The sequence below is a fragment of the Nostoc sp. JL23 genome, from assembly GCF_017115065.1.
GTDB classification, from domain to species: domain Bacteria; phylum Cyanobacteriota; class Cyanobacteriia; order Cyanobacteriales; family Nostocaceae; genus Nostoc; species Nostoc punctiforme_A.
In genome coordinates, this window is record NZ_JABXKN010000141.1 from 1 (window position 1) to 57671 (window position 57671).

Below are 57671 nucleotides of genomic sequence, written 5' to 3' on the forward strand. Positions count from 1 at the left end.
TAGTTCATCGTTTTCATCCCTACTTTTATCATAAGTGATTATCCGAACATGATATAATTCGGGAAACGCATAGGCAATCTTTTGATTCTCCGTGACTTCATTGATAACAGCACAAAGCTTGCCTTGTAAGCGGCTGTGTCTCCCTTTTGGCATTGGCTTTTGAATAATCTCTCCGTTAATATATTCACTCGCAGGCTTTGTTTCTGGGAGCTTCAGAAACTCTTCCAATGTGAGAGGTTGAGTAATTATGACGCTCATAGCTCCTGAATCCCTTGAAGATTGTTTTTAGTCTAGCAATTATGTATAGACAGGTGCTTAACTCCATGAACGCACCCGTCTATACATCAAAGGAAAAATTGCAGATATTTATTACGAATTAGCAATTATTTCCGCACAACTACTAATGTTCCCGTTGAAGTCCAGTTGTAAAGCTTGCGAGCTTGCTTAACAGGTAAATTTACGCAACCGTGACTGACTGGAGTCCCAAAACGGTTATGCCAATAAGCGCCGTGAATGGCATACCCTCTGTAGAAATACATTGTGTAAGGAACGTCAGGAATGTTATAGCCTCTGCCTCGCATTCGATGAGTACGATACTTAGAATTAATCCGAAATCTACCTATGGGTGTAGGAGTTGCTCGCTTACCTCCAGAAATGCGATATGAATGAATAAGTTTATTACCTTCCCATGCACGTAAACGTTGCTCTGACAAATCAATTTCAATCCAGTGAGGTTGGCTAATATTATTAGGTACAGTGATGCTGTTTTCATCGACTGACGTAGCTGTTGCTGTAGTCGAGTTGGGTGTACCTGTTAACGGCGATGACCAAGAGAATAAAGTCACCACCATCAGCGCCACGCCTGTACAAAAAGTTCCTGAAGAACGAATTCCACCACTGCGAATCCAGGATTGCATTATGCCTCACCTTCTAAACTACGCAAAAATCATGAAGTGAAGTAATTTTCTGGAAAACTACAAATTTCCAGATCGACTACTTGCTTTCTGTGCAGGATTTACGCAGTTCATCTTGTATTTGTCATTTGTTCTTGGTTGAACCATGACCAATGACTAATTACAAAAGACAATCTTTACAAAAATCTGTCATTTAAATGCTTAAATACAAACTTTCCCCAAATTTATATTTGCATTTTTAATTTCATACAGAAATTGTCAGGATTTCCGCTTATTTGTTGGGCAAATCGTTAAATGCCCTTTTCTAGATTTTATTTCAAATTCAGTAATTCCGACTCCGAAGATTCCCAGCATAAAATATTGCTGGGAATCACTTAATTGTCTTGATTTGTTGTTATTTATAATTTTACCTAAATTGCCTTTTGGCTGCTTCACCTACTATTTATGAATAACTATTGGTGTCCCTACAGATGCCCACTCGAATAGCCATTTTGCATGTTTAGGTGCAATATTCACACAGCCGTGGCTGACTGGAGTGCCAAATCTCTTATGCCAATAAGCTCCGTGAATAGCGTAATTACCTTGATAAAACATCGCATAAGGAACGTTCGGAACATTGTAGTTTTCTCCCTGCATTCGCGTAGTTTTGAACTTAGATTGAACCTTAAAAGTGCCAACAAGAGTGGGAGTAGCTTTTTTGCCAGAGGAAATAGCACTTCCATAAACCACTCTGTCACCTTCCCAAGCTATTAATCGTTGTTTTGAAAGATCGATTTGAATCCAGCGCTGATTTGATTGTTGTAATGTTTGGATTTTTTGTGCAATCACTTGATTTTTGGAATTAGCCCAAACTTGACTAGTTCCAGTAGTAGTAAAAACACTTAAGGACAGTACTGTACCAGTGAGAATTATTTGTAAGCGACGCACCCAGTCAGGAGAAATTTGTCTTTTCATTTTAGATACACTCACACTCAAATCATGGGGTCTTGAGAAACTTATCAGGTTTCACCTTTATTTCCATATCTATTGCTTTAATAGACGTGAATGTTTGATGATTTGATTCTAAATTAACCTAACTGTTGCATTAGGTTTTTTGCCTGAGTTGCGATCGCTGACCAATTTCCCTCTATGACAAGCTTTTGGGGAAATAATTCCCCGCTCAAACCGACAGCGATCGCTCCAGCTTGCAAAAATTCTTTGGCATTTTCTAGAGTCACGCCGCCAGTAGGAATTAAGGGAATCTCACCCAGCGGCCCTTGCAAACTTTTGATATAGTTAGTCCCTCCCACTGCTTGCACGGGAAACACTTTTACACAGCTAGCGCCTTGACTCCAAGCGGTAACAATTTCTGTAGGAGTTAGCGCTCCTGGTATAATAGGCACATTTTTTTCTTGTGCTGCTTGAATCATTGTCGAATCAACGTGGGGTGTGAAGAGGAATTGCGCCCCAGATGCGATCGCATCTTGTAACTGCTGCACATTAAATAACGTACCAGTGCCAACGATACAGGCTGGTAATTTCGAACGTAGTTGACTGATTAATTCCCCAGCGCGATCGCTATTCCAGGTAATCTCAATTAGCTGCATTCCCCCAGATGCTACAGCCATTGCCATTTGTTGTCCCAGTTCCATTTGAGGGGCGCGGATAACTGCGATCGCTCGGTGTTTTTCCAACTGTGATAACCAAATTTGATTAGGCATTTTGACTAGAGATTGGGGATTGGCAGTAGGGATTGGGACTAGAGAACAGTTTTCAATCTAGTAAATACCTAATTTTTAATACTAATGCCCAATGCCCCTTAAGAGTGCTGATACCATTTTGGATTTTAGATTTTGGATTGTGAAACATCCATTGGATAAGTGTTTCAGTTTTCCATCTGTCGCAATCATTTTTCAAATTGGTATGAGTAATAGACTTCTTGTAGAAGTGGGCAAAAGGGTAAGGAGTAAAGGGTAAAGGTATGGAATCTTCCCTTACCCTTTAAAGAATGTAGAGACGTAGCACTGCTACGTCTCTACAAGGGTAATAACGCATATTTAATTTCACTACAGTCTATTAGAGAACTGGGTTGAGTAGCTGTGAATAGTCGAAATTATGTGTAAGATGGGGCATCGCCCCATCCCCAATTGTTATCCAATTACCTCAGCAGTCTTCTTCTTATCCAACTTGAGAATCAACACACCCAAAGGTGGCAAACATAAATCCAGGGAATAAGGGCGACTGTGCAAAGACCAATCATCCGCCCACTTACCGCCTAAGTTGCCCATATTGCTGCCGCCATACTGACGCGCATCACTATTGAACAACTCGGTATAAAATCCCTTTTGCGGTACACCAATGCGGTAGTGGGAATGGGGCTGCGGTGTAAAATTGCAAACTATGATCGCAAAATCATCAGAATCCTTGTCACGGCGCATAAAGGAAACTACACTATGGCGATTGTCGCTACAGTCAATCCACTCAAACCCAGGTTCAGCAAAATCCTGGGTGTACAAAACTGGTTCAGAACGATAGAGATGGTTCAATTCCCGGAAAAATGTTTTTAATTGTTGGTGGGCTTCATGCTGTAATAAATGCCACTCCAAATCAGCCCAAGCATTCCACTCACTCCATTGCCCAAACTCCATGCTCATAAACATGGTTTTCTTGCCTGGGTGAGCAAACATATAGCTAAATAAACAACGCACATTAGCTAACTTCTGCCATGTGTCTCCCGGCATTTTGCCGATGATATTGCTCTTGCCATGTACCACTTCATCGTGAGACAGAGCCAGCATGAAGTTCTCACTGTGGTTGTACCACATACTAAAGGTAATATTGTTCTGGTGGAACTGGCGGAACCAAGGGTCCATGCTGAAGTAATCCAGCATATCGTGCATCCAGCCCATATCCCACTTCAAGTTAAAGCCCAGTCCGCCTGTGTAGGTGGGCCAAGATACCATTGGCCAGGAAGTAGATTCTTCCGCAATTGAGAGAATACCGGGAAAATAGCTAAAGATAATGTGATTTACCTGACGCAGAAAATCTGCTGCTTCTAGGTTTTCTCTGCCACCGTACTGGTTGGGCAACCATTCTCCTGGTTCGCGGCAATAATCGTTATAGAGCATTGAGGCAACAGCATCGACACGAATCCCATCAATGTGGTACTTATCAAACCAGAAGAGGGCATTTGCTGCGAGGAAATTACTAACTTCACGGCGACCGTAGTTGAACACCAAAGTACCCCATTCTTTGTGTTCGCCTTTGCGGGGGTCAGCGTGTTCGTACAGGTGGCTACCATCAAAGAAAGCTAAACCATGTCCATCTTTGGGGAAGTGACCAGGAACCCAATCCACAATTACTCCCATATCATTTTGGTGACATTTGTCAACAAAATACATGAAATCTTCGGCGCTGCCAAAACGGGAGGTGGGGGCATAGTACCCAGTTACTTGATAACCCCAAGAACCATCAAAGGGATGCTCCGCAATGGGTAGCAATTCAAGATGGGTGTATCCTAATTCTTTGACATAAGGAATGAGTCGGTCAGCTAGTTCCCGGTAGGTAAGGAAGCGTGCGCCCGGTTTCAGTTCAGAAACCACAACTACAGGTTCCGTTTCACCATTGGGGAGTTTAGCTGGTTCTGCACTCGAAGCGTGTAACCAAGAGCCTAAATGCACTTCATAGACTGAAACCGGCTGATTCAGGGGGTCAGTACGACGCCGCCTTTCCATCCAGTCTTCATCACTCCAACTATAAGCATCTAAATCAGTGACAATGGATGCCGTTTTCGGACGGGGTTCCTGCTGGAAACCGTAGGGATCAGATTTTTCGTAAATGTGTCCTTCAAAATTTTTGATTTCATATTTATAATGCTCTCCCACACCAATTTCAGGAATAAACAATTCCCAAACTCCGGTAGGGCCTTTACGCATCTGGTTTTTACGTCCATCCCAGAGATTAAAATCTCCCAACAATGAAACATTACGAGCGTTGGGTGCCCAAACGGCAAAATAAACGCCTTTAACGCCGTCTATTTCCGTGGGGTGCGCTCCTAGTTTTTCATATATCCGGTGATGGTTGCCTTCACTAAACAGATGCAAGTCAAAGTCTGTCAAGCGGGGAGAACGGAAAGCGTAAGGGTCATAAATGACACGCTCATGTTCTCCTTCTTTAATCCGTAACTGGTAGTTTGCCAGTTCGGTAGTTTCAATGGTGCATTCAAAAAAGTGAGGATCGTGCACCGTTTGCATTGGGTATTCCTTGCGTTGTTCAGGAAGAACGACCCATGCTGCACTTGCATTTGGTAAATAAGCCCGTACAGCCCAGACAGTTTTACCGTCTTGTTCTATGGGATGAGAGCCTAGTATTTCAAAGGGATCGTTATGCTGATTCCAAACGATGCTGTTAACCTGTTCAGGGGCGATCGTGGTCATGGACATGAAGCTACCTAAGTGAAATAATGTGATTGACTAAATCTACTTTTTTAATATCTATATATATTCTTTACATTTATTTGCAATTTTGTCGCCACCGTTATCCTACATCAGAATGCGGCATTGGACATGAGGCATTGGGCATAAGGCATGGGGCATTGGGCAGAGGATGAATGACTAATGATAAATGACGAATTTATCAAAAATTTAAAAATGGGAAAAACTGCAATAAGGTTTTACGTATACGAAGCAAGAAAATCTGTTCCCGAATTTTAGGGTCTAGTTTTGGGGGCGGGGCAAGTTGGAGCTGCGCTTGTAATTGGAGATACTCGGCAGCTGTTAGGAATCTTCCATCAATAGGCGATCGCGCTTCTATAATAATCTTTGTTCGTAATATTTCTTCTGGGGTATCCTCTGGCGGCGGTAATGCTATTGCTGCCGATCTCCAATAGCTACTTAAGGTAATCGAAGTTGCAATAATTACAATTAAGCTCAGTAATTTTATAGACTTTCTCGTTTTAACTCTCCTCATCTCCTGAACTACGTTCACAACGCAGGATGAAAATCTGTTTTTCCCATGACCAAATTTTCCCAAAAAAAATCTGGCAACATCAAGGGCGATTACCAGGTCTTTCCCGATACGGAATAGACTACAGGAATGCTCAAGAGCAATTGCCAGCGATCGCAATAAATTATTTTACCCTCTCAAAACTCAGTAGTATAAACAATTTAAAATGCCAAACGAGGGAAGTATCTGCCAACAAAATAGCTTAGATTGACTCAACTCTCTTGGACAGGTAACAAGGTTTGAGCGGGTGGGAATTTCAGGAGGACACTTGGTAGAGGACATAACCCTCTTTACCAGTGGCCTCTACTTACTGCCCTACTTAGTTGATATTTGAGCAAACTCTAGGCTCTGATAAACCGGCATAAAAATGAGGCTTTTCGTGAACCCAATTAATTCGAGCGATATTTCGAGCTATGTAGTGAGGAATGCTGTCACTAAGTAGTTCTGAGGGCGATTTAAACTAAAGTTTAAGATGCCTTATTTAGGAGTAGCAGGAGTGGTCGCTGCGGGGGTAGCGGCAGGAGTAGTCTTAACAGGTGCGTCAGTTGGTTCACCTGTAGCAGCTGGAGTAGCAGTACCAGCACCATCACCACCACCACCTTCACAGGCCCCAAGAATTGCAGCCAGACTTAACATTAGAGCAAAACCAAAGATTTTTGTTTTCATAACTCCTCTTTCACCAATTGTGGCTAGAACAATTTTTCGCCTGTTGAATACGATACCGTATTTATTGCTTTTTTTAAATTCTGTGAGATTACATAATTAAAAAAACCAATCCTTTGGGGTATTGTTTTTGGAATTACGTATCCTGATTAGTTTCTCTTAACTCAGGAGCAAAACGAAAAATACCAACTTATTTCGCAAACGAAGCTATGATAGCAAAAAATTTTATTTTTTTCACAGAGTATTGCATCTGTCTACCTGACGTTGCCATACTTTAGGTGCGATACCTAAAGGGTAAGCTGTCCAGTTTCTAATCGCTGATTGCAAACATTGATACAGCTACCTATCAGAAAAGTTAAAAGGGTATAGTCTGTTATGTGTGCTTGTTGCACAGAAGGTGATTTTAACCTTAGCAAAAACAGACAATCAATCTAAAGTGCAGTATTTCCCATCTAAAAAAAAATTAAAAATTTATGGTAGTTGCTCGCAAATCTACTGTTTCTACAAAGGGTAATTGGTTCCGGCGAGATTCTATCCTTTCTTTAGGAAGGCGACGCTCTGCGCGTATGGAGTCAGCAGCAGGGAGCGCTTCTACACCAGTATCCTCTCAAAAACAACAGCGTTCCTTAAAAAAATTAGCGGTTTCTCCCACAAATGAGGCAGTTATAGCCAAATCAGGGAAACAGTTGAGTAGACAACAATTACCAAATCTCAATGAGCAGTTGAATGCGAACCAAAAGACTCTGGGGGTAAGTTTTCTTGGACTTCCCACAATGCCTAATTCTGGAGCCTTACCTTTGTGGTTGCTGCGCTTGTATACCTTTCATCGTTATTCGTCAGTTGTGGCGTTCTTGTTAGTAGCATCGACACTTGCTGTTTATGCTTGGACAGTCTATTCTCAAGAGCTTTGGGGTCAGTCATATCGCAGACTGCAAAACCTCCAACGTCATGAACGGCTGCTAACGACAACCAACGCGACGCTGAAAAATAAAATGGCTAATGAAGCAGAACAACCAACAGCAGGGCTGGTATCGCCAACTCCTGAAGGAATGATTTTCTTGCCTCCAGCATCTCAGAGTCCTAAGCCAGCATCGCCTAACACAACGCCAAATTCTGAAACGCAACCGCAAACACTCTCGCCACTGGGATACTAATCGTAATTCGTCAGAACCCAATGCAGAAGTCACCAAGCAAAACAAAATTCAGAAAGTTTCGGAATTCAAAATTTACAGGGCGACACAAGGGTGATAAACGAGGGCTTTTGGGACAATTAGCCTCTAATATACAAAACCAAACATCCAACACTAAGTCCCGGCTGTTCATCGTCTGGGGCGTATTAATGGTATCAGGGTTGGGGTTGGCTATTAACTTGTATAATCTACAAATTGTCAAGGGGCCAAAGTTAACCGAGTATGCACGCAACCAGCAAATGGTGAATGTGCGACCTTTTATGCCCCGTCGCCCAGTGGTAGATCGCAATAGCGAGCTGTTGGCTATTGACCGTCCTGTATATACTTTGTACGCTCATCCCAAGCTGTTTGATAAGTCTAATGAAAGTATGGCAGAGCGACTTGCGCCAATTTTGGCAAAAGATACTGCTGAATTGGTGAAAACTTTTCAAAGCAAAAGAAGCGGAATTATCCTTGCGCCAGCCTTACCAGAAGAAATTATTGATCGCGTCATCTCTTTACGCTTAAATGGCCTGGAGTGGACTCAAAAATACTTCCGATATTACCCGCCAGACGATTTGGTTGCTGATGTGGTGGGCTATGTGAATGTTGACCGCCGTGGTCAAGCTGGTGTGGAATACTCTCAAGAGAAGTTGTTAGAACGTCCTGTGCAAACGGTACGCCTCAGTCGGTCGGGTAATGGGATCTTGATGCCGGATCTTGCGCCCGAAGGTTTTTTGCATTTTGACGATTTGCGATTACAACTCACTATCGATAGCCGTCTGCAACGAATTGCTCGGATTGCGCTCAAACAACAGATGGAGAAGTTTGCCGCTAAACGTGGGGCGGTAATTGTCATGGATGCATTGGATGGTTCCTTACTCGCCCTCGTTTCTCAGCCTACTTATAATCCTAATGAATATGCTAAATCTGATATTTCACTATTTAAAAATTGGACAGTAGCGGATCTTTATGAACCGGGATCGACTTTTAAGCCTTTGAATGTGGCGATCGCTCTGGAAAATGGCATCATCAAACCAGATGATATGTTTAATGACTCCGGTTCGATTCGAGTCGCTAATTACACCATCAAAAATGCCATGAATAATGGTAATGGGCGAATCAGCATTGCTCAGATTTTGCAATATTCTAGCAATATTGGCATGGTGCAAATTATCCAACGTCTAAAGCCTTCAATCTACTACAACTGGTTAGAACGCTTAGGGCTAGGACAAAAAGTTGATACAGATTTACCTTTTGAAGTCGGCGGACGGCTCAAAAGTCAAGAAGAATTTATCGCTTCGCCAATTGAAGCAGCTACTACTTCCTTTGGTCAAGGCTTTTCCATGACACCCTTGCAGCTAGTGCAAATGCACGGTGCTTTAGCTAATGGCGGTAAGTTAGTTACACCCCATGTAGTTCGCGGGTTGATTGATAGCAAAGGGCAAATGCATGATTCACCCACTCACACCATCCCCCGCCAAATTTTCTCAGCCGCAACAACTCAAAAGGTTGTGGAAATGATGGAAACTGTTGTTACTGAAGGTAGCGGCAAGGCATCACAAATTCCGGGATATCGCATTGCTGGTAAAACTGGTACAGCCCAAAAAGCTAGTCCCAATGGCGGATACATCAAGGGTGCGAGAATGACCAGTTTCGTGGCTATTTTACCCGTGGAATCTCCTCGCTATGTAGTGTTTGCACTGGTGGATGAGCCAAAAGGAGAAAGTGCCTATGGTTCTACTGTCGCCGCGCCAATTGTGAAGTCGGTGATCGAAGCACTGATTCCTCTTGAGCAGATTCCGCCTAGTAAGCCGATTGAGCAGCAGAAGGGAGTGCCGTAGGGAGTGGGGGCAGGGGAGCAGAGGAGTAAGGAAGAAATAACTAATGCCCAATGCCCAATGCCCCATTCGTTTAAAACTTAATTTTTCTTTATAACCAGGGAAAGAGGTACAGAAAGCTACTGGTGTGGAAACTTAGATATTAGAGGTGAAAGTAATTTCTCACTTTTCCAAAGCTACCGAAGATTCCATGCAAAGCAATTTAGTTATATTTCCTAAGACTGAGGCTGCGAAAAATAGCACGCAAACTAAAGAAAGAACAATTACTAAGTACGACCGTGCTGAGGAGCAATTTATAGAACTGCTCGCAATGGAGGATTTGGATAATAAGCTGGATGCAAAACCTTCAATAGCTAGTGAGTTTGAACAGTCACTCTCTATAGCAATTGGTGCTGCTTATGGAAACGATCGCTCTGATGAACAGGCTCACCGTTTTCTCCAACGGATACTTTATCGAATTAATCGGCTAAAGCTGTTTTGGTACGATGATTTGCGGCATTATACTAATGAGCGATCGCTGTATTTGCACTCTTGTCGTGACCAAATTGAAGCTGCTTGGCAAGAGTGGGAACTAGCACAAATCGATGTGGCTGCACTGCAACAATTGGATGTAAAACAAGCTTTAATTGAGCGTGCATCTGCCGATTTAAATCCGCCTTTGTCGGAAAGTAGCCGCTACATTCGTGAAGAAATGACTGAAGCAGGCTATCGTCATTTGCTAGCGATCGGCTCTTTTGATGGCTTGGTTGAAGCTAGTCATCTTTCCCGCATTTTGGGTGGTGCTGCTAATGAAGTGCAGTGTACGCTAATACGAGTGCTAATAGAAGAATATGGCAATGGTCGTTTATCTCGCAAGCACTCGACATTTTTTGCCCAAATGCTGGCTGAGTTTGGAATGAATACTGAACCAGAGGCATATTTTGATTTAGTACCTTGGGAAGTGTTGGCTTCTACCAATCATAACTTTCTGGTGACTGAGCGCAAACGCTATTTCCTGCGTTACAGCGGTGGGTTGACCTATTTTGAAGTGGCTGGCCCTGCGGTTTACAAAAATTACCTGGTAGCGGCGCAACGACTGTTACTCTCAGAAGTAGCAGTAGGTTATTGGGAACTGCACATCAGGGAAGATGAACGCCACGGTCGTTGGATGTTAGATGATGTGGCTTTGTCATTAGCAGAACGATATCCCAATGACGCATGGGAATTGCTGCTGGGATACGACCTGCAAAAACGTATGGGCGATCGCGCAGGGACGGCGGTTGTGCGATCGATACGCGAGGCAGAATAAGCCGCTTTACTCCTATGAGCCTATGAGCAATCCCAAAAATTATAAATAGCAGGTTATTCTTAGCATCTAAATTTGACATTTCTAATTCATTTTATTGCTAATTCGCCTGCAAAAACTTTTCTGAAGCAAAGGGTTGCTAAAGGAACAATTATTTATTGCCTGAATCCAAGGGAATAAATAACCTCCTAGTACATTGATTATATTTTACTTACACCTTTAATTACAGTCAAATGAAAGATATCTTTTTTTGTCCTGAAGAATCTAATTTCTACTCCAACTGCTTAGAAAGCTTTGTGATCAGAAATTGTCAAAATTCTGAATCTATTGTGGAGTTTGGTTCAGGAGATGGCAGCCCTGTAATTAATTCGTTATTGAGAAACAAGTTTGATGGAGTCATCCAGGGATTTGAATTAAATACTTCTGCATGGAAAGTCGCCAATTCGACCATTGATGAATACAATCTCACTAATAAATACATCATTCACAATTCATCTTTGTTTAATTCTTCTCAACCTGATGCCGAGTATCTTGTAGCTAATCCACCCTATCTACCCGCACCAGATAACGATATTTATATGCCACTTCTGTTTGGGGGTGTAGATGGAGCCACAGTTACCAATGAGCTTTTATCGCTAGATTATGAAAATGTATTGATTTTAATATCTAGCTTTTCTAATCCAATCAATACGTTGAACATAGCAAAACAAAATGGTTATTATGTTCAAAATTTCATGGTGTTACCTTTACAGTTTGGCTACTATAGCTCTGACCCCAAGGTAAAGAAGCACATCGAAAAACTCCAAAAAAATCAGATGGCATTTTATTCTGGCGATTATTATTTTTTAGCTGGAGTTTTATTTAAAAAATCCCAGGAGTCTGTAATTGATTTATCTAATCAATTAGCTCAGGTGATGACTAGTTTGTGAAAATCAAGAACAACTTGAGTGATGTTATCCCTTGCCTAAAGTATAGATGTGTCTCTAAGCCACGCTTCGAGACATATCCTCAAAGATTTGCAACGAGCATTTTTATAAATCCATATTCCCAAGTAATAATTTTGTCTGCCTGAAGTTATTGCATTAACTTCTTTGTTGTATGGCTGCACTCTTAGAGTGAGGTTTGCGCTTAAATGCAGCAAATAAAATTACACCAGCACCAAACGACAAAATAGGAATGCCTGAAGTTGGTTCAGCTACAGAGACAGATGAGATTGGTGTCAAGAGAAAGGCGTGTAATTCACCATTAACTGCACCACGACCGACAATTTGTCCATTATTATTAATGGCAGATGCCGCTGTTAAGGTAAAGCCACTCTCTGAACTAGGAGCAATCAGGTTATTTAAGTCGTACAGAGTCTTATCACTATAAAGAAAAGCCCGCAAACCGTTGCCATCTGCGGCAAAAAAGTTATTGTTAGTGCCAGAAAACCCGACTACTTGACCCAAATTATTGATCCCCAAACCAGTACTAAACAAATCTGTAGAACGTAACCTACCAAGGTCTTGGAGTCCCGTGCTAGAACTGTACAGAAAAGCACGACTATCATTTACGCCAGTCAGTCCCGAACTACCAACTACTTGTCCTGAGTCATTAATATCGTTTGCTTGACTGTACCTGTCACCAGGGAAGGTACCGAGATTAGTGATTATACCCTTGTCGGATAAATAGGCTCGGCCGGAAGAACCGAAAATGCCAACTACCTGACTTAGATTATTTATGCCATAGGCAACATAATTTTCTTTTAAATTATTGTTAATAATAGTCGTCGTACCATTGCTGTATAGGAAAGCGGCTCCGTTGGGAAAGGCAAGTTTTGGGAATATACCGCCACCACTTGTACCGCCAACTACCTCACCTGAGTCATTGATAGCATAAGGAATGCCTTTAAGACCAGTATTTTGCGTTGTTCCATCACTGTAAATAAAGACGTTATTATCACTGTCGGTCTTACTGATGGAATTACCAACTACTTGCCCCAAGTTATTGATACCACTCACTGCAAGTACATTATCGCCAGGCAACGGACTAATTTTTTGGAGCGAACCATTACTGTAAAAAAAAGAACTGTCCAAAGAATTAATCGCTACTTCACCTGAGTCATTAATGTCTGTAGCATAACTGTAGGCTTCTCCTGTAAGACTGCCTAAGTCAGTAAGTGAGTATAAAGATACCGCCAATGCCGACTTGGATGCAGTAAGACTGATTGCGCTGAAGGTTATTGCTGTTAGACAGGATTTCCACTTAAGTAAAACCATGTTACTTTGCCGTGATTTTGTATTACCCTACCAAATTACCACTGAACAGTAGAGTGGCAAGCTGCCGTATCTGGGTAGTCGCTAAATACGCCATCAACACCTAAGCTGAAAAATAGTTCATATTCAGCTTGGGGATTTCCTTGAAAGTCCAGTGGCAAAAAACAGTCTTCATTGCGGAAAGTCCAGACATGAACCAGCAAACCAGCCGCATGGGCATCTATGACTAAAGATGTAGGCGATATCTGGCGACAAGCCGCTCCGCGTCTACGCAATTTACCATTGTTGTCTCTAGGAACCAGTAAATTTTTATGAATTCCAATCGCTTTTGCATATTTAGCAATTTCTTTTAAGCCTGATGCTGTGACTAAATCTGTATAAGTGCGACCGCAGCTACTAACGACAAAATCATAAGGTTTACCACTGTTATTCAGCAATTGCACTAGAGGTAAATCAGTCTTTGTGGATAAATCTTGTAAATTACCTACTTCAAAAGACTGAATAAAAACAGGTGCGTTAGCCCCCTGATAACCGTTGGCTGTTAAAGTTGCAAGTAGGGGTGCTTCTAGGGCTAACCCAATAGATTGAAAGTAAGTTGGGTGCTTAATTTCTGGGTAAATACCAATCGTCCGATTAATTTCGTCACTTTTAACCTTGACTAAATCGATGATTTCTTGCAGTGTGGGAATTTCTAAGAGTCCATCATAGATGGTATTTTGCGATCGCACTTGGGGAATTCGCTCTTTAGCTCGTAGTATTTTCAGTTCTTTTAGGGTAAAGTCTTCAGTAAACCAGCCAGTTTTTGATTCGCCATCAATTATTTTAGTGGTTTGAAGATGAGCAAATTCTGCATGGCTTGCAACGTCGGTGGTTTCAGATATCTCATTTTCGTGACGAGCAATTAAAATACCATCTTTGGTGGAAACTAAATCAGGTTCAATATAATCAGCCCCAAGTGCGATCGCTAACTCATAAGCAGCTAAAGTATGTTCTGGACGATAGCCGCTAGCACCTCGGTGTGCAATGATAATTGGAGATGTTTTTTGCAAAGTTGTAGTCATTACTTTACCCACCTACACAGAAGCAAGCTAGAAGTTAAGACAAATAAAATCCTCTTGAGAAGGTTGTAATTTTTCATTGATAATAGATTCAAGAGTCTTTACCTTTAATAATACAGTTATCTTTATTCCCACTGAATTACTTATTGGCTGATAGTTTAATTATTCGACAAATATTAAATTAGCTTGGACAACTCAGCCATATTACTACACTAAATCGATAAACTTTTAGTGCTATTTAAAAAACTAATATAGAGCAATAAGTATTGCTATTAAATAATAAATCTGTCATATTTAAGAATCTTATTTCATGCCTCCTTCAATCCTATTGTGTTTAACACATCCCATAGGATTCATATTTGTTTTTTTCAAAAACTTAGTACATATCTATTTTTTTCTTCCGTTTTCCTTACCCATACAAGTAAATTCAGGAATCAAATCGGATTTCTAGATAATTATTTTGTTTCATTGTTCTCTAATAGCAATATTAACCATGAATATTCTGCAATCTGCTCAACCTCCAAAACTGGATAGTTGTAACAACCAAGTTATCCTTGATTACTTTGAGAATGCTTGGCAATTGGAAGATATATTATTGAAAAGTCTAGTTGGAGAAGAGACATTTTTTCTCAATCCTGACCCTTTGAGAAATCCTCTAATTTTTTACCTGGGACATTCGGCTATTTTCTACATCAATAAATTAATTCAGGTAGGATTATTAGAAAAACGCCTCAATCCAGAGTATGAAGTTTTGTTTGAAATTGGAGTAGATCCAGAAAAACCAGAAGAATTAAATGAAGCGATCGCTCATCTGCAATGGCCGCAAGTTGCACAAACTTGGGAGTATCGAGAACAAGCATATTCCGTAATTTCCGAACTAATTAAGACAACCCCAATTACTCTACCAATTCATCCCAATCATCCTCTTTGGGCTTTAATGATGGGGATTGAACACCAACGTATTCACATTGAAACTTCTTCAATGTTAATTCGCCAATTACCAATTGAGAGAGTGAAACGTCCTCAAAATTGGCAATATGCCCCTTTGAATGGTTACACTCCTGAGAACGAAATGATCGAAGTTGCTGGTGGGGTAGTAAAACTTGGTAAAACCTTAGATGACTCCACTTATGGATGGGATATTGATTATGGCGATCGCACTGTTGAAGTTGAACCCTTTTTCGCCAGTAAATATCTGATTACCAATGCCAATTTTATTTATTTTGTAAAAGCTGGTGGTTACGAAAATCAAGACTATTGGGATGAAGAATCCTGGAATTGGAAAACTCAATACAATATTCAATCTCCCAAATTTTGGTTACATGAAAATGGGAGCTATAAATATCGAGCTATGTTTGATGAAATTGACTTACCCCTAGATTGGCCTGTGGAAGTCAATCATTATGAAGCAATGGCTTATTGTCGTTGGCAAAGGAAAGATACTCGCTTAATGAGTGAAGCAGAATACCATTTAGCAACTTATGGTAATAGTTTATTAAATGATGTAGAAAATTATAATCTCAATTTAAAATTTGGTTCACCTAGTCCCGTTGGGATGTTAGAAACAGCCAAAAGCTCTTCGGGATTGTATGATTTACGGGGTAACGTTTGGGAATGGTTGAGTAATAACTTAAACCCGCTTCCAGGATATCAACCTCATTTTCTCTATGAGGATAATTCTGCGATATTTTTTGATGATAAGCATCAAATGATGTTAGGAGGATGTTGGATAACTAATGGTACAGAAGCTTTAAAATATTACCGCAACTGGTTCCGTCCTAATTTTTATCAACACGCTGGTTTTAGGATTGTTCAAGATATTAAAGATTAACAGAATATGCCTCGGTCACATACTATAAGGCTATAAGGTTACAGAGATGCAAAACTTTTTGAATTTCTGTTTTGAGATCGAATTTTATCTAAAGATCGCTATTAGTTGTACGATTGTTCAGCAAGTATTTTATTTGCTGTTAAACAATATTGAAATCAACTTGATAACGCAGGTGCTATTGTACTGGCTCCTTGGTTCTATCTCATTTTATAGTATTGGCATCCTCATTGAAAAAGGAATCAAAAGCAACGATGTTTTAAGAGATAAGCTGACTGCAAGAGGCAAGACAGTTAAAAATCAACCATTTCCTTCCTTTACTGTCCAAGGCATCATTACAGGAGAAATTAAAGCTTTTCTATCAGCATTAATTATTCTATATCTAGCTCCAGAGGTTCATAGAGGAAATAGCTTACTTCTAAACCTTGGATGGTTCTTGATGAGAATAGTTGCTGCTGATTTCTGTTTTTATGTTGCTCATCGCCTCTTGCACACAAGATTCTTGCAGAAAATCCATCTTAAACATCATCAGTTTCGTGACTCATCAAGTTTTGTTGCTGGACACAAGAGTTTGGTTGAATATATTATTGTTGCGATCGCTGATGTTTTACCTATTTTTATATTTGGATATGACATCACTCAACTGTGTGCATGGAGCGTTATAGGCAATGCTTACAACTTAGAAGGTCATAGTACTTTGTCAATATTTTTTATTCCATCAGATTTCCACGATCTTCATCACACTTGTTTTAATGGAAATTATGGCATTCAGGGATTTTGGGACAGAGTATTCAACACACTAAATCCTCCTACTAAGAAGCCGGGAATTATGTTTCCTGTGAGTTTTATCGAGTCTATACTTATTAAGTCATATATTAATAATGACACTGAAAAAGCTTAGATTAAATTAATGCAAAGTTACTTTACCTTTCAAAGCAAATGATGTTTACTGATGCATTGAGTCAGGTAAAGAAAGAAATAATTACAGCAGTTTTTATGTATTTGAACCACAAATAAACATACATTCTTGTAGAGGCGCACAGATGTGCATTGGTATCAACTTAACGTGAAAGCCATCCTAGAACCAGCTTTTACATATTATCTCGTTCCCAGTCGGAGACTGGGAATGGCGTCCTTGGGGCTGCCGCCAGGAGCAGCATTTCCAGCCCAGAGGCTGGAAACAAGATTTGAAAAGGCTTTTAGCTTAAGTTGACACCAATGACAGATGTGCGCCCCTACTTTTGTTTAAGCCTTTTTCAACCAGCTAAACATAGCGCGTAAATCTTTACCAACTTCCTCAATTTTGTGTTCAGATTCTTTACGACGCATAGCGGTAAATCCCGGTTTACCAGCTTGGTTTTCGAGAACGAATTCTCGTGCAAATTGCCCAGATTGAATTTCGCTGAGAATCTTCTGCATTTCAGCTTTGGTTTGTTCGGTGACAATCCGCGGCCCACGGGTATAATCTCCATATTCAGCTGTGTTAGAAATGCTGTCGCGCATTTTGGCTAAACCACCTTCCACAACCAAGTCAACAATCAGCTTAACTTCATGCAGACATTCAAAATAAGCCAATTCTGGTTGATAACCAGCTTCTACCAAAGTTTCAAATCCGGCTTTGATTAAAGCACTCAAACCACCGCACAATACTGCTTGTTCGCCAAATAAATCTGTTTCCGTTTCTTCGCGGAAAGTCGTTTCCAGAACACCAGCGCGAGTACCACCAATACCTTTAGCATAAGACATGGCGCGATCGCGAGCCTGACCACTGGCATCTTGATAAACTGCAAACAGCGCTGGTACACCTTCACCACTTTCATAAGTCCGCCGTACCAAATGCCCCGGACCTTTAGGTGCTACCATCACCACATCTACATTAGCCGGTGGTACAACTTGCCCAAAGTGAATATTGAAGCCGTGGGCAAAAGCTAACACATTCCCTTCTTCTATATTGGGTTCAATCTCGTTTTTGTAAATCGTTTTTTGGACTTCATCAGGTAACAAAATCATGATGAAGTCAGCAGCATTGGCAGCATCTGCGACATTCTTCACAGTTAACCCAGCAGCTTCAGCTTTTGCTACTGACTTACTACCCGGATATAGTCCCACAATCACATTCAAACCACTATCTTTGAGATTGAGAGCGTGGGCATGACCTTGGGAACCATAGCCGATGATAGCAATAGTTTTTCCAGCCAAAAGGTCTAAATTGGCATCTTCGTCATAATACATCCGGGCCATAGAAGCATCTCCTGTCAGCAAGCATCGTCATTTATTGGCAGCTTACGATTGTACCCCAAATTGAGTAACACAGATGAACTATAAATAATTCAATTTATCTCTTTGGACTGAAGGGAGCAGAAGGCAGGAGAGCAGAGGACAAATGACAAATCTGTTACATAAATCGCAACAATCCAGGCTTTTAGTTTTTCTTCAGCAATACTGGGGTTAACTTCATCCATCTGGGGATAGATTATGTATACTTCGACTAAATTCCCGCGTACATCTGCTTTGTTTATAAGTGCGTTATTGGGAGGGGTAATTTTCACCAGTTGCGCCTCTTCCGAACAGACAGCAAATAAGTCTGCACCTCAAATTGCAGCTAATGGCGCGGTAAATCAATTACCTGCTCGTGAAAACAGTATTTCTCAAAAGGCGGAAGCTTCACCAATAGAGCGTTCTCGTCCCCAACTCATCAAAAAGGCAGCAATCTCTTTAACTGTCAACTCTGTAGATAAGACTGTCGATGCTGTTTCGCAAATTATCAATCAACAGCAAGGGGATTTAATCGGGTTGAAACAACAACAACCCAAAAACGACAACCCACGTTACACAGCAACAATCCAATTGCGGATACCAGAGGATCGGCTAGAACCTACCCTAGAACAACTAGCTAAATTAGGCACTGTTGATAGTCGTAATATCACCGCCGAAGATGTGGGTGATCGCCTAGTTGATTTCCAAGCTAGATTAACCAATTTGCAGAAAACTGAAGCCAATTTGCAAAAAATTATGGATCGGGCAGGTTCGATTACAGATGTACTTAGCGTTACTCAAGAACTGAGTAATGTCAGGCAAACCATAGAACAAATTGATGCCCAACTGAAAAACCTCAAAAATCAAGTTGCTTATTCCACTATTACGCTCAACCTTGAAGCAGCAGTTTCTAGCACCAGCCCCCAACCTGCTTTCGGTTTGCAAGTTCAGGAAACTTGGAACAACTCTACCCATTCTTTGAATGCATTTTCTGTTGGCTTACTCAAGCTGGGTATTTGGTTAATTGTTTACAGTCCCTATTTGTTAATTTTTGTTGCTCTTGTCTATGGCTTTAAGCGTTGGCGGCAAACTCATTCACCACGTTTGACACAAACACCAGAGTCAACTCGTTCTGACTAAACTTGCATAAATTCTACATCTACCTTTGATAAATCTACACAGATAAAGAGGCATTCAAAGATTCCAAACTCCTATTGTCTGTAACTTGTCTCTTAAAAAATTTTCTTTATCCTGTAGCCTTGATTACTTTAATACTTTTTCAAATGTAAAGAGCAATACAAAATATATGATGACAATTTTGATACAAATTTGTTAAGAATAGTTACAATAGTCGGCATACACGATAATATTTCTTATGGTAAATTCACTTGACAATAATCCACCCCATCAAGTAGTTATTGTTGGCGGTGGCTTTGGTGGACTTTATGCAGCAAAAACACTCGCCAAAGCGGCAGTAAACGTTACCCTGATTGATAAACGTAACTTTCATCTATTTCAACCCCTTTTATATCAAGTCGCCACAGGTGCGCTATCTCCGGCTGATATCTCTTCACCCTTGCGTTCTGTCCTCAGCAAGAGTAAGAATACGAAAGTGCTGCTGGGAGAGGTGAATAATATCGATCCAGAAGCGCAAAAAGTGATTGTGGGCGACGAAGCAATAGCTTACGATACGTTAATTGTCGCCACAGGTGCGAAGCATTCCTACTTTGGCAAAGATAACTGGGAAGAATTCGCTCCAGGCTTGAAAACTGTAGAAGATGCGATAGAAATGCGTAGCCGGATTTTTTCGGCCTTTGAAGCCGCAGAAAATGAAACCGATCCAGAAAAACGCCGTGCTTGGTTAACTTTTGTAATTGTGGGTGGTGGGCCAACAGGTGTAGAGTTAGCTGGTGCGATCGCAGAATTGGCAAATCAAACCCTCAAAGAAGACTTCCGCAACATCGACACCTCAGAAGCCAAGATTTTGCTATTAGAAGGGCTGGATCGGATTCTCCCACCCTTTGCACCAGAGTTATCACAAGAAGCAGAAGCATCCTTAACGCGGTTGGGTGTGGTTGTCCAGACAAAAACACTGGTAACGAATATTGAAAATGATACTGTTACCCTCAAACAAGGCGATGAAGTTAAAGAAATTGCCTCAAAAACGGTATTATGGGCAGCAGGTGTGAAAGCTTCAGCAATGGGAAAAGTGTTAGCAGAACACACAGGTGCAGAGTGCGATCGCGCTGGACGGATTATCGTTGAACCTGACTTGAGTATTAAGGGACATGCCAATATTTTTGTCGTTGGCGACTTAGCAAATTTTTCTCATCAAAATGGTAAACCCCTACCTGGTGTTGCACCTGTAGCCAAGCAGCAAGGTGAATATGTAGCAGCATTAGTCCAAAACAGGCTTGCAGGTAAAAATTTGCCACCCTTTGCTTATACCGATCATGGTAGTTTAGCAATGATTGGGCACAATTCTGCTGTGGTAGATTTGGGCTTTACCAAGCTGAAAGGTTTCGTTGCATGGCTGTTTTGGCTATTTATTCACATCTACTTCTTAATTGAATTTAACAACAAATTAGTAGTAATGATTCAGTGGGCATGGAGCTATTTCACCCGTAATCGTGGAGCAAGATTAATTACAGGTAAAGAATCAATCACGGAGTTTGTAATTTCAGCCGATAATAAACAGCCTGTAAATGTCTAATTAGGCATTGGGCATTGGGCATTGGGCATTTGTCATTAGTTATTCTCCCTCTTGCCCCCTGCTCTCTTGCCTCTTCCCCACTCCCTACTCCCCGCCCTCATAAATTAGCAGTAAGCTATTTGAGGGCGTTTTTCATAATCTACATAATGGCAACTATTAACGACAACTACCTGAAACTGAAAGCGGGTTATCTGTTTCCAGAAATTGCTAGGCGGGTGAATGCCTTTGCAGAAGCTAATCCTGATGCTAAAATTATCCGCCTGGGTATTGGCGATGTTACCGAACCTTTGCCGGAGGCTTGCCGCACAGCGATGATTAAAGCTGTGGAAGAAATGGGCGATCGCAATACCTTCAAAGGCTACGGCCCAGAGCAAGGCTACGCTTGGTTACGAGAAAAAATTGCTACTCAAGATTTCCAAGCACGGGGAGCCGATATAGATGCTTCCGAAATCTTTATCTCCGATGGTTCCAAGTGCGACACGGGCAACATTCTGGAAATCTTTGGTCATGACAATATAATTGCCGTTACTGACCCCGTTTATCCAGTGTATGTAGACACTAACGTAATGGTGGGAAATACTGGGGATGCCAACGATAAAGGCGAATTTGAAGGCTTAGTTTATCTGCCAATTACGGCTGATAACAACTTCACCGCAGAGATTCCCTCAAAGAAAGTCGATTTAATTTATCTCTGCTTTCCCAATAACCCCACTGGCGCAACTGCTACTAAGGAATATCTCAAAGCTTGGGTAGACTATGCCAAAGCTAATAACTCGATTATTTTCTTTGATGCAGCCTACGAAGCTTATATTACCGATCCGTCGATTCCCCACTCAATTTATGAAATTGAAGGTGCAAGAGATGTTGCGATCGAATTTCGGTCTTTTTCCAAGAATGCAGGTTTTACAGGAACTCGTTGCGCATTAACTGTGGTACCGAAGACACTCACAGCAAAAGCCGCCGATGGTTCCGATGTCGAACTATGGAAACTGTGGAATCGTCGCCAGTCTACCAAATTCAACGGTGTTTCTTACATCATCCAACGCGGAGCCGAAGCGGTTTACTCCGAGGAAGGACAAGTACAAATCAAGGGATTGGTGAGTCTCTATCTCGAAAACGCCAAAATTATCCGCGAAAAACTCACAGCCGCCGGATTATCAGTTTATGGTGGCGTGAATGCACCTTATGTCTGGGTAAAAACGCCTAATGGTTTATCCAGTTGGGAATTCTTTGATAAGTTGCTGCAAACTGTCAACGTTGTCGGAACCCCTGGTTCTGGCTTTGGTGCTGCGGGTGAAGGTTACTTCCGCATTTCGGCGTTTAACAGCCGGGAGAATGTCGAAGAGGCGATGAAGCGGATTGCCGAGAATTTTAAGGTGTAGAGCGATCGCTTTTGTTAAACTCAATCTATTAGTCTAAAGGTTACGGTGGGCTGTATTATCCACCGCAACCTGATAGATAATTATTGAGATTTAGCTTATTGATATTTTGGTTATGACTGCTGCTATCCCCGTTTTCAAAGCTGTTAGCCAGATGCAGTTAGCACCTGGTAGCACGGTGACTATTCCAGATGTTAGCTGGGAAGAATTTGAATCTATTTTAGAAGAATTGGGACAAAAAAGAACTACACGAATTGCCTACAGCCAGGGTACTTTAGAAATTATGGCTCCTTTACCAGAACATGAAATTCCCAAAGATTTAATTTCTGATATTGTCAAAATATTGCTGAAAGCTAAAGATATCAGATATCAACCTTTTGGTTCCACCACCTTTAAACGACAAGGTGTAGCAGGAGTTGAACCTGATGCTTGCTTTTATATTCAGAATTATCAACAAATGATTGGCCATCGCCGCTTGCAAGCTGATGACCCGCCGCCAGATTTAGCGATTGAGACTGATGTTACATCAAAAACTACTCTTGATGCTTATGAAGCTATTGGAGTCCCAGAATTATGGGTTTACGACAGTGGAAACCTTTCTATTTATTTGCTGAGAGAGGGGAAATATATAAAATCTAACACCAGTCCTAATTTTGAAGATATAGCGATTACTCAAATTATTCCTGCTGCTGTGGAACGTAGTTGGCAAGTAGGAAGTTTTCAAGCTTTGGAAGAATTGGAAGCGATGATTTTGTAAATAATAAAGTAGCCACTGGATGGTATAAACAATAATTTATGTAATCTAAAAGATAAGAATTATCGAATGAATTTATTTAGCTCCTCAACTAAAAGATGTACTGTTGTTGAAGGATTATCACTTACTGGATTGGGATGATTATATTGCTTCAGAAGACTTTTAGCGTGTTTGATGGCAGTAGATTGGCGATTTTCTATTTCCTCATAGATAGTTGCACTATTTTTTTTATATTTGTATCCAAGCAATTTCTCTAACTTATCTATGTAATCTTTGCGAGGAAGTCCAGTATTTAAAAATTCAAAATGCAATACATACCATAGTTCAAAAGCTTCATTAGAATAAGCAACTTTAAATCCTTCTCTTTCAGCGTTGGCAATAGCGTTGTTAAAATCTTGCTTAGGCCAATCATCCCTATCAAATACGCACCAAATTTGATCGTAATCTCCTTGAGCTTTTAATTCTTTAGCCTCTTGTACTAGTTTACTTGGATTGTATCCAAATCCTCTAACATCAATCTTTTTCACAGTCGTGGAAACGCGAAAGCTCATGAAGTAATTTGGCTCAGTTTTTTCACCTTCACACATAATTAAAAATATTTGCCTAAGCTCTCTTGTTTCAACTTTTCTATCAGCATAGCCACGCTTTCTAGGCATTAGGCTCACCAAGAAGTTGACTTAAGTCACCAATAAATGGAATAGCACCATATCTGCCCTTGATATAATCACTTTCAAAAGAAGCATCATGTGGTATTTTATATTCAACTAATGAATATAAATCTGTAGCACCATATTTGTTTTTCTCAGTAAACCAAATCTGATCTCTACGAAAGAGTTTGTTACTAAGCAAATTAGTGTCATGAGTCATAAATATTAGTTGTGCATTATTAGAGTTTGTTTTTTTGGAGTTAAATAATTCAACAATTGCTTTCCCTATTAATGGGTGAAGTCTCGCATCAAATTCATCAAATATCAAAACTTTGCCATATTTAAGAGTATCTACTAAAAGTCCAACAATAGAAATTATTTTTTTAGTTCCTTCCGATTCTTGATTATCTAAATCAAAAAATTTAATAGAAGTATTACCTTTGCTAACAAACTTTTCGTGCCCCGTTCTAATTGAATTGTCGGTTTTTAAATGATAAGAGCTTTGTTCTATAGGAATATTTTCTGCTTCCTTTATTCTTATTTGTTTAATACCTAAATCTAATTTTTTAATTAATTGAATTATTTCTGATTTATTGTCATTATTTTTTGCTAAAGAGCTTACTGTATAACTCAAATGCTCTTGATCATCTAAACCTGAAACTATATTTACTTTTTTTGTGAGCCAATCTAGTATTCTCTCAGCTATTTCAACGTTAAATTGAGCAGCTACTGATAAAAAAAGTGCATTGCTCCTAGTTTTTGGGTAAATACGATCAGCTTTGAACCTTTTAGATAGATATTTTAGCTTATGTGAATTTCCATCAGTAATTCGCTCAAAAAGACGAGTTAGATTTGTGTTAGGAACATCAGATAACCACTCAGAAATAACTCTTTTTTGATTAGCTTCAAATCCATATCTATACTTTGTAGCATCTAATAGAAACACAATTTCAAAAAAAGATGGTTGTGCTTCAGTTTCTGTACTTAGCTCAAATGGCTCAACTCCTATTTTTTCTGTACTTTGAGTTTCCTTAGAGGAATTAATCATAAACCATTTCATAAAGCTCAAAGCTTTCGCAAGATTACTTTTGCCACTGGCATTAGCACCATAAATTGCAGCACTTTTGAGTAATTTTAGATCATCATCTATCGCAAAAACGTTGTTTTCATCAAGTTCCTTTTCTTTGGCAACAATATTTGCAGCCACCATACTAAAGGTTACTTTATCCTTAAAGGATCGGTAATTGCCAATACTAAACTCTATGAGCATAGTAACTTTTTATCCTAAACAGCATATTTGTGAAACGATCGCAAATATATAAGTTAAGCATAGCGGTTATCGCACATAAAATATGACTACTCTGACTATGCGATGCCTACAACGGTAAACTATACACTTTCCCAATTATCCATTCATGCATCAATAAATTATTCCTGAGCATTACTTCCTCCTTCTCCTCTATCATCAGGTAAATCAATTTTCGCTTGTCCATAATTAGCCAAAGTCACCCCTTCTTCTAAATATACAGCAGAGTATTTACTCAACCCAATACGCTGTGCAGAATAAATTCCTGAATGACCTGAAAATAAATAGCTCACTATACAGCCAATAGCAATAAATACCCCTGATTCCAAACCAAATAATTCAATTCCCATTAAGGTGGATGCCAAAGGTGTATTTGCTGCACCCGCAAACACACCCACAAATCCCATTCCTGCTAAGAGTGGTGCAGGTAATGCTAAAAGCAGCGATAAAGCATTACCTAAAGTTGCACCAATAAAAAATAGAGGTGTTACTTCACCTCCTTTAAAACCTGCTCCCAAAGTTAAAGCAGTCAGACCTAATTTTGCTGCAAAATCCCAAGGAGGTAGCTGAGTGAAAAAAGAATCAACAATAGTAGGGATACCAAGCCCAATGTATTTAGTTGTACCACTCAACCCAACAATTACTGCTATCATTGCACCGCCGATAAAAGGACGCATTGGAGGATAAGATATTTTTGCTTTAAATAAGTGACTAATTTGGTGAGTTACTTTCGCAAAAAATCTTGCTACAATTCCGAAAATTGCACCTGCGATAATGGCAGAAATTAATCCCCAAATTGTGAGCGTCGGTATAGAGGGAGCGTGTCGGTATACTGTATGATGTAAACCTAATAGTAAGGTGACTTGATTTCCAACGATCGCAGCAATTAAAGAAGGAAAAAGAGCATCATAATGAATTTTACCAATTGCTAAAACTTCCAGACCAAATACGGTTCCAGCTAAGGGAGTGCCGAAAACTGAAGCGAATCCTCCACTAATACCTGCTGTTAACAGAATTCGCCGATTAGCCCCTTTAAAATGTAATATTTTAGTTAACTGGTCTGCTAAAGAAGCACCCATTTGTAATGCTGTACCTTCACGACCGGCTGAACCCCCAAAAAAATGGGTAAGGTCTGTTCCTAGTAAAACAAGAGGAGCCATACGAAAGGGAATAATATTTTTAGGATTATGAATTTCTTCCAGTAAAAGGTTATTTCCAGCTTCTACAGTCCGCCCGAATTGATGATAAATCCAACCACTCAAGAAGCCGCCAAGGGGAAGCAAGGCGATAATCCAGCGATGTGATTCCCGCCAATCAGTTGCCCATTCCAATGATGCTAAAAGAGCCGCCGAAGCAGTTCCAGCAAGAATGCCAACTACAAAAGAAATAGGCAACCACTTGATTAGATGAGGTAAGGCAATAAATGGTTCAAACTGACGAAAGTGTTTCATACCATGACTCCTTGAAGTGCGATTTGTAGACAAATACTTTCTACAGGAGAGTCAGGTAATGTATTTAGCCAAGCCCTACTCTCCCGCAGTCAGCAAGGAAAGTAGGAGCCATCAGCCTTCCAGAAGAGAGTTTATCACGCTGGAAAGGCGGTTTTGGCGAGCTCCATCGCCGTTAATTATCTAATTAATAGTACCATTTTTGCTGTAGGTCAATATCTTTGGTATTCTACGATATAGATAAATAATATGTATCATTGGCGGTATTATATGCTGCCATCATCAGAAAGTAATTATCAGCCTGTTAAAGATTCTCAAACAAAACTAGATCGGTTTTTAGTTTGTGGGCTAGGAAGTTTGGGTCAGCATTGTGTTGCAGTCCTGAAAGAGTATGGTGCTATTGTCAATGCTATTGATCAAGAACAACCAAAAAATTTGCAGGTATCAAATTTATCAAGTTTATTAGAACAGTTATTAATAATCGGAGATTGCCGTCAATCCAGTGTTTTAGAACAGGCAAATATTTCTCAGTGCCGAACTGTACTTTTAGTCACTGGTGATGAACGGGTAAATATAGAAGCTGCTTTTGCTGCGAGGCTTTTAAATCCTCAAGTTCGCTTGGTTGTACGTTCTGACAAACAAAATCTCAATGAACTTTTAAGTCAAACCCTTGGTAACTTTATTGCCTTTGAGCCAAATCAAATTTCTGCTTCTGGCTTTGCTGTTGCAGCACTTGGAGATGATAATCTCGGATATTTCCAACTGGAGGAACGCCAATTTCGGGTAGTAAAGCGTCAGGTTAAAATGAGTGATAACTGGGGTAATAAATGGCGTATACATGAACTGAATACCTTATATCGTCGGGTATTGAATCACGCTAATGATTCATCTCCTTTGCCTAAAGAATTTCATCAGTGGGAATCAGAAGCGATATTGCACCCAGGTGATACGATTATTTATATAGAAGTTACAGAGCAGCTTAAAAGTTTGAAGAAACTTTCTCCTGTGCGTAAATATAGCTGGCAGCAGTTATGGCAAGAGATTGGATCACGGAGAGCTTGGAATTATTTCAAACAGAAAATAGCAAATCTCTCGCGAACATTCTATCGTTATCAAAGTTTACGGGTGGCAATTATCTGTGGAGTTACAGTACTTTTTCTTTGGTGTTTTGGAACAATTATCTATATCTTAAATTATCCTGGAAGTAACATAATAGAAGCCTTTTATGCTACTGTTGTCTTGCTTTTAGGAGGATACGGAGATATATTTGGCGGTGTAAATTTTAAAACGCCACCAGAGCCAGCGCAAAATATGCCAGGGTGGTTGCGATTGTTTAGCCTCGCACTAACTTTAACAGGTATAGCTTTTGTTGGGGTTTTATATGCGTTGCTAACTGATGCTTTGTTAAGTTCAAGATTTAAGTTTTTCAATAGTTACCAGCCATCAATCCCCCAAAAAGACCATGTTGTTCTGATTGGATTAAATCGAGTTGGTCAGCGAGTCGCGACTTTATTACAAGAGTTTAAGCAACCTTTGGTAGGTATTAGCAGCACAGCACTCAATGCCGATTTTCTCAACAAAATACCACTGATTATTGATAATATTGCCGATGCTCTAGGCAAAGTGAATCTCGCTAATAGTAAAAGTGTCATTGTCGTTACAGACGATGATATGGAGAATCTGGAAATAGCTTTGATGGCATACGCTAAGAGTCCGACAACTCGTGTGATTATTCGGACTTACGACCAATACTTTCGTGATAACGTCGCACGATTGTTTCCTTATGCCCAAGTTATTTGCACCTCTGCAATTTCAGCAGAAGTATTTGCTGCTGCGGCTTTTGGAGAAAATATTCTCAGCTTGTTTAACTTCGATACTCAAACTATTTTGGTAGTAGAGTACATGATTGAAGCTGGAGATACACTAAATGGATTACTATTAGCTGAGGTTGCTTATGGTTATGGAGTTGTACCAATTCTATACCAAAACCTCAAGCGATCGCCTGTTAAGTTAATGCCTTCTGATCATACACAACTTGCTGTTGGCGATCGCCTGGTTGTTCTAGCAAATAGCAATAGCCTCCAGCGGATTGAGCGAGGTGAAATGTTTCCTCGAAATTGGCAAGTGCAGGTTGAGAAAGTTTTAGCTCAAGATGCGATTTTTGATGGTGCAAATGAAATAAGTATAATATCGGGATGTAACATTGGCACAGCTAGAGAGTTGATGCATAATTTGCCTGCACAGTTACCAAGAGCATTATATAAACAACAAGCTATGTTACTGGTGCGAAGGCTCAGTAAATTAAGAGTTACAGCCAGGGTGAAGCCGCTTGTTGAGAATTAAAATTTTATTAGAATAACTAACCGCAGAGGCGCAGAGGACACAGAGAAATGAGAGTTTGAAAGATATTTTACGTAAGTCCTAGTTATATTTGTAAATATTTTTTTCTATTAATTACCAGCAATAAGACAGCAGCGATCGCAAACAAGCTTCCAGTTATAAATGTTGCCTCTGCTCCCAGTGTTTGCCACAATCCACCAGCTAGCAAACTGGCGGGTAAAAGCGCTAATCCCACAGCCAAGTTGAAGAATCCAAAAGCAGTGCCGCGCAAATTTGCAGGTATGCTATTTGCTACTAGCGCCAACAGCAATCCTTTACTCATACCCAAATGCAAACCATAAAGGCCAAACAATCCCCAGGTTTGCCAAGGTGTCTGCACAAAAGCGAAACCCAGATACACTAGGGCGTATAGGAGAAATCCGCCTACTAGTAGCCCAAATTTGCCCACGCGATCGGAAAGTATTCCTATTGGGTAGGCGCTGAATGAGTAGGCAATGTTCATCACCATTAATGTCAACGGTATAAGTGAAGCTGAAATACCTGTTTGTTCAGCTCGCAGCAATAAAAAAGCATTGCTGGAGTTGCCTAAATTGAATAGCAGCGCCACTGCTACAAGTACCCAGTATCCTTGACCTAAACTGCGTAAAGCTTCCCATTGCAGAGGATTGCTTCGGTTTTCTTGAGTTTCACTTGTTGGTTCGCGCACTCCCACTGTTAATAAAGCCACTGCGAAAAATCCAGGGATGAGTGCTAGCCAAAAAATGAGGCGGAAGTTGTTTTCGGAAGCAGTCATCAGGGCAAATGCTGCCAAAGGCCCCAAAAATGCTCCGATAGTATCGAGGGATTGACGCAATCCATAAGCTGCACCGCGTACCTCTGCGTTAGTTGAATCGGCAACTAAGGCATCGCGGGGCGCTACCCGAATACCTTTGCCAATGCGATCGCCAAATCGAGCTATTAACACCCCAGTTGGACTGGTAGCTACAGCAAATAGAGGTTTTACAAAGGTTGATAATCCGTACCCAAACACCGCTAATCCTTTACGATGTCCCAAGTAATCACTCAATACTCCCGAAAAGACTTTTAAAATTGAAGCTGTTGCTTCTGCAATACCTTCAATGATGCCGACAGTCCAGATATTTGCCCCTAATACTGACACTAGAAATAAAGGCAATACAGAATTAATCATCTCGGAACTAATATCTGTCAGCAGACTGACAAACCCCAAAACCCAAACAGTCCGAGAAATTTTCTGGACGAATTTATCTTGTACCTGCATATTGCCTGTTTCTGCTACATCTATATTGATAGTGATAGATATGTACACTTCTACAGCAGATTTATTGGCTGCAAAGATTTTTGAAAATACTACATCAGTTCTATAATTCTTGAGAACCAATAAGTAATTTCTGCATCACTGAAGGTAGTCAATCGGGCAATTTCTCTCGCCATCTGATAGGCTTTCTCGCCTTGAGAATGTTGAGCCAAACTAGCATGGTTCAGTAAAACAGTTTTTAAATCCCCTGGATATGTGGGTAAGTGACAATTCCCCAGAGGTTCCATCCTTTGGATAATGGGACTCCAGTCAATGCTGCCAACTTGATAGTTCACATTCATAATTTTTTAAATGCAACAGATGTTTCATTAATCAATCTAACAATAAATTAAATCGAATGCAACACTTGTTACAATAACTCTATGGATAGAAAATCTTGGAATCTATTGGTGTACAAAGTACCTGCACAACCTTCAACGCAACGGGTGTATGTTTGGCGTAAACTTAAGGGATTGGGCGCACTTTACTTACAGCAGTCGGTGTGCTTGCTACCGCAGCGAAAAGACTTGCAGAGCCATTTGGAAGAATTAAAAGCGGACATTATAGCAGGTGGCGGTGAAGCAGATTTGTTAACTATTTGGATTGACGAACCTAAGCAAAATGCTATGTTGGTAGAACGTTTTCAACAGCAGGCAGACCAAGAATATCAAGAGTTTTTGGGGCAATGTCGAGATTTCCATAGCGAATTGAGCGAGGAACGGAAAATAAGTAACCTCACTTTTGCAGAACTGGAAGAGAATGAGGCGGAACTAACGAAACTACGTTCTTGGTTGCCAAAAATTCGCGATCGCGATTTGTTTGATACCCCAAAATACTCACAAGCTACTGAAGCTTTGAAGGCGTGCGAATTAGATTTTCAGCTATTTTCCCAACAAATATATCAAGCACAAGGAATAGACTCAGAATCTGTATAAGTAACTGGATATTAACTAATGGCGTAGGCATAGGTAAACCTCAGTATCGCCCTTGTAATTTCTATCTAAATAAACAATTTATTCCTATAGATGGATGCGTTTTTAGTATCTATAGACATTAATTCTATGACTAAAACTTAAGTAGGAAAACCGTACTTATCTGATAGGTTTTCTGTACCATATATCTAAATTGAGCTAGATAAAATCAAAATGTAGCTGAAGTAATGCTGTTTTCTCAAACATTTACACAGCATTAGCAGGAGAGCAAAATATGACAAATCAATTGAAAACGGCTGCAATGCTTGCTGCGCTAAGTGGTCTTTTGATTGCAATTAGTTACTGGGTAATTGGTGGTTCTAGCGGCTTGATTATCGGGATTGGCTTGGCAGCAGTTACAAACCTGTTTTCCTGGTATCAATCAGATAAAATTGCCTTAGCAGTATACCAGGCGCAACCTGTGAGTGAAAGGGAAGCACCAGGACTTTATCGGATGGTGCAGAGATTGAGCGATCGCGCTAACATTCCTATGCCTAAAGTTTACATTGTTCCCAGCCAAGGTGCTAACGCTTTCGCTACAGGTCGCGATCCAGAACACGCTGCTGTGGCTGTCACTGAAGGTATTCTAAATATATTGCCAGACGATGAACTCGAAGGTGTTATCGCCCACGAGCTAACCCATATTATTAATCGTGACACCTTGACACAAGCCGTTGCTGCGACTGTGGCTGGTGCGATCTCATTCCTAGCCCAAATGGTTAGTTACAGCCTATGGTTTGGTGGTGGTTCGCGAGATGACAATAGAGGTGGAAATCCAATAGGAGTTTTATTAACAGTCATGCTTGCGCCGGTGGCTGCAACAATCATTCAGCTAGCAATTTCGCGCACACGAGAATTTTCTGCTGATGCAGGTTCTGCGAGATTAACTGGTAATCCCCGCGCCTTAGCTAGAGCATTGCAACGCTTAGAAGCTTCAGCAAAGCAAATGCCTTTAAATGCTAATCCAGCTTATGAGCCGTTATTAATTATCAATTCCATTTCTGGACAGTTTCTGGGTAACTTATTCTCCAGTCACCCTGCTACAGAAATGCGAGTTGCAGCATTGCTGAAATTAGAGCAAAAACTGCCAATAAAAACTTATTAATTTGTCATTAGTCATTTGTAATTTGTCCTTTGTGAAATAAATAATGACTAATGACTATTAGAACGGGGTGCAATTTTTATTGGAGAGGAAACTTTGCAATTAAGGATGTTTTAAGTATGAATTCTAACAATATCGAATCTACTGAATCCATAGTAATTGTAAAAATAAATTCTGAAACCGACAAATTAGTGGACACCGAAATGGCTGGTGAAACTGATGAGGTGAAGCGCGAAACCAAAGCGTTAATTGAGGCGTTAAAAAGACGCGCTCAAGCTGAGGCTGATTCAGCAGGTACTCTCACCCGTGAAACCTATTTGAAAGTTGTGCGCCAAGCACGGGAATTAATTGAAGGAAGGAAACTGATGCAACGCGATCGCTTAGAAAACTCTTGGGCGGTAATTCAGGATGAAGCCGAGAGAAACTGGCACTTATTGATGAAAGATGTCGTAGACTTCAGCTTTCGCGTGCAAAAGGCGGCTATTGCTGCTTGGGAAACTTTCAATAATCCTTACTCTCGTTAAAGAGGGTGCGATGCCTAGGTTGGGCTACGCCTACGCAGATAAATATTTTAGGGGCGTACAGATGTACGCCCCTTTTTATGGGCCGTCAAAAATATCGCTCTTTGTAGACCAAAAATGATTCACTAAACTAAATAGCCTTTACCATAAAAAGCGTAAATATTCAGTACTCTAGGTTTCACAAATAGGAAATAAGCAGTGTTACCAAACAAGCCTCCCTCCAACAATCAAACTCAACGCTGGACATTTGCTCAACTTTTTGGACTGGTAAAGCGTAATCCCCTAATGATTTCGCAGTGGACGATTCGCTGGGTAGTTGTGGGGACTGCTGGTGGTCTATTTGCAGCCTTGTACTGGAATATTCTAGAGTTTTTAACTCACAGACTCCAGCCATTTGAGGGTTTTAGCTTGCTGATAGTGATGCCACTTAGCGGTTTAGTTATCGGTCTGGTGATTCATTTTTTGGGAAATCCCGGTGAAATCGCTGTGATTGTTGATAATATTCATTTTCGTGGCGGACGCCTAGATGTTCGCAAAAATCCTTCAATGATTCTTGCTTCTCTAGTCAGCATCTCAGCAGGCGGTAGTGCTGGTCCAGAAGCACCACTCGTACAGGTAACAGGTTCTTTTGGTACTTGGATTGCCGATCGCTTAAAACTCCAAGGTGAAGACCTCAGAACCATGAGTTTAGCAGCAATGGCGGCTGGCTTCACTGCGTTGTTTGGCGCACCTCTTGGCGGTGCAATGTTCGCTTTGGAGATTTTGCACCACGAGCATATTGTGGAATATTACGAAGCCTTAATGCCAGCCATTGTTTCGAGTTGCGCTAGCTATCTGGTGTTTGCAGCAATTACACATTTGGGTATTGCCCCCACTTGGCATTTTCCTCAGTATCACTTAGAAAGGATTGATGATTTTGCGATCGCGATCGCGTTTGGAATTATCGGAGCTGTGGCGGGATGGATTTTTATGGGCATTTTTCGCGGCTGCGATGCCTTTTGGCAAGCTGTTTCACGTCTGGGCGCACCAACTCCTGTTCCCATATATGTACGCACAACACTAGCAGGAGTGGGACTTGGCAGTTTAGCAATTTTATTACCCCTGACGCGTTATTTTGGACATGAAGAGTTAGATTCAGTCCTGACTGCTAACTTTAGTGCTGTTTTTCTCTTAACTCTAGCTCTTGGGAAAATGGCTGCCATTAGCATTACGGTAACAGGTGGGTGGCGCGGTGGATTCATCATTCCCCTATTTTTCACTGGTGCTTGCATTGGTAAAGCAGTAGCAGTCATAATCCCGGGACTAGATCCAGCCCTTGCGATGATTTGTACAATGGCTGCTGTCAACGCAGCCGTAACCCGCACACCGATAAGTACGACTTTGCTGCTGTCAAAACTGACTAATTTGAGTCCCTTTACGCCAATCCTTTTTGCCAGTTTGATCGGATTTTTTCTTGCCCCTAAAGTTCCTCTGATTGCATCTCAACTCAAATCCCAGAGAGAAGCTACGGATCAAACAAGCGGCTGAGTTAGCTGCCCAGGCATAAAAAAGCAATATATGCTAAGATTGTATCAAATTATAGCAATTATTCAAGAGCAATTTAGAATAATTTTGCGCTTTGTTGAGTAAAAAAGCTAAAATCTACGATTTTTGGAGATTTTTAGGTTATGACAACCTCACAGGAGAGGATTATCCCGATAGACTTGCGAACCGAAATGTCGCAGTCTTATCTGGAATACGCCATGAGCGTGATAGTGGGTCGGGCGTTGCCAGATGCCAGGGATGGACTCAAACCTGTGCATCGCCGCATTCTCTACGCAATGCACGAGCTAGGTCTGCTCCACGATCGCCCCTTTAAGAAATGCGCCCGTGTGGTGGGGGAAGTATTGGGTAAATATCACCCCCACGGTGACACGGCTGTGTATGATGCCTTGGTGCGGATGGCACAGGATTTTTCCATGCGATCGCCCCTAGTTAACGGGCATGGTAACTTTGGTTCGGTAGACAACGATCCGCCAGCCGCCATGAGGTACACCGAATGTCGGTTGCAAGCTTTAACTAGCGCTGGTCTACTCCACGACATCGAATTAGAAACCGTAGACTTTGCCGATAACTTCGACGGTTCCCAGCAAGAACCCACAGTCTTACCAGCACGGATTCCCCAGTTATTGCTCAACGGTTCCTCTGGGATTGCCGTGGGTATGGCCACCAACATTCCCCCCCACAATTTGGGCGAATTGATCGATGCTTTGGTGGCAGTGATCCACAATCCAGAAATCACCGATCTCGAATTAATGCAGTATGTCCACGGCCCAGATTTTCCAACTGGGGCGCAGATTTTAGGAACATCTGCCATTCGAGAAGCTTACACAACCGGGCGTGGTTCCATAACCATGCGTGGTGTCGCTAACATTGAAACCGTTGAACAACGGGGACGCCCAGATAGAGAAGCAATTATCATCACCGAATTGCCCTATCAAACCAACAAAGCGGCGCTGATTGAAAAAATCGCCGAAATGGTGAACGAGAAGCGTCTAGAAGGGATTGCAGATATCCGGGATGAAAGCGATCGCGACGGGATGCGAGTTGTGATCGAACTCAAACGTGATGCTTATCCTCGCGTCGTTCTAAACAACCTCTACAAGCAAACACCACTGCAAGCCAACTTCGGCGCAAATATGCTGGCGTTGGTGAATAGCGAACCCCAAGTACTCACCCTCAAGCAGTTCTTAACCGTCTTCTTGGATTTCCGCATCGAATCCATTGCCAGACGCACCCGTTACGAACTGCGGAAAGCCGAAGAACGCGATCATCTCCTCCAAGGGTTATTAATTGCCCTATCCCAATTAGATCCAATTATTGTCTTGATTCGCCATGCGCCCGATGCGCCCACAGCTAAAGGTGAGTTAATCACAACTTACGGACTTTCAGAAGTGCAAGCAGATGCGATTTTGCAAATGCAATTGCGGCGCTTGACTGCCTTAGAAGCAGACAAAATTCGTTTGGAACACGACGAATTACAAGCGAAGATTACCGACTTGCAGGATATTTTGGCACGCCGGGAGAGAGTGCTAGAAATTATCGAAACCGAAGTTGGACAACTGAAAACTAACTTTGCCACACCCCGCCGCACAGTAATTTTACCAGGAGAAGGGGAATTAGACGATCGCGACCTCATTGCCAATGAAAAAGCGATAATTCTGGTGACAGAGCAAGGCTACATCAAACGGATGCCAGTCAACACCTTTGAAGCGCAAAGCCGTGCTACCAGAGGTAAAGCCGCAGCCAAGGTGAAAGATGATGATACCATTGAGCATTTTTTGACTTGCTGCGATCACGACAGTATTTTATTCTTTAGTGAGCGTGGTGTTGTTTATTGCCTGAGAGCTTATCAAATTCCAGCGAGTTCGCGTACCAGTCGCGGGACACCAATCGTCCAGATGTTACCGATTCCCAAAGAGGAAAAAATCACCTCGATTGTACCCGTTGACGAGTTTAGCAGCGAAGAATATCTGGTCATGCTCACTAAGGGCGGCAATATCAAGAAAACCGAATTGGCAGCCTTTAGTCATATTCGCGCCAATGGCTTGATTGCCATTTCCTTAGAAGAAGGCGACCAACTGCGCTGGGTGCGACGTGCCAGAGTCGAGGACAGTGTAATCATTGGTTCTCGTAACGGGATGGCGATTAACTTCCGGTGCAACCACGAACAACTGCGTCCTTTAAGTAGGGCGACTCGTGGGGTAAAAGCCATGAAACTCAAAAATAAAGATGAACTCGTGGGTATGGATATTCTACCCGCAGCAATTCTTGAAACTTTGGATGTTACAGAAGCCGAAATAGCCGAAACAGAAGATATTGAAGCAATCGAAACAATCGAAACAATCGAAACAGAAGATATCGAAATTACCGAAACGACTGAAGAATCCGCAGAAGTGCCTAGCAGTGGCATTGTTGGCCCTTGGGTGTTGGTAATTACAATGGGAGGATATGGTAAGCGCGTACCCGTTGCCCAGTTCCGACTACAAAATCGTGCTGGTCAGGGTTTAATGGCAACCAAGTTCAAAAACCGCAAAACCAAAGACAAGCTAGCAACCCTACGCATTGTCAACAATGATGATGATGAAATCATGATGGTGACAAATCGCGGTATTATCATCCGTCAAGCGGTAAATGCGATTTCTATCCAATCGCGATCGGCAACTGGAGTCAGAGTGCAGCGTTTAGATGAAGATGACGCTATTACCGGAGTAGCAATAGTTCCACCTGATGCTGCCGATGCAGAAGAAGCAGAATAAAAAGCAGGGAGAGAGGTTAACCACCTTACTCCCTTATTTAATCACCTTAGCTAGCGGCATTTTAATGGGGCTAACTGTAGCCCCAGTAGGTGCATGGTTCCTGGCTTGGATTGCCATAGTTCCCTTATGGGTGCTAGTTGTAACTTCAGCCAAAGGTAAAAACCAATTCCCCCCGGCTTTCCTCTGGGGTATTGGTTTTCACGGTGTCGCCCTATTCTGGATTACCGGAATTCATCCGATGACATGGTTGGGCGTTCCTTGGTTGCCAAGCTTGGCAATCACGCTTTTTTGTTGGGGATTTATCAGTGTCTTGGGTGGGGTATTCCTTACTATTTGGGCGGCTGTAATGGTTCGCCTGGGCGGGCAAAAACCGTGGCTACGTGTCCTGATTGGTACAGCCGTCTGGTGCGCCTTAGAGAGCCTTTGGAGTGCTGGCCCTCTATGGTGGAGTTCACTTGCTTACACTCAAAGTCCGCACAATCTCGTAATTGTACATTTGGGTCAACTCTCTGGGCCTAATACTGTGACAGCGGCGATTGTTGCTGTTAATGGGTTAATTGCCGAAGGATGGACGAACCGCAGAGGCACAGAGGGCACAGAGAAAATTTCCTCCGTGTTCTCTGCGCCTCTGCGGTTCGTTAATAAATACTTAGTTGCCGCCACAGGATTATTAATTACCTTACACCTTATCGGTTTTTTCTTATACAGTCGTCCCATTGCCCAACCTCCAGAAACAGCGTTAAAAGTAGGGATTGTTCAGGGTAATATCCCGAACCGACTTTTACGAAGTTCCGAAGGGTTTCGTCGCGCCCAAGAAAATTACACTAATGGGTATTTAACTTTAGCAGACCAAGGTGTAGATGCAGTTCTCACCCCAGAAGGAGCCTTACCTATTTTCCAGCGCAACTTGATGCAAACTGCCTTAGTCGCAGCAGTGAAGGACAAAGGCGTAGTTGCTTGGATTGGGGCTTTTGGCGAACGAGGAGACAGTTATACAATTAGCTTGTTTACTTTCAATGCTAAAGGTGAAATTGTCAGCCGCTACGATAAGTCCAAACTAGTACCTTTGGGAGAATATATTCCCTTTGAAGGAATTTTAGGCGGGATAGTTCAACGCTTGTCGCCTTTGGATGCACACCAAGTTGCTGGTTCAGCAAATCAGCTATTTGACACTCCTTTTGGTCGCGCGATCGCTAGTATATGTTATGAATCTGCTTTTCCTGAACAATTTCGCCGTCAAGCGGCGGCGGGTGGGCAATTTATTCTCAGTTCTTCTAACGATGCCCATTACACTGCATCCATGCCATTTCAGCATCATGCACAGGATATCATGCGGGCTATTGAAAGCGATCGCTGGTCAGCACGGGCAACTAATACTGGATATTCAGCCTTTGTAGATCCTCATGGGAGAACCTTGTGGATGTCTGGATATAATACTTACGAAACTCATGGTGAAACAATTTATCGGCGACAGACACAGACTTTATATGTGCGTTGGGGTGATTGGTTAACACCGTTGTTGTTAATCTCCTCTGGAGGAGCTTGGCTGGTAATTCGCGGTATAAATAAATTTAGTAATGTTGGATAATCTTTAGCCTATTGCAATACGCTTGGGTGAAGCAAAGCGCAACCCAACAAAGCTATGAAAATATTGGGTTTTGATAAGTCTTTAACCGAACACGATAGAATTCCTATTATGGGGTGGTTTTTAAGGGAAAACTTTTCGATTTATTAAAATTATGCAGAAATTGGAGTTCAGAGGCGGTGAGGTCGCGCCATTGACCCAATTGTAGGTCATCTAACTGTAGGTGAGCTATGCTGACCCTGACCAGCCGCAAAGTCGGAAACCCGACAGCCGCAGTCATACGGCGTACTTGGCGGTTTTTTCCCTCTGTCAAAGTCATTTCCAGCCAAGCTGTCGGTACATTTTTGCGAAATCTAATTGGTGGGGTGCGTTCAGGTAGCTGTGGTTCTTCTGGTAAAAGCCTAACTTCTGCTGGTTGAGTGCGATAATCTTGAATTTCCACACCTATTTGCAATTTCTTAATAGCATCTGCATCGGGAATTCGCTCTACCTGTACCCAGTAAGTACGTTTATGACCAAAACGTGGATGGGCGAGGCGATGTTGCAATTGTCCATCGTTTGTTAACAGCAGCAACCCTTCACTATCCCAGTCTAAGCGTCCCACAGGATACACATCAGACACATCAATATAATCTTTTAGGGTGCTATGTGTGGGGGCATCTTTTGTAAACTGGCTGAGAACGCCATAGGGTTTGTAAAAAATAATATATCGGTAATGATTGGGCATGGGGCATTGGGCATTGGACTTCTGAATTCTCTTTTAACAATAGAAGCAGAATTTATAAATCTTACTTTAGAGGCAAAGCAATTTGTAAAATTGTACCTTCTTGGAATACACTCTTAATAGTAATTTTACCACCATGAGATTGAACTATTTGTTGGACAATAGCTAAACCTAAACCAAATCCTCCAGTTTGACGAGAACGCTTTTTATCAACTCGATAAAATCGCTCAAAAATATATGGTAAATCAGCTTTAGGAATACCAATACCATTGTCTATAATTTCGATTACAGCCCAATGTGATTGGGTAAACAATTGTAATTTAACTTGACCACCGGCAGGAGTATATTTACAAGCATTATTAAGTAAATTTAAAACTACTTGACGGAGCAAGTTAGCATCACCAAGAACTGTTATACGATTATTTGGTAGTTTGCAAACTAAACTAAGATGTTGTGCATCTGGTTGAGTGGCATAATCATCTGTTATCTGTACAAGCAAATGATTTAATTCAATTACTTGTAATGATTCAGTCGGTAATTGACCTTGATAACGTGCCAGAAACAGCAGATTATTTACTAGAATACTCATTGACTTAGCGATATCAAAAATCTTTTGGAAGCGCTGATGTTGCACCTCCAGATCGGTAGATTTAGATAAAAAGCCGTACTGAGCATTACTAATAATTGCCGTCAGAGGCGATCGCAATTCGTGGGAAGCATCAGATGTAAACCTTTGTAGATGATCGTAATTGTGGCGAATTGGTTGCATTGCTAGCCCTCCCAACCACCAACCTGTGAGAGCAACTACAGCTAAAGTTATAGGCGCTGAGATAGCCAAAACCATACGAAATTCAGCTAAAGCGCTTTCAGTAGCTGTCATCGGCATCGCTGCCTGCAAATAACCAATTAATAAACCATTTTGGTAAACAGGCAACGTTACCTGACGTAGCCAGACTTTACTATCAGTCTTGATAGTATCAAACCCACCTGAGATTAAAAGGCGATCGCTAGGAATCGTACCAAAAAATTGTACAAGTTGCTTTTGATCGTCGTACCAACCTGCATACACAAGTTGACTATCTGGCAATGGTTGTACCATACTTCCCAACAATGGTACGTGTTCTAAGTCTAGCTGTCGTTGACCATTATGCAGCTCTGACTTAACATTAGCTGCCATCACAGTTGTTTTTTTATAAAGTAATCGATCTAGTTCCTCTAACTCATCTATGACTTCCCAGTAGTACAATACCGCCGCAAACATAATTAAAATACTGCCCATTGTTAGCGTGAACCAACTTGCAAGATTGCGACGGCTGCGATTAAACATAAGTAGTCATTGGTAATGTTATTAGTTTGCTAACTTTCCCAGTTTTTACTGCCTACTCCTAATTTGATTCTTGTGGATTTAAGCGATAACCCATACCATAAACTGTTCTAATCCAGTCTCCTGCACCCAAAACCTCCAAGCGCTGCCGCAACTTGCGTATCAGCACAGTTAAGGCATTGCTTTCTGGTTCCATACCGCACTCCCACAAAGCGTCTTCAATCTGGTTGCGAGTTAAAACCTGGTTGGGATGACGCATCAGGTATTCTAGTAATTGTCCTTCACGTGGAGATAATTCTACTTTTACCTGACTCCGTTCTACACTTAATTCAGCTAAATGCAATTGTAAATCTGCTATACATAAACTATATCCCTGCCAATTAGGGACTCTTCGCCCCAAAGCACGTACTCGTGCTAACAGTTCTACCAAGTCAGCAGGTTTAACTAGATAATCATCGGCTCCTGCGTCTAAACCCATAACTTTGTCGGCTGTGGTATCTTTAGCAGTTAACATCAATACTGGTGCATTTTTACCAGAGAGACGATACTGGCGACACAAAGCCAATCCACTAATTGTTGGTAACATCCAGTCCACAATTAATAGATCGTAATCTTTTTGCGAAATCAGCCATTGTGCAATTTCCCCATCTTCTGCTGCATCTACAATATATCCTGCCTCGGAGAGAATACCTTGTAGTGGTTCTAATTGTTCAAAGTCATCTTCTACTAGTAAAATCCGCATAAAACTTTTTAGCGTGAAGCCTTGCCATAGAATTATTAACTCTCTTTTAAAATTAGATATGTTAATTACCTCTATGTCTTCTATCTAATTTTATATTTTAACTTTTAGATTATTCTTCATCAGGAATAAGGTATATCTGCCAACAGGTAGTTACAAACCCTGCTATACCTTCGTGACTATTGAAATTTAAGGTTATCTATAAAATTATAAATTAAAAAATATGCCTGATTTACGCCCAAAAATTTTACTATTGTTTCTACCTCTGCTATTAGTAGGAATTGCTTTTTGGGCTGGTAGTGATTACTTAACAAAGCAATTATTAAGTTTCTCTTACAGAACGCCAGATAAATTGCAAGCTGATAAACTACTACAGGTTTTGCTCAAGCTGAATTTTACAGTAATTGATCTGAAGATACAGGAAGAACAGAACTTTACTCAAGTTCAAATTAAAACGGCAAACTCCATAATTAAAAGGTTAGAGCTAGAAATTCCCAACTCAAAATTTCCAGAAGTAGCAATCGCCCAAAAATTAGGATTGTATCCTCAAATTAAAAAACTAAAACGTCATCAAGAAATACAGGTACAAATTCCCCTGAATTTGACAGCAATCAAAGCTGAAATTGAAAAAAAGCAAGGATTTAGCTTCATCGAGGTTAGAACGGCTAATAGTCCTCTAAAAAAGTTGAATTTTGCGCTGCCAATAACTGAAGTTAATATGTTAGAAATCATGATTGCTCAATTACTTAATTTATCTGTCGAAGATGTCAGACAAATTATAAGTTATCAAGTTAAAAATCAATCGCGTTTAAAACCACAACCTAAACAACGCATACAAATAGAGAAAGCTGCTAAAACTGAGGCAATCTCGATTATTAATTGAAATTGCAAGGGAGCTAGAGCCAAACCCCAAATTAGAAGAATTGTCCCGCTGATCATAGCAGTAAGGCGACTAATTTCGTCTTTAGTATTGAAAGCTAAGAAAAAAGTTCCTAAACCAAATAATAAGAAGATTAAGCTGCTCATAAACATATTTTTGACTTGTACTGTTTCTTTGTGAAGCTGCATATACAGCAGAATTCAGGAGTAAAACACACTTCATATCAGGCTTTAAGACAAATCGTTGTGTTCTTTACCTTCCTTGAAATCTGTTGTATTTCCCCCTGGAGTCTTACCGTTACCTTGGGCAGGCTACAGGGGAGTCTTGTTATCTGCATCTTAATACAGAATTGGTATTAGTAATTAAAAATCAATCAATACAAATTTACCATATCGTAGATACCAATCTTAGAGGATGTTTATCAAGTCTTAAACTAAAAACCCCCGTTTCCATTATTCTCCCCGAAAGGTCGAAAGTCTTTAAAATACACATTTTTCAGAGTAAACGGCACAACCCTTTATTTATGAGTAGTGCCTGAGAATGTGCCTGTAAATTTGGGATTGGGTTAGGAGAGAAAATTAGTTTAGGGGGTCGAAACGATTTACAATAATTGATACTCCAATCATTGGCAATCCTATGAGCAAGCAAATTAACCATTGATTTAAATTCAGTGGAGCAGTATAAAATAAGTTATTCATTAAGTTCCACTGACTAAAAATAATCTGCAAAATTATCGTAGTAGCGATACCAATTCCAATTGCTGAGGCATCGCTAAATGTCTGTCTAATGCCCCGAATTTTATTAATTAAAGCAATTCCTAATTGACTAATACTTAAAAGATAAAAAATTCTCCCGGCTACTAAAGCCTGAATTGCCATTGTTCGGGCTAAATCGATATTTCCTGTAGTTTGCCGTATCCATTCAAATACACCAAAAATCAAAATCCAGTTAAAGAGAGAAATTGCCAGAATGCGCTTGACTAAACTTTTAGAAAGTAACGGTTCGCGGGGGCTGCGTGGTGATTGTTGCATTACCCGTTCAGACTTTGGCTCAAAGGCCAAGGGTACAGTCATGGCAATTGAATTCACCATATTCAGCCACAAAACTTGTAAAGATAAAATGGGCAATTCTCTGGCAAATAATACACTAATCAAAATCGTCATCGATTCGCCACCATTAACGGGTAGGATAAAGGCGATCGCTTTGAGCAAATTTCGATAAACAGTCCGCCCTTCCTCGACGGCGGCTTCTATTGAAGCAAAGTTATCATCAGTCAAAATCATATCTGAGGCTTCTTTGGCAACTTCTGTACCAGCACCTCCCATTGCAATACCAATATCTGCTTGTTTTAAGGCTGGTGCATCATTGACACCATCCCCAGTCATAGCAACAACCTCTCCTTTAGCTTGGAGGGCTTCAACGATGCGAAGTTTCTGTTCTGGAGCAACACGGGCAAATACTGCCCCATCTTCTATCGCTGTAGTCAGCTCTGATTGCTCCATTTGAGCCAGTTCACTGCCTGTAAAAGCGAGAACTTCACCATTTTTATTGAAGCCCATACTTTGAGCGATCGCTCTTGCAGTCACAGCATGATCGCCTGTAATCATTTTGACTTGAATCCCAGCATTTTGACAGGCTGCCACTGCCTTGATAGCCTCACTTCTGGGTGGATCGATCATCCCTTGCAATCCCAAGAAAACCAAATCCTTTTTGATATCTCTATGATCGAGTAAATCTTGAGTTTTGGATACAGATTTCTTGGCAAAAGCTAGCACCCGTAAACCAAGATTTGCCATCACATCTACTTCTTGATCTATGGTTTTTGCATCTGGTTTCCCTCAGCATTTAACATCTGCTGACAACGTTTCAGGATTGCCTCTACCGAACCTTTAACGTAAATAGTTTTAACTCCTTCGATGCCGATAGATTGTGCAATTCACGTGGCTGGATGATTTCTTCAGATGTTGCTGTCATTTTGTTTGCGCCAAAATTGACTATTAGGCGATCGGTAAAATTATGAGAAATAAATGTGATGGAAATATGAGCGAAATGCAGCGTTTCATATTTATAGTAATTCAGCAAACATCGTAATTTGGAGCAGTAAATAGACCACGCGGTAGGAGCGCAAGACCTTGCACCCCTAAGAATTACATTACCAGAGTAGCGATTAAAAAATGTTCAAAAATGCCGCAGCTACGCTCGTTGTAGACATCGCTTTTTGAAACGTCAAGGTATTATGTACTCGAACACCGTGCAGCATACATAAAGTCTGAGGTTTTGCATGAAAGTAGCAGTTTTCAGTACAAAAGCCTATGATCGGAAGTTTTTGTCAGCGGCAAATTCTCCCATCCAACACGAGTTAGTGTTTTTTGAACCCCGTTTAAATCGAGATACAGCTATCCTTGCTGCGGGATTTCCGGCGGTTTGCGTATTTGTACACGATCAGGTTGATGCCACAACTTTAGAGCTTCTCGCCTCACGGGGAACTCGTCTGGTTGTCCTTCGCTGTGCAGGGTTTAACAATGTAGACTTAAAAGCCGCAGCAGACTTAGGAATTACCGTTGTGCGTGTTCCCGCCTATTCACCTTATGGAGTAGCAGAACACGCCGTAGGATTGATTTTGAGCTTAAATCGCAAAATTCATCGTGCCTACAACCGTGTCCGAGAAGGCAATTTTTCTTTAGATGGACTGTTGGGATTTAATTTGTATGAGCGTACAGTGGGAATTGTCGGCACCGGCAAAATCGGTCTGATTTTAGGACAGATTATGAAGGGGTTTGGCTGTCAACTACTCGCTTATGACGTTTATCACAATCCAGAATTGGAGGCGCTGGGTGGAAAGTATGTAGAACTACCTGAGCTATTTGCCAATTCCGATATTATCTCCCTGCATTGCCCCCTAACTCCCGAAACCCATCACCTGATTAACACTGAAGCTATAGAACAGATTAAGCCAGGTGTGATGCTAATTAATACTAGCCGAGGAGCGCTGATTGATACCCAAGCAGTGATTGAGGGATTGAAGTCTGGTAAAATTGGCTATCTCGGTGTAGATGTCTACGAACAAGAATCGGAATTGTTCTTTGAGGATTTGTCTGGCGAAATTATTCAAGATGATATTTTCCAGCGTCTGACAACGTTCCACAATGTGCTGATTACCGGACATCAAGCCTTTTTTACAGCAGAAGCTCTCTACAATATTGCAGAAACAACCTTTGCTAATATTACCGATGTTGAACAAGGTCGTCCTTGTGCAAATGAAATTCGCGCTTAAACCCTAAAATCCAAAATTGTATTACCTCATAAATTGTTAACACCTTTGCTCCCAGATATAACCAAGGTGCTAAACTACATCCATGCTAGGGGTGCCTACATAACGAGGCTGAGATCAAACCCTTAACACCTGAGTCTGGGTAATACCAGCGGAGGGAAGCTGTTTATTGAGGAATTACAATATGCGGACTGAATGGGTTGCTAAACGACGTGGGCAGGTTAATGTATCTCAAATGCACTACGCCCGCCAAGGTGTTATCACCGAAGAAATGCACTACGTCGCCAAACGGGAAAATCTCCCGGCCGATCTTATTCGTGAGGAAGTAGCACGGGGACGAATGATTATCCCCGCGAATATTAATCACACTAACCTAGAGCCGATGGCTATTGGCATCGCCTCTAAATGTAAGGTAAATGCTAATATCGGCGCTTCCCCTAATTCTTCTAATCTTCAGGAAGAAGTTGATAAGCTAAATCTGGCGGTGAAGTATGGTGCTGATACCGTGATGGATTTATCCACAGGCGGCGGTAATTTGGATGAAATTCGTACCGCAATTATTAAAGCTTCACCTGTTCCCATTGGTACAGTGCCGGTTTACCAAGCTTTAGAAAGCGTCCACGGCACAATCGAGAATCTGACTGCTGATGATTTTCTCCATATCATCGAAAAGCACGCCCAGCAAGGAGTAGACTATCAAACTATCCACGCAGGGATTTTGCTTGAGCATTTGCCTTTGGTGAGAAACCGGCTCACTGGTATTGTCTCTCGCGGTGGCGGGATTTTGGCGCGATGGATGTTGCATCACCACAAACAAAACCCGCTTTATACCCACTTCCAAGACATTATTGAGATTTTCAAAAGGTATGATGTCTCCTTCAGTTTAGGAGATTCTCTGCGTCCCGGCTGCACCCATGATGCCTCAGATGAAGCACAATTAGCTGAATTGAAAACTCTGGGACAGCTAACTCGCAAAGCCTGGGAAGATGATATACAGGTGATGGTGGAAGGGCCTGGACACGTGCCAATGGATCAAATTGAATTCAACGTCCGTAAGCAAATGGAAGAGTGTTCGGAAGCACCTTTCTATGTGTTGGGGCCATTGGTGACAGACATTGCTCCTGGTTATGACCACATCACTTCAGCGATTGGAGCCGCAATGGCTGGATGGTACGGTACTGCAATGCTGTGTTATGTAACACCCAAAGAACATTTAGGTCTACCAGATGCCGAAGATGTCAGAAATGGGTTGATTGCCTATAAAATAGCGGCTCATGCGGCTGATATTGCTAGACATCGCCCTGGTGCAAGGGATAGAGATGATGAACTTTCTAAGGCGCGTTACAACTTCGATTGGAACCGTCAGTTTGAATTATCACTCGATCCAGAAAGAGCTAAGGAATATCACGATGAAACTTTACCAGCAGATATCTATAAAACTGCTGAGTTTTGTTCAATGTGTGGGCCTAAGTTCTGCCCAATGCAAACTAAGGTTGATGCTGATGCGCTGACAGAATTAGAGAAGTTCTTGGCGAAAGAGGCGGTGACTCAAAGCTAACAGATTAGACCTGCCTTGAAAATAAGGCAGAAGGCAGGAGGCAGGAGGCAGAAGGCAGGAGGAAAAGACATTTTCATTGTTTCTTGTGAGCGCAGCTCATGAAGTCTCTTGCAAAAGTCGAAAAACCGCTGTAACTGGTATCAACTTTAAGTTAAAACTCTTTTAAAACCTTGTTCCCAGTCTCGGACTGGGAATGAGACAAAATGGTTTTGCTTCACGTGAAGGGGGAAGCTGCTACAGGCTGCGCGTAACACGGAAACGTTAAAGCGGAAGCTGTTACAGGCTGCGCGAAACACGGAAACGTCAAAGCGGAAGCTGCTACAGGCTGCGCAAAACACGGAAACGTTAAAGCAGAAGTTCTTACAGGGAAAGCGGAAGCTGCTACAGGCTGCGTAAAACACGGAAACGTTAAAGCGGAAGTTCTTACAGGGAAAGCGGAAGCTGCTACAGGCTGCGCAAAACACGGAAACGTCAAAGCGGAAGTTCTTACAGGGAAGAATATTTTGATTTTTGCTCAGTAATATGTGGTTATTTAAACAGAGCATTAAAAATACCCCACCCTAACCATCCCCGTATGTATTGGCTACGGTGTACACACAAGTCTTTAAGAGTTGCCCTATAAGCTTTTGATCCCCCCAACCCCCCGATAAATTGTAGGGTGGTTTCATACGAAAAAAGAAAAATACATAAGTCTTGATTTCTCGTTTTGTGTCCAGGTTTTTTCCCTCACTTCCATTCCTCTCCCCCACGGGGGAAATGCTTTGAAACCTAGTTTTAGTTTTTCTCTGCTTGTATGAAACCCAATACGGTTCAGTTAAGGCTAAAACTCTTTGTCAAAGTCAATTTTTTTTAACGAACCACAGAGGCGCAGAGGGCACTGAGAGAAGAAGGAAATGCTTAACTGAACTGTATTGGTATGAAACCTCCCGATAAATTAGGAGGCAAAAACCTCTCAAAGTCCTCCTTTTTAAGGAGGATTTAGGAGGATCTACAACATTTTGGTTAGAGAGTTTTGTAGAGAGATGTGTGTACACCGTAGCCCTTTATAAGGGGGGATTAAGTGGGGTAATATCAAGTCTGGCTAATTAGTTATGATTCCCGAATCTATGCAGAAACCCAAAAACCCTTCTCTCCTACTTAAAATCCGATTTCAATAGTCAAACTGCGAATTTTTCCTGTATCTCCTTCAGCTTTATCTGCAACTTCCAGAGTCCAGGTTCCTTGGGGACTTTTACCTTTAAAGGCAGCAAGTTTTGGGGTGTTTACCTCGTCATAGGTTGTTTTGATATTATCTGTAGCTCCGCCTTGGCGATCGTGCAGATTTATGGGAAGTATGCCTATTTGCACCGGGGGAAGGAGAGTAACTATCAAATCCCCAATATAAGTATGCTCAATATCTACATTAACTTTGATGGATTTTAGGAGGGTGGTATTAGCGATCGCCAACGACAATGTTGATGTTTGCAAGTCGTTAATTGGGATATCTTGCACTGCCTGGAAAATACTAATGGGCGATGTTTGCGCGGGCTTGGACAATTCTACAGCTTTCAGAGCATTGATTCGACCGTAACCGTAGAAGGGGCTGCGACCATTAGCATCATATTTACCTCCAGCTGAATCAATGCGATCGCAGGAGCGTTTAAAAATGTCTCGCACTTCATCCCAACGCAGATTTGGGTTTCTGGCCAGAATCAAGGCTGCTACACCTGCTGCACCTGGACAGGAACTAGAAGTTCCGCCAAATTCGTTCGTATAGTTGCCTAAAGCCTCACCCAGATTTCGATTACCCGAATTATAACCAAGCACGCCAGAGCGATCGGTTGTCCAAATTCCCGTGGTTTGAGAAATATCACCATTGTTGCTGGGGAAGGCACACCAAACCGCCTGACCAAAGTCACTGTAAGCGCTTCTTGTGCCGTAGTCGTTACAAGCTGCCACTGCAATCACCTTTTGGTAGCTGGCATAGCCGTCGTTATCAACGCTTTCATTACCATTGCCAGCTGCGAATAAAATTACACAGCCCTTGCCGTTGCGTCCTTTATTGATTGCAAAGTCTATAGCAAGTCGCGTGGAATCAGGCAAAGGTACTTTTTGCTTGTGTGCAGGATCGTCTGGCTCAAACCAAGTACCGTCTGCTGGCCCCCAGCTACAAGAAATAACATCAGCACCATTTTGAGCCGCCCAAATAAAAGCATCTGCTTCATCCTGCGATCCCAGCGCTGAAGCTAAACGAATCGGCATAAGTTTTGCACCCGGTGCTACACCAGATGCCCCAAAGTTACCGTTTGCACAAGCTACTCCTGCACAGGATGTACCGTGGTTATTATCATTTCCCGGTTTGGGATTGTTCGTTTTACGTGTGACATCACGCGGGGCAACAATCTTGCCAGAAGAACGGAACTCTTCATGATCGAGATCCACACCATCGTCAATAATTGCAATTATTGTCCCAGTGCCATTGCTCAACTTCCAAGCGGCTTCAACGTTGGCATGGGCGTTAATTGTCTTACCATTAATTGTTGTTTGCTTTAAGTGCCACTGCTGCGGGAAAACCTGACGTTGGCGTGACTCACGCGCTAGTTCAGGATGGCACAGTTCAACTGATTCCTCATTTAGAAGTCTCTCGGCAATGTCAAAGACGGCTATACCAGTATTTGCAGGGGCACTGACAAAATAAGCATTTCGTGCATATTCAAGTTGGCGTTTAATTGTTAAGTTGTAACGTCTTAAAACCTCTTGGCACACCCTTGACTCTTCTTCGCTATCAAATTTAACAAAAATGTTTTCAGTGTAAACTACAGGTTGTTGGGATATTGGATCGATGAGGACACGTCCGGCAAATTGGACTTCGGACTCATTGTTGAGAATTTCACGGGCATAATCGCGCAAAGCGACACCCTGATTCGGAATTTTCGCTTGCAGAATTTCTACACCCGCTTGCCGAAAGCGTGTTTTTAACTCAAATTGATTGAGGATGCTACGAGCTGTGGGTGACACAGGTGCGACTTCAAAGGATCTTGCACCGACAATAGTGCTGCGGCTTTCGGTACGCACTACAACGTGTTCGTTACTGATAGCAAATTCATACTGTTGGCCGTTCTGTCCACCATAGCGAACCTGAACCATTGTTTAATCTCCTAAATGTTTTGAAAATTGGGAATTGGGAAACCCGTATTATGCCTTACTTTTAAAGCTTGCTGTACCCATCGTAGGCTTACGTTTACTTTATGGATGCTTATGATTTCATGTGTTATATGTGTATTGCGATACAAAATTTAATCTATCTCAGTTCATACAAACCTTCGATTCATCTTTCCAGAAAAGAGAGGATTCAAAATCAGGTTGCTTTAAGAATCTTCACTATCTGTAGGGGCGTAGAACTGTACATCACGATAAAAAAAATGTATTTCTTACCACTGAAAACGCTATAACATCATTACAACTTGAGAAAGATGTTTTATTTTCCGGCTGAGTATTTTTTACAGGCGTATTCTTTACCCCTGATTCCTGAAGTGAGATTTCAAAAAGACTACTTTTCTGAGTATCCCGAACAAATTCGTGTTAGTGGCGATGTAAGCCTACGCACTGCTGTATTTTACACTCGTAAACCTGGGTACTATGCAATACATTACAATCAACCCAAGACTGTGGCAGTAGGAGCAATTTTACGACTTAATGACGGTGCAATCGCAGTTTTTTCAGGCGAACCCAATCAATCAGAAAAGGATATATTGAGTCCGGTTTATACACTAGAATCCAATGCTTCCTTAGCAGTACCAACTGGACTAGTTTTTATCCGCTTTGCTGAAAGCGTTGATGTGGAATCGCAACGCGAGGTAATTAATCGAGCGGGTTATGAAGTTGCACAAAGCCTTGCTTATGCACCTCATACCGCTTGGTTGCGTGCTAAATCAGGTAAGATTATTGATGCGATCGCTGGAATTTCTCAGTTAGAAGCGATCGCTAATGTTGAGAATGTCGAACCTCAAATGCTTATGGAAAGAAGTTTAAGATAAATTACAAATTATACATATTAGAGATATTCTTACTTCTAAGTTGACGGTAATATAAGTACCATGCTTCACTATTGTCTAAATCTTTTTTGATTGAATGACTAGATTTATCCATGACCAATTCGCAAAAGACTATCTGGAAGAATTATTAAAACCTTATGGAGAAGTGCAAGGTTCTAGCCGTGTGGCGGGAGAAGTTCGAGAAATCGATGTTTTATTTTCTCCTTTAACAAAACAAAGCACGAATTTAGAAACACTAGGATTATTAGGAAGATTTGCCGCTACAGCAGCCATTTTTGAACCATTCCGCAACGCTGCATCAAAAGAAGAAATTTGTGATTGTCTGTTAAAATTATTAGAAGTAAGAGGTGGATTACAACGTCAAGCAAATCGTAATAAAACTTCCATTCCAGAATTAGAACTTCCCAAATTATGGATACTCACCCCAACAGCATCTACAACACTGCTGTCAGGATTCGGTGCTACTCAAAAGGTAGATTGGCTACCTGGAGTACATTTTATCGCAGAGTATTTGCGGACTGCGATCGTTGCGATTCACCAGTTACCGCGCACCCAAGAAACTCTGTGGTTAAGAATTCTCGGTCGAGGAACAGTACAAAAACAAGCAATAGATGAATTAGAAGCATTACCATTAAATCATCCGTTTCGCAGAGCAACGCTAGAATTACTTTATAACTTGCGGCAAAACTTGCAAGTTAATCAAAATTCAGAAGAAGACGATCGGGAGTTAATTATGCGATTACAACCACTTTATCAACAAGATCGGGAACAAGCTGTACAACAAGGCGAACAACGTTTAATTATACGTCTAATAAATCGTCGTTTTGGTGAGATTGATTCATCTACTATTGAGCGAGTTCAAGGCTTATCTATTGAACAATTGGAGGCGTTAGGAGAGGCTTTGTTAGACTTTTCAGCTATTTCTGATTTAGAAGCTTGGTTAAACCAACGAATTGAATAAATCTAATTTTATGTGAAACTACGCTTTATTCGTGTAAGAGCAAGTCATGAATTATCCCTAAAATTGAAATGAGAATACTAACCAAAACTTTCAACAACGTACATATCATTTCCTGTATCGCCTACTAAAAGCAAGCTGCTGTCATCACTTTCTAAACTTTGGCTGCCAGCAATACCCTTTTGCAGAACTTTAATTATTCTTTGGGGAGTGAAAGATTCCAATTCCACAAACTTTCCAGATTCTAACCATGATAATTCTTCAGTAGATAAATTTTGACGTATTTCTTCAGGCAATTGTTTAGCTGCTTGCGCCGACTCTGGAGAGGATTGAATGAACATTCCGCGCTTAGTAACGATAATTTGACGTGGTGTTAATCCAATATCAATAATCGCAATCTCGCTATTGATAAACCAATTAGTATTGGTTCTCAAATTATGAACTAAAGCAATTCCTCGTGGATTGCAATCATGTATTGCATAGACTTTCAAATCGGGATTGCGGCGCAGCATTTGCATTGTGGTGTCAAAAATGCTTTGGGGATATCCAGTAATACTGAGAATTGCACAGTTATTTTCAAAGTGAAAATTATTAGCAATTAATAGTTGAGCAATACTAGCAGTATCACAAACGACTAATCTATCAAAACTGTAAGCTGTTACATCAGGATTAACCGTGGCTGGTATATTTTCCTGCTTTGGTGAAGGAAGAATTTTGAGAATTGAACCATTGATTTGCTGCCAACGATTTAGCCAATCTTTTACCTGAGATTGTGAAAGTAAAAATTCTTGCGCTACTCCAATCTGATTTAGCTGTCTAGTTCCTAAGTACAATGAAACCATCCCAATTATTACTGCAATAGCAAATGCAATAAATGAATTTAATATAAATATACTGATTAATATTCCTCCTACCAGAATTATTAAACCTAAAACCTGCAATTTTCTGGCACTTGACTTTCTTCCTTGATTATTAAGTTTACTAGAAATGGTATTTTTAAATAAATAAACAACCCAGATTAAGTTATATATAAATAGTACAATCAAAAAAGAGTTAGAGCCTAATACACCTGAAAGTATCCCGCCAATAAAACCGGGTGCCCAAATACTAAAAAAGAGATAAAAACAACCAAAGTTACTAGACAGGTTAAATGGATTGCGTCTGACGCGATTATCTAAAAAATAAAGCAGTTGTTTGGGCGTAAAAAATAATGTACCCTGAGCAGAGATGTCAGATATAAGTTTTGCAAACATCGGGTCAGTTATCTTAATATTGCCCATACTAGTCGGTTCAAAGGCAAAGGGATGATTGCATTTTATACACCGACCTTGATTAGCTGTCCGGTCTTTTAGTTTATTGTCAGTTCCGCAGTTAATACACTTCATAATGATTGTTTGATGTTAGTTATTAATTGTTAGTTATCTAGCACCTGATTTGTTAGCAAAACATTATATTCTTCCCGCCGACGAATTAAGCGATGTTTGTCATTTTCTAGCAAGACTTCCGCAGGTTTGGGACGGTGTAAAAAGTGAGACGACATGGCGTAACCATAAGCACCGACATCTAGAATGGCAACGATATCACCAATTTCTAGTGCCGGGAGTTGGCAATTTTTCCCTAGATAATCTCGTGAATATGTGGTATTACCACAAATATCAGTTGTGAATGGATTGTCTGCTTGTTTCCAAGTGATAATTTCTCGGTAGCCGCCGTGTACTGAGGGTACTGAAAGATTAGCAACGGTGGTATCAACTCCAACAATCTGTTTTTCTCCTTGCCATTTTACCGAAACAACTTGAGCAAGCAAAGTTGCACATCCTGCGATCGCACTTCGTCCCGGTTCAATCACCAAATCAATTTTCCGTCCTAAACGAGTAATTCTCTCGGTTAACTCAGCCCCAAATATTTCCCAGTCAAAGGCTGTTTTGTTGTGGTGATAGGGATAGCCAAAGCCACCACCAAAATCTAAATATTCCCAATCTGGTAACTTTTGTGCAATAGCGATTACTGTATCGATCGCTTGGGTAAAAGCGGCTGTGGCGTTAGTTCCCGTCCCTCGATAGAAGTGTAAACCACTCAGCTTTAATCCCACCTCACCAGTTAAAGCGATCGCATCACCAAATTCCTCTGGACGTACACCAATGCGGCTATCTCCAGTAATTTCCGGCAAATTGAGACGTAAACCCAGCCGGATAGATTTCTCTCTGCGTCTAGGCAAAACTTCGCAGCACAACTGTAATTGAGCGAGGCTATCAAAATTGAGAGTTGTAACTCCCCAATTCAAGACTTGTATCATCTCAGCTTGATTCAAATTACTGCCGCTATAAACAATCTCACAAGGATCGAAACCAGCTTGCAATCCTAAATAAATGTCTCCTGGCGTATTGGCGTGAAGTCCCCATCCAAAGGAGCGAAAAATTTTTAATAACGCAATGTTGCCATTAGTAACACTGGCAAACCGAAATTGCGTGCGCGGATAACTGACTGCTTTGGTAATCCGCTCAATAGTTTCGCGCAAGCGATCGCCATTATAAACATAAAGCGGAGAACCGTAGTTATTCAGTAACTCCTCGGCAAATTCCCTGGAGAATGGGGGAGATGAGGAGATTAATTGCTCACTCCTAACTCCTAACTCCTCACTTTTATCTAATCTTGCCATCGCTTGTAATTTCTCCATAGCCAACGATGTAACCAAAAGGGATGATCCCAGGATTGTTTACTTAGTTCTTCATTTAAAATGTGCGATCGCCAAAGTTGCCACATAATTAGTAACCAGAGTGTTTCACCAATCCGACGCCCTTGAATAGCTGCTCCTAGTTTCCCTTCAACGATTTGTGCCGCAATGTGAGGATAAAAATGGTTGTTGGCGCGAAGTATTTCTGGATTGAGCCAAATGCCGAGTTGATGCCAAAAATCATTTAAACACCAAGAAGTTGAAGGAACCCCCATACCACGCTTTTGTCGCCAGACAATTTCAGGTGGAAGCCAATTTTCTACAGCCCGTTTGAGGATATATTTTTCACAAGCACCCTGCAAACAGAGTTCTCCCGATAGGCGGAATGTCCATTCAGCTAGAGGTAAATCACAAAAAGGCGATCGCACCCACAAACCATGAGCAAACCCCAATGCAGTCGCACGAGGATGGATACTCTGCGCTCCTTTGAGCATCAAACCAGCACGGCGGAGGCGATGCAGCAAAGATGGGCATTCATTGCGATCTAAAGCTGCCAATAGCCAATCTTCAGGATGCAAATTTTGGATCTGTGCATAAACCTCCGGCTGATAAACTTGAGATTCATATCCCCCAAGACGGTGAAAGGTGCGGAGATATTGCTGGATAAAAGTTTGTTGTCCGGCGAGATTTTCTGCTTGATAAACACCTGCGGCAATTAAAGGTTTGTTTGTCCAACCGGCAAACAATTGATCTCCACCTTCGCCGTTAAAAATTACCTGAGTTTCCTGACTCGCTCTCTCTGACAGGAGATACAACGGCACACACACGCCATCGCCAAAGGGTAAATCTAATGCTTGCACAGTCGGAATTAGCGCATTCTTGATGGAACTGGGGGTTACTGCAACTTTAACAAGTGGAATTTTGAGAAACTGGGCGACTTGTTCAGAGTATGGATATTCTGGAATACCTGCGTTACCAAAATCTAAAGTGTAAGCGCGGACTTTCACCCCTGCTTGTACCAGCAGCGCCGCCACCACTGAAGAATCGAGTCCCCCAGAGAGAAACACCCCGACAGGCTCATCCTTTAAATCGGCAATTTGTCGCTCAATGGAGTTTTTAAGGAGAGTTTGCAATTCAGTAATTGCTGTAGCTTCGTCTGTTAAATCTTCTGGCGCTTCCCGCCACGAGTGGATTTTTTTAGATTCTGATGTTTTCAGAATACCTGATTGGCGATCGCTCTGCCAAACTAATTCAGTTCCCGCCGTCACTGCAAACACTCCATTAATGGGAGTTAAGGGTGTAGGAACGTAAGAAAAACAGCTATAGCCATATAACCCAGGAATGCTAACTTCTGACTGGTGCAAAATCGGTAAAAGTAATTGCAGTTGAGATGCAAACCAAATTATTTGTCCTTGCTGAGTCCAATACAAAGGCACTTTTCCGAAAGGTTCTCTTCCCAAAATTAGGCAGTTGTTTTCTTGGAGACTTACCCAAGCATCGGGTGAACTAAATAATCCTGATGCGGAGACGGCAGCAATTTGATTTTGTTGCAGTGGGGGAGTGCCATGAATTCCTATATGAACAACATTCCAGATGGGAGGAGAATAATTTTCCTGTGCAGAAAACTGACTTTTCAGACCTAACCCCCTAACCCCCTTCCCTACTAGGGAAGGGGGAAAATTCAAAGCCTCTCCCCTTGTAGGGGAGAGGTTTGGAGAGAGGTTTTCCAAAATACTACTTAACAGCGCTTCCAACTCCTGTTGAGCGCCGTAACCCCAATAGCCAAGAAAGTGATGCGGGATAACCATCTGGACTATTTAACTTCAAAGGTTGCATCGCTAATCTGCCGACCTTCTAGAAACATCTGCACCTGCCAATTGCCAACAGTTGCAGCCGGGTTAATAGTGTAGCGACACTGGGTATCCCAGACAGACGTATTAATCTCGCGGGTTTGATAGTTGTTTTGCTTGACAATTTGACCGCTTGGGTCAATCCAATTACAAGAGAGAGACAGCTTTTTACCCAAAGGTGCATCCTTTAAGGTGACACGATACAACACTTCTGGATTGGTTTGGCGAGAAATTGTCTTTAAGTCGCCGCCATTATCTTGTGTTAAAGTGATGCGGTCTTGTTGAGTAGAAACACGGGAAAGTGTAGAACTTTGCTGCTGCATGAAAAATATTGTAGATGCGATCGCAACTACTATAACTGCCACCACTCCAGAGGTAATCCATCGATTCCGGCGTTGCTGTACCTCCAGTGCTTGGCGGCGATTTAGCTGAATCAGCGCTTCATCTAGTAACTCTGGCGGTAAATTCAACTCCTGTAAAATTTCTCTCACCTGCTGTTGATCTAGTTCCGCTTCCCGACGCAATTGCAGACCTTCTACTTCTGTAACTATTTGTGATAATTGCTCTTGAGTCAGTCGCTGCGTCATAGCTTAACTCCTGTTGAAAAATTTGATTGCGATCGCTAATTACGTGTAATCAGAAGAACTTTGAACTTTATATATTAGATATCTCACTTTTGTAAGTACATCATAAGCTACAAAAAAAGGTTGTTGTTTTCCAGATTCTTTCTGAGATACTTTTGTAAACACAGACGCGATTCATCGCGTCTCTACTCAATACTCTTTCTTGTACAGACGCGATTCATCGCGTCTCTGATTCATCGCGGATTCATCGCATCTCTATTCCTAACTCAGCACTGATTATGACTCACGAACAACAAACCGCTATTGAAGGTATCTATGAAGTCTGCATCGGCATTCCAGAGCCAATTTCTGCAATTCACTATTGGGACCAATTTGGCTATCGCATTGGTGAAGCGGGTGAATTAACCGCAGATGTAGCCCATCAATTATATGGGGTGAATTCGT

The 57671-nt window shown here is 41.4% G+C and carries 46 protein-coding genes, 1 pseudogene and 2 riboswitches (1 of these 49 running past the window's edge); of the genes and pseudogenes, 23 read left to right on the forward strand and 24 right to left on the reverse strand.

Going from position 1 to position 57671, the window contains the following annotated elements; genetic code table 11:
- The 7 genes from HWQ42_RS29670 to HWQ42_RS29700 form a co-directional block, all read right to left on the reverse strand.
- Positions 1 to 258, reverse strand: a 258-nt coding sequence (locus tag HWQ42_RS29670; protein WP_292818267.1) for a Uma2 family endonuclease, incomplete at its 3' end; no start/stop codon positions are given.
- A 125-nt stretch (positions 259 to 383) separates the two neighbouring features.
- Entirely contained in the window at positions 384 to 917 is a 534-nt protein-coding gene (locus HWQ42_RS29675) for a L,D-transpeptidase (protein ID WP_292818270.1), read from the reverse strand.
- A gap of 435 nt (positions 918 to 1352) precedes the next feature.
- Positions 1353 to 1868 (reverse strand): L,D-transpeptidase, encoded by a 516-nt coding sequence (locus HWQ42_RS29680; protein WP_292818273.1) that lies wholly within the window; start codon positions 1866 to 1868, stop codon positions 1353 to 1355.
- A 113-nt stretch (positions 1869 to 1981) separates the two neighbouring features.
- Positions 1982 to 2614 (reverse strand): bifunctional 4-hydroxy-2-oxoglutarate aldolase/2-dehydro-3-deoxy-phosphogluconate aldolase, encoded by a 633-nt coding sequence (locus HWQ42_RS29685; RefSeq protein WP_292818276.1) that lies wholly within the window; start codon positions 2612 to 2614, stop codon positions 1982 to 1984.
- Positions 2615 to 3043: 429 nt separating this feature from the next.
- Positions 3044 to 5335: a 1,4-alpha-glucan branching enzyme gene (glgB, locus tag HWQ42_RS29690; RefSeq protein ID WP_292818279.1), complete on the reverse strand. Its 2292-nt coding sequence runs from the start codon at positions 5333 to 5335 to the stop codon at positions 3044 to 3046.
- 193 nt (positions 5336 to 5528) lie between these two features.
- Positions 5529 to 5861, reverse strand: coding sequence for a hypothetical protein (locus HWQ42_RS29695; RefSeq protein ID WP_292818282.1), 333 nt, complete (start codon positions 5859 to 5861; stop codon positions 5529 to 5531).
- 513 nt (positions 5862 to 6374) lie between these two features.
- Positions 6375 to 6563 carry a hypothetical protein gene (locus tag HWQ42_RS29700; protein ID WP_292731993.1) on the reverse strand — a complete coding sequence of 63 codons (189 nt, stop codon included), beginning with the start codon at positions 6561 to 6563 and terminating at the stop codon, positions 6375 to 6377.
- Positions 6564 to 7033: 470 nt separating this feature from the next.
- Here HWQ42_RS29700 and HWQ42_RS29705 point away from each other — a divergent pair, with 470 nt between their 5' ends.
- The 4 genes from HWQ42_RS29705 (at position 7034) to HWQ42_RS29720 (ending at position 11784) form a co-directional block, all read left to right on the forward strand.
- On the forward strand, positions 7034 to 7714 hold the full coding sequence (locus tag HWQ42_RS29705; protein WP_292818285.1) for a hypothetical protein: 681 nt from the start codon (positions 7034 to 7036) through the stop codon (positions 7712 to 7714).
- Between the two features lie 20 nt (positions 7715 to 7734).
- A complete protein-coding gene (locus HWQ42_RS29710; RefSeq protein WP_292818288.1) occupies positions 7735 to 9573 on the forward strand; it encodes a penicillin-binding protein 2 in 1839 nt (612 codons plus the stop codon).
- Between the two features lie 187 nt (positions 9574 to 9760).
- Positions 9761 to 10858, forward strand: a complete 1098-nt coding sequence (locus HWQ42_RS29715) for an iron-containing redox enzyme family protein (RefSeq protein WP_292818291.1) — start codon at positions 9761 to 9763, stop codon at positions 10856 to 10858.
- Between the two features lie 230 nt (positions 10859 to 11088).
- A complete protein-coding gene (locus HWQ42_RS29720) occupies positions 11089 to 11784 on the forward strand; it encodes a class I SAM-dependent methyltransferase (RefSeq protein WP_292731999.1) in 696 nt (231 codons plus the stop codon).
- Positions 11785 to 11937: 153 nt separating this feature from the next.
- Here the strand turns inward: HWQ42_RS29720 and HWQ42_RS29725 are convergent, their stop codons facing one another.
- Together HWQ42_RS29725 and HWQ42_RS29730 are read right to left on the reverse strand one after the other, a co-directional pair.
- On the reverse strand, positions 11938 to 13113 hold the full coding sequence (locus tag HWQ42_RS29725) for a DUF3466 family protein (RefSeq protein ID WP_292818294.1): 1176 nt from the start codon (positions 13111 to 13113) through the stop codon (positions 11938 to 11940).
- A 35-nt stretch (positions 13114 to 13148) separates the two neighbouring features.
- On the reverse strand, positions 13149 to 14171 hold the full coding sequence (locus HWQ42_RS29730) for a glycerophosphodiester phosphodiesterase (RefSeq protein WP_292818297.1): 1023 nt from the start codon (positions 14169 to 14171) through the stop codon (positions 13149 to 13151).
- Positions 14172 to 14661: 490 nt separating this feature from the next.
- On the opposite strand from HWQ42_RS29730, the gene ovoA reads away from it, so the two are divergent.
- Together ovoA and HWQ42_RS29740 are read left to right on the forward strand one after the other, a co-directional pair.
- Positions 14662 to 15999: a 5-histidylcysteine sulfoxide synthase gene (gene ovoA / locus HWQ42_RS29735; protein WP_292818300.1), complete on the forward strand. Its 1338-nt coding sequence runs from the start codon at positions 14662 to 14664 to the stop codon at positions 15997 to 15999.
- Positions 16000 to 16045: 46 nt separating this feature from the next.
- Positions 16046 to 16897 carry a sterol desaturase family protein gene (locus tag HWQ42_RS29740; protein ID WP_292818303.1) on the forward strand — a complete coding sequence of 284 codons (852 nt, stop codon included), beginning with the start codon at positions 16046 to 16048 and terminating at the stop codon, positions 16895 to 16897.
- Between the two features lie 344 nt (positions 16898 to 17241).
- On the opposite strand, the gene ilvC is transcribed toward HWQ42_RS29740, so the two are convergent.
- The gene (gene ilvC / locus HWQ42_RS29745; RefSeq protein WP_292818306.1) at positions 17242 to 18237 is read right to left on the reverse strand and encodes a ketol-acid reductoisomerase; all 996 of its coding nucleotides are present in this window, start codon (positions 18235 to 18237) and stop codon (positions 17242 to 17244) included.
- A gap of 234 nt (positions 18238 to 18471) precedes the next feature.
- On the opposite strand from ilvC, the gene HWQ42_RS29750 reads away from it, so the two are divergent.
- From HWQ42_RS29750 to HWQ42_RS29765, 4 genes are all read left to right on the forward strand, one after another.
- Positions 18472 to 19392: a DUF4349 domain-containing protein gene (locus HWQ42_RS29750; RefSeq protein ID WP_292818309.1), complete on the forward strand. Its 921-nt coding sequence runs from the start codon at positions 18472 to 18474 to the stop codon at positions 19390 to 19392.
- Positions 19393 to 19627: 235 nt separating this feature from the next.
- Positions 19628 to 20965: an NAD(P)/FAD-dependent oxidoreductase gene (locus HWQ42_RS29755; protein ID WP_292818312.1), complete on the forward strand. Its 1338-nt coding sequence runs from the start codon at positions 19628 to 19630 to the stop codon at positions 20963 to 20965.
- A 146-nt stretch (positions 20966 to 21111) separates the two neighbouring features.
- Positions 21112 to 22347 (forward strand): LL-diaminopimelate aminotransferase, encoded by a 1236-nt coding sequence (locus tag HWQ42_RS29760; protein WP_292818315.1) that lies wholly within the window; start codon positions 21112 to 21114, stop codon positions 22345 to 22347.
- 112 nt (positions 22348 to 22459) lie between these two features.
- Positions 22460 to 23101, forward strand: a complete 642-nt coding sequence (locus HWQ42_RS29765) for a Uma2 family endonuclease (protein ID WP_292818318.1) — start codon at positions 22460 to 22462, stop codon at positions 23099 to 23101.
- A 59-nt stretch (positions 23102 to 23160) separates the two neighbouring features.
- Here the strand turns inward: HWQ42_RS29765 and HWQ42_RS29770 are convergent, their stop codons facing one another.
- The 3 genes from HWQ42_RS29770 to HWQ42_RS29780 form a co-directional block, all read right to left on the reverse strand.
- Positions 23161 to 23754 carry an RloB family protein gene (locus HWQ42_RS29770; RefSeq protein WP_292818321.1) on the reverse strand — a complete coding sequence of 198 codons (594 nt, stop codon included), beginning with the start codon at positions 23752 to 23754 and terminating at the stop codon, positions 23161 to 23163.
- On the reverse strand, positions 23747 to 24955 hold the full coding sequence (locus tag HWQ42_RS29775) for an ATP/GTP-binding protein (protein ID WP_292818324.1): 1209 nt from the start codon (positions 24953 to 24955) through the stop codon (positions 23747 to 23749). Before HWQ42_RS29775 ends, HWQ42_RS29770 begins: the two co-directional genes overlap by 8 nt.
- A gap of 218 nt (positions 24956 to 25173) precedes the next feature.
- Positions 25174 to 26502 (reverse strand): voltage-gated chloride channel family protein, encoded by a 1329-nt coding sequence (locus tag HWQ42_RS29780; protein WP_292818327.1) that lies wholly within the window; start codon positions 26500 to 26502, stop codon positions 25174 to 25176.
- Positions 26503 to 26597: 95 nt separating this feature from the next.
- A riboswitch (Fluoride riboswitch) is annotated at positions 26598 to 26682 on the reverse strand.
- Positions 26683 to 26769: 87 nt separating this feature from the next.
- Between HWQ42_RS29780 and HWQ42_RS29785 the strand changes: the two genes are divergently transcribed.
- Positions 26770 to 28842, forward strand: coding sequence for a TrkA family potassium uptake protein (locus tag HWQ42_RS29785; protein WP_292818330.1), 2073 nt, complete (start codon positions 26770 to 26772; stop codon positions 28840 to 28842).
- Positions 28843 to 28924: 82 nt separating this feature from the next.
- Here the strand turns inward: HWQ42_RS29785 and HWQ42_RS29790 are convergent, their stop codons facing one another.
- Both HWQ42_RS29790 and HWQ42_RS29795 read right to left on the reverse strand, forming a co-directional pair.
- The gene (locus HWQ42_RS29790) at positions 28925 to 30118 is read right to left on the reverse strand and encodes an MFS transporter (protein WP_292818390.1); all 1194 of its coding nucleotides are present in this window, start codon (positions 30116 to 30118) and stop codon (positions 28925 to 28927) included.
- Between the two features lie 89 nt (positions 30119 to 30207).
- Positions 30208 to 30456, reverse strand: a complete 249-nt coding sequence (locus HWQ42_RS29795; RefSeq protein WP_292818333.1) for a hypothetical protein — start codon at positions 30454 to 30456, stop codon at positions 30208 to 30210.
- A gap of 81 nt (positions 30457 to 30537) precedes the next feature.
- Between HWQ42_RS29795 and HWQ42_RS29800 the strand changes: the two genes are divergently transcribed.
- The 6 genes from HWQ42_RS29800 to lnt all read left to right on the forward strand — a co-directional run bounded on the left by HWQ42_RS29800 (position 30538) and on the right by lnt (position 38634).
- A complete protein-coding gene (locus HWQ42_RS29800) occupies positions 30538 to 31089 on the forward strand; it encodes a Chromate resistance protein ChrB (RefSeq protein ID WP_292818336.1) in 552 nt (183 codons plus the stop codon).
- A gap of 271 nt (positions 31090 to 31360) precedes the next feature.
- Positions 31361 to 32230 (forward strand): zinc metalloprotease HtpX, encoded by an 870-nt coding sequence (locus HWQ42_RS29805; RefSeq protein ID WP_292818339.1) that lies wholly within the window; start codon positions 31361 to 31363, stop codon positions 32228 to 32230.
- Positions 32231 to 32346: 116 nt separating this feature from the next.
- Positions 32347 to 32751 carry a hypothetical protein gene (locus HWQ42_RS29810; RefSeq protein WP_292732023.1) on the forward strand — a complete coding sequence of 135 codons (405 nt, stop codon included), beginning with the start codon at positions 32347 to 32349 and terminating at the stop codon, positions 32749 to 32751.
- A gap of 195 nt (positions 32752 to 32946) precedes the next feature.
- Positions 32947 to 34275: a chloride channel protein gene (locus HWQ42_RS29815; protein WP_292818342.1), complete on the forward strand. Its 1329-nt coding sequence runs from the start codon at positions 32947 to 32949 to the stop codon at positions 34273 to 34275.
- A 140-nt stretch (positions 34276 to 34415) separates the two neighbouring features.
- Positions 34416 to 37046, forward strand: coding sequence for a DNA topoisomerase (ATP-hydrolyzing) subunit A (gene gyrA / locus HWQ42_RS29820; RefSeq protein ID WP_292818345.1), 2631 nt, complete (start codon positions 34416 to 34418; stop codon positions 37044 to 37046).
- Positions 37027 to 38634, forward strand: a complete 1608-nt coding sequence (gene lnt / locus HWQ42_RS29825) for an apolipoprotein N-acyltransferase (RefSeq protein ID WP_292818348.1) — start codon at positions 37027 to 37029, stop codon at positions 38632 to 38634. Before gyrA ends, lnt begins: the two co-directional genes overlap by 20 nt.
- A 106-nt stretch (positions 38635 to 38740) precedes the next feature.
- On the opposite strand, the gene HWQ42_RS29830 is transcribed toward lnt, so the two are convergent.
- The 3 genes from HWQ42_RS29830 to HWQ42_RS29840 all read right to left on the reverse strand — a co-directional run bounded on the left by HWQ42_RS29830 (position 38741) and on the right by HWQ42_RS29840 (position 41421).
- Complete coding sequence (locus HWQ42_RS29830) at positions 38741 to 39358, reverse strand: rRNA large subunit pseudouridine synthase E (protein WP_292818351.1); 618 nt, start codon at positions 39356 to 39358, stop codon at positions 38741 to 38743.
- A gap of 61 nt (positions 39359 to 39419) precedes the next feature.
- Complete coding sequence (locus tag HWQ42_RS29835; protein ID WP_292818354.1) at positions 39420 to 40682, reverse strand: HAMP domain-containing sensor histidine kinase; 1263 nt, start codon at positions 40680 to 40682, stop codon at positions 39420 to 39422.
- Between the two features lie 58 nt (positions 40683 to 40740).
- Positions 40741 to 41421 carry a response regulator transcription factor gene (locus HWQ42_RS29840; RefSeq protein WP_292818357.1) on the reverse strand — a complete coding sequence of 227 codons (681 nt, stop codon included), beginning with the start codon at positions 41419 to 41421 and terminating at the stop codon, positions 40741 to 40743.
- A 220-nt stretch (positions 41422 to 41641) separates the two neighbouring features.
- Here HWQ42_RS29840 and HWQ42_RS29845 point away from each other — a divergent pair, with 220 nt between their 5' ends.
- On the forward strand, positions 41642 to 42301 hold the full coding sequence (locus tag HWQ42_RS29845) for a hypothetical protein (RefSeq protein WP_292818360.1): 660 nt from the start codon (positions 41642 to 41644) through the stop codon (positions 42299 to 42301).
- 575 nt (positions 42302 to 42876) lie between these two features.
- On the opposite strand, the pseudogene HWQ42_RS29850 reads toward HWQ42_RS29845, so the two are convergent.
- Positions 42877 to 44204, reverse strand: a pseudogene (locus tag HWQ42_RS29850) (HAD-IC family P-type ATPase); the annotation flags it as partial.
- Between the two features lie 375 nt (positions 44205 to 44579).
- Here HWQ42_RS29850 and HWQ42_RS29855 point away from each other — a divergent pair.
- Entirely contained in the window at positions 44580 to 45572 is a 993-nt protein-coding gene (locus HWQ42_RS29855) for a 2-hydroxyacid dehydrogenase (protein ID WP_292818363.1), read from the forward strand.
- Between the two features lie 77 nt (positions 45573 to 45649).
- A riboswitch (TPP riboswitch) is annotated at positions 45650 to 45746 on the forward strand.
- 7 nt (positions 45747 to 45753) lie between these two features.
- A complete protein-coding gene (gene thiC, locus HWQ42_RS29860) occupies positions 45754 to 47127 on the forward strand; it encodes a phosphomethylpyrimidine synthase (RefSeq protein WP_292818366.1) in 1374 nt (457 codons plus the stop codon).
- A 1137-nt stretch (positions 47128 to 48264) separates the two neighbouring features.
- Here thiC and HWQ42_RS29865 read toward each other — a convergent pair.
- Positions 48265 to 50253: a S8 family serine peptidase gene (locus tag HWQ42_RS29865; RefSeq protein WP_292818368.1), complete on the reverse strand. Its 1989-nt coding sequence runs from the start codon at positions 50251 to 50253 to the stop codon at positions 48265 to 48267.
- A gap of 326 nt (positions 50254 to 50579) precedes the next feature.
- Here HWQ42_RS29865 and HWQ42_RS29870 point away from each other — a divergent pair, with 326 nt between their 5' ends.
- Together HWQ42_RS29870 and HWQ42_RS29875 are read left to right on the forward strand one after the other, a co-directional pair.
- Positions 50580 to 51143, forward strand: coding sequence for a hypothetical protein (locus HWQ42_RS29870; RefSeq protein WP_292818371.1), 564 nt, complete (start codon positions 50580 to 50582; stop codon positions 51141 to 51143).
- A gap of 94 nt (positions 51144 to 51237) precedes the next feature.
- Entirely contained in the window at positions 51238 to 52122 is an 885-nt protein-coding gene (locus tag HWQ42_RS29875; RefSeq protein ID WP_292818374.1) for a DUF4351 domain-containing protein, read from the forward strand.
- A 77-nt stretch (positions 52123 to 52199) separates the two neighbouring features.
- Here HWQ42_RS29875 and HWQ42_RS29880 read toward each other — a convergent pair whose 3' ends face one another.
- From HWQ42_RS29880 to HWQ42_RS29895, 4 genes are read right to left on the reverse strand one after another with little or no spacing between them, the layout of a single operon-like run.
- Complete coding sequence (locus tag HWQ42_RS29880) at positions 52200 to 53504, reverse strand: hypothetical protein (protein ID WP_292818377.1); 1305 nt, start codon at positions 53502 to 53504, stop codon at positions 52200 to 52202.
- A 29-nt stretch (positions 53505 to 53533) separates the two neighbouring features.
- Positions 53534 to 54778: a decarboxylase gene (locus HWQ42_RS29885; RefSeq protein WP_292818380.1), complete on the reverse strand. Its 1245-nt coding sequence runs from the start codon at positions 54776 to 54778 to the stop codon at positions 53534 to 53536.
- Positions 54766 to 56601, reverse strand: coding sequence for an asparagine synthetase B (locus tag HWQ42_RS29890; RefSeq protein ID WP_292818383.1), 1836 nt, complete (start codon positions 56599 to 56601; stop codon positions 54766 to 54768). Before HWQ42_RS29890 ends, HWQ42_RS29885 begins: the two co-directional genes overlap by 13 nt.
- 5 nt (positions 56602 to 56606) lie before the next feature.
- Positions 56607 to 57230, reverse strand: a complete 624-nt coding sequence (locus tag HWQ42_RS29895) for a DUF3859 domain-containing protein (protein ID WP_292818385.1) — start codon at positions 57228 to 57230, stop codon at positions 56607 to 56609.
- Between the two features lie 275 nt (positions 57231 to 57505).
- On the opposite strand from HWQ42_RS29895, the gene HWQ42_RS29900 reads away from it, so the two are divergent.
- Positions 57506 to 57671 carry the 5' end (the start) of a VOC family protein gene (locus HWQ42_RS29900; protein WP_292818387.1) on the forward strand. 866 nt of this gene lie beyond the right edge of the window, so the window shows 166 of its 1032 coding nt (coding positions 1-166); the start codon lies at positions 57506 to 57508; the stop codon falls past the right edge of the window.

Excerpts from the sequence above, each read along its gene's own strand:
- HWQ42_RS29675 (WP_292818270.1), bottom strand. The coding sequence starts at position 917 with ATGCAATCCTGGATTCGCAGTGGTGGAATTCGTTCTTCAGGAACTTTT.
- HWQ42_RS29680 (WP_292818273.1), bottom strand. The coding sequence starts at position 1,868 with ATGAAAAGACAAATTTCTCCTGACTGGGTGCGTCGCTTACAAATAATT.
- HWQ42_RS29685 (WP_292818276.1), bottom strand. The coding sequence starts at position 2,614 with ATGCCTAATCAAATTTGGTTATCACAGTTGGAAAAACACCGAGCGATC.
- glgB (WP_292818279.1), bottom strand. The coding sequence starts at position 5,335 with ATGTCCATGACCACGATCGCCCCTGAACAGGTTAACAGCATCGTTTGG.
- HWQ42_RS29695 (WP_292818282.1), bottom strand. The coding sequence starts at position 5,861 with ATGAGGAGAGTTAAAACGAGAAAGTCTATAAAATTACTGAGCTTAATT.
- HWQ42_RS29700 (WP_292731993.1), bottom strand. The coding sequence starts at position 6,563 with ATGAAAACAAAAATCTTTGGTTTTGCTCTAATGTTAAGTCTGGCTGCA.
- HWQ42_RS29705 (WP_292818285.1), top strand. The coding sequence starts at position 7,034 with ATGGTAGTTGCTCGCAAATCTACTGTTTCTACAAAGGGTAATTGGTTC.
- HWQ42_RS29710 (WP_292818288.1), top strand. The coding sequence starts at position 7,735 with ATGCAGAAGTCACCAAGCAAAACAAAATTCAGAAAGTTTCGGAATTCA.
- HWQ42_RS29715 (WP_292818291.1), top strand. The coding sequence starts at position 9,761 with ATGCAAAGCAATTTAGTTATATTTCCTAAGACTGAGGCTGCGAAAAAT.
- HWQ42_RS29720 (WP_292731999.1), top strand. The coding sequence starts at position 11,089 with ATGAAAGATATCTTTTTTTGTCCTGAAGAATCTAATTTCTACTCCAAC.
- HWQ42_RS29725 (WP_292818294.1), bottom strand. The coding sequence starts at position 13,113 with ATGGTTTTACTTAAGTGGAAATCCTGTCTAACAGCAATAACCTTCAGC.
- HWQ42_RS29730 (WP_292818297.1), bottom strand. The coding sequence starts at position 14,171 with ATGACTACAACTTTGCAAAAAACATCTCCAATTATCATTGCACACCGA.
- ovoA (WP_292818300.1), top strand. The coding sequence starts at position 14,662 with ATGAATATTCTGCAATCTGCTCAACCTCCAAAACTGGATAGTTGTAAC.
- HWQ42_RS29740 (WP_292818303.1), top strand. The coding sequence starts at position 16,046 with ATGCAAAACTTTTTGAATTTCTGTTTTGAGATCGAATTTTATCTAAAG.
- ilvC (WP_292818306.1), bottom strand. The coding sequence starts at position 18,237 with ATGGCCCGGATGTATTATGACGAAGATGCCAATTTAGACCTTTTGGCT.
- HWQ42_RS29750 (WP_292818309.1), top strand. The coding sequence starts at position 18,472 with ATGTATACTTCGACTAAATTCCCGCGTACATCTGCTTTGTTTATAAGT.
- HWQ42_RS29755 (WP_292818312.1), top strand. The coding sequence starts at position 19,628 with ATGGTAAATTCACTTGACAATAATCCACCCCATCAAGTAGTTATTGTT.
- HWQ42_RS29760 (WP_292818315.1), top strand. The coding sequence starts at position 21,112 with ATGGCAACTATTAACGACAACTACCTGAAACTGAAAGCGGGTTATCTG.
- HWQ42_RS29765 (WP_292818318.1), top strand. The coding sequence starts at position 22,460 with ATGACTGCTGCTATCCCCGTTTTCAAAGCTGTTAGCCAGATGCAGTTA.
- HWQ42_RS29770 (WP_292818321.1), bottom strand. The coding sequence starts at position 23,754 with ATGCCTAGAAAGCGTGGCTATGCTGATAGAAAAGTTGAAACAAGAGAG.
- HWQ42_RS29775 (WP_292818324.1), bottom strand. The coding sequence starts at position 24,955 with ATGGTGGCTGCAAATATTGTTGCCAAAGAAAAGGAACTTGATGAAAAC.
- HWQ42_RS29780 (WP_292818327.1), bottom strand. The coding sequence starts at position 26,502 with ATGAAACACTTTCGTCAGTTTGAACCATTTATTGCCTTACCTCATCTA.
- HWQ42_RS29785 (WP_292818330.1), top strand. The coding sequence starts at position 26,770 with ATGCTGCCATCATCAGAAAGTAATTATCAGCCTGTTAAAGATTCTCAA.
- HWQ42_RS29790 (WP_292818390.1), bottom strand. The coding sequence starts at position 30,118 with ATGCAGGTACAAGATAAATTCGTCCAGAAAATTTCTCGGACTGTTTGG.
- HWQ42_RS29795 (WP_292818333.1), bottom strand. The coding sequence starts at position 30,456 with ATGAATGTGAACTATCAAGTTGGCAGCATTGACTGGAGTCCCATTATC.
- HWQ42_RS29800 (WP_292818336.1), top strand. The coding sequence starts at position 30,538 with ATGGATAGAAAATCTTGGAATCTATTGGTGTACAAAGTACCTGCACAA.
- HWQ42_RS29805 (WP_292818339.1), top strand. The coding sequence starts at position 31,361 with ATGACAAATCAATTGAAAACGGCTGCAATGCTTGCTGCGCTAAGTGGT.
- HWQ42_RS29810 (WP_292732023.1), top strand. The coding sequence starts at position 32,347 with ATGAATTCTAACAATATCGAATCTACTGAATCCATAGTAATTGTAAAA.
- gyrA (WP_292818345.1), top strand. The coding sequence starts at position 34,416 with ATGACAACCTCACAGGAGAGGATTATCCCGATAGACTTGCGAACCGAA.
- lnt (WP_292818348.1), top strand. The coding sequence starts at position 37,027 with ATGCAGAAGAAGCAGAATAAAAAGCAGGGAGAGAGGTTAACCACCTTA.
- HWQ42_RS29830 (WP_292818351.1), bottom strand. The coding sequence starts at position 39,358 with ATGCCCAATCATTACCGATATATTATTTTTTACAAACCCTATGGCGTT.
- HWQ42_RS29835 (WP_292818354.1), bottom strand. The coding sequence starts at position 40,682 with ATGTTTAATCGCAGCCGTCGCAATCTTGCAAGTTGGTTCACGCTAACA.
- HWQ42_RS29840 (WP_292818357.1), bottom strand. The coding sequence starts at position 41,421 with ATGCGGATTTTACTAGTAGAAGATGACTTTGAACAATTAGAACCACTA.
- HWQ42_RS29845 (WP_292818360.1), top strand. The coding sequence starts at position 41,642 with ATGCCTGATTTACGCCCAAAAATTTTACTATTGTTTCTACCTCTGCTA.
- HWQ42_RS29855 (WP_292818363.1), top strand. The coding sequence starts at position 44,580 with ATGAAAGTAGCAGTTTTCAGTACAAAAGCCTATGATCGGAAGTTTTTG.
- thiC (WP_292818366.1), top strand. The coding sequence starts at position 45,754 with ATGCGGACTGAATGGGTTGCTAAACGACGTGGGCAGGTTAATGTATCT.
- HWQ42_RS29865 (WP_292818368.1), bottom strand. The coding sequence starts at position 50,253 with ATGGTTCAGGTTCGCTATGGTGGACAGAACGGCCAACAGTATGAATTT.
- HWQ42_RS29870 (WP_292818371.1), top strand. The coding sequence starts at position 50,580 with ATGTTTTATTTTCCGGCTGAGTATTTTTTACAGGCGTATTCTTTACCC.
- HWQ42_RS29875 (WP_292818374.1), top strand. The coding sequence starts at position 51,238 with ATGACTAGATTTATCCATGACCAATTCGCAAAAGACTATCTGGAAGAA.
- HWQ42_RS29880 (WP_292818377.1), bottom strand. The coding sequence starts at position 53,504 with ATGAAGTGTATTAACTGCGGAACTGACAATAAACTAAAAGACCGGACA.
- HWQ42_RS29885 (WP_292818380.1), bottom strand. The coding sequence starts at position 54,778 with ATGGCAAGATTAGATAAAAGTGAGGAGTTAGGAGTTAGGAGTGAGCAA.
- HWQ42_RS29890 (WP_292818383.1), bottom strand. The coding sequence starts at position 56,601 with ATGGTTATCCCGCATCACTTTCTTGGCTATTGGGGTTACGGCGCTCAA.
- HWQ42_RS29895 (WP_292818385.1), bottom strand. The coding sequence starts at position 57,230 with ATGACGCAGCGACTGACTCAAGAGCAATTATCACAAATAGTTACAGAA.